Origin of the sequence: Carnimonas nigrificans ATCC BAA-78 (assembly GCF_000526695.1) — a bacterium.
Lineage (GTDB): Bacteria > Pseudomonadota > Gammaproteobacteria > Pseudomonadales > Halomonadaceae > Carnimonas > Carnimonas nigrificans.
This window is the reverse complement of the sequence record NZ_JAGO01000012.1, coordinates 57672-115342: the sequence shown is the minus strand read 5'-3', so window position 1 is coordinate 115342 and position 57671 is coordinate 57672. Positions and strand designations below refer to the sequence as shown.

The 57671-nt window shown below is 57.1% G+C and carries 53 protein-coding genes and 1 tRNA gene (2 of these 54 cut by a window edge); 23 read left to right on the top strand and 31 right to left on the bottom strand.

Annotated elements, in window-relative coordinates; translation table 11 throughout:
* Window positions 1–1615: the 5' portion of a protein kinase domain-containing protein gene (locus L881_RS0106575; protein WP_051464817.1), read on the bottom strand. The gene continues 140 nt to the left of window position 1, outside the view; the window shows 1615 of its 1755 coding nt (coding positions 1–1615); it begins with the start codon at window positions 1613–1615; its stop codon lies off the left edge, out of view.
* Between the two features lie 207 nt (window positions 1616–1822).
* Between L881_RS0106575 and L881_RS0106565 the strand changes: the two genes are divergently transcribed.
* A complete protein-coding gene (locus tag L881_RS0106565; protein ID WP_025732904.1) occupies window positions 1823–3739 on the top strand; it encodes a putative nucleotidyltransferase substrate binding domain-containing protein in 1917 nt (638 codons plus the stop codon).
* Window positions 3736–4449, top strand: a complete 714-nt coding sequence (locus tag L881_RS0106560; RefSeq protein ID WP_025732903.1) for a 3'-5' exonuclease — start codon at window positions 3736–3738, stop codon at window positions 4447–4449. The genes L881_RS0106565 and L881_RS0106560 overlap by 4 nt, the downstream gene beginning before the upstream one ends.
* Window positions 4450–4696: 247 nt before the next feature.
* On the opposite strand, the gene L881_RS0106555 is transcribed toward L881_RS0106560, so the two are convergent.
* Window positions 4697–6352, bottom strand: coding sequence for a BCCT family transporter (locus L881_RS0106555; protein ID WP_025732902.1), 1656 nt, complete (start codon window positions 6350–6352; stop codon window positions 4697–4699).
* A 328-nt stretch (window positions 6353–6680) separates the two neighbouring features.
* Between L881_RS0106555 and ppa the strand changes: the two genes are divergently transcribed.
* The 8 genes from ppa to purH all read left to right on the top strand — a co-directional run bounded on the left by ppa (window position 6681) and on the right by purH (window position 15706).
* Window positions 6681–7217: an inorganic diphosphatase gene (gene ppa / locus L881_RS0106550; RefSeq protein ID WP_025732901.1), complete on the top strand. Its 537-nt coding sequence runs from the start codon at window positions 6681–6683 to the stop codon at window positions 7215–7217.
* 265 nt (window positions 7218–7482) lie between these two features.
* Entirely contained in the window at window positions 7483–9369 is a 1887-nt protein-coding gene (gene dsbD / locus L881_RS12955; protein ID WP_051464816.1) for a protein-disulfide reductase DsbD, read from the top strand.
* A 223-nt stretch (window positions 9370–9592) separates the two neighbouring features.
* Complete coding sequence (gene accB / locus L881_RS0106540) at window positions 9593–10048, top strand: acetyl-CoA carboxylase biotin carboxyl carrier protein (protein ID WP_025732900.1); 456 nt, start codon at window positions 9593–9595, stop codon at window positions 10046–10048.
* Window positions 10049–10085: 37 nt separating this feature from the next.
* Window positions 10086–11429, top strand: a complete 1344-nt coding sequence (accC, locus tag L881_RS0106535) for an acetyl-CoA carboxylase biotin carboxylase subunit (RefSeq protein ID WP_025732899.1) — start codon at window positions 10086–10088, stop codon at window positions 11427–11429.
* Window positions 11430–11595: 166 nt separating this feature from the next.
* Window positions 11596–12507: a 50S ribosomal protein L11 methyltransferase gene (gene prmA, locus L881_RS0106530; RefSeq protein WP_025732898.1), complete on the top strand. Its 912-nt coding sequence runs from the start codon at window positions 11596–11598 to the stop codon at window positions 12505–12507.
* Window positions 12508–12713: 206 nt separating this feature from the next.
* On the top strand, window positions 12714–13715 hold the full coding sequence (gene dusB, locus L881_RS0106525; protein WP_025732897.1) for a tRNA dihydrouridine synthase DusB: 1002 nt from the start codon (window positions 12714–12716) through the stop codon (window positions 13713–13715).
* A complete protein-coding gene (fis, locus tag L881_RS0106520; protein ID WP_025732896.1) occupies window positions 13712–14014 on the top strand; it encodes a DNA-binding transcriptional regulator Fis in 303 nt (100 codons plus the stop codon). Before dusB ends, fis begins: the two co-directional genes overlap by 4 nt.
* Window positions 14015–14119: 105 nt before the next feature.
* Window positions 14120–15706 (top strand): bifunctional phosphoribosylaminoimidazolecarboxamide formyltransferase/IMP cyclohydrolase, encoded by a 1587-nt coding sequence (purH, locus tag L881_RS0106515; RefSeq protein ID WP_025732895.1) that lies wholly within the window; start codon window positions 14120–14122, stop codon window positions 15704–15706.
* 262 nt (window positions 15707–15968) lie between these two features.
* On the opposite strand, the gene folE is transcribed toward purH, so the two are convergent.
* The 3 genes from folE to L881_RS0106500 form a co-directional block, all read right to left on the bottom strand.
* The gene (gene folE, locus L881_RS0106510) at window positions 15969–16529 is read right to left on the bottom strand and encodes a GTP cyclohydrolase I FolE (protein WP_025732894.1); all 561 of its coding nucleotides are present in this window, start codon (window positions 16527–16529) and stop codon (window positions 15969–15971) included.
* Window positions 16530–16671: 142 nt separating this feature from the next.
* A complete protein-coding gene (locus L881_RS0106505) occupies window positions 16672–17655 on the bottom strand; it encodes a serine/threonine protein kinase (RefSeq protein ID WP_025732893.1) in 984 nt (327 codons plus the stop codon).
* Window positions 17656–17680: 25 nt separating this feature from the next.
* On the bottom strand, window positions 17681–17917 hold the full coding sequence (locus L881_RS0106500) for a hypothetical protein (RefSeq protein ID WP_025732892.1): 237 nt from the start codon (window positions 17915–17917) through the stop codon (window positions 17681–17683).
* 307 nt (window positions 17918–18224) lie between these two features.
* Between L881_RS0106500 and L881_RS0106495 the strand changes: the two genes are divergently transcribed.
* A complete protein-coding gene (locus tag L881_RS0106495; RefSeq protein WP_025732891.1) occupies window positions 18225–18404 on the top strand; it encodes a hypothetical protein in 180 nt (59 codons plus the stop codon).
* Here the strand turns inward: L881_RS0106495 and L881_RS12950 are convergent.
* On the bottom strand, window positions 18401–19138 hold the full coding sequence (locus L881_RS12950) for a ComF family protein (RefSeq protein ID WP_034578777.1): 738 nt from the start codon (window positions 19136–19138) through the stop codon (window positions 18401–18403). The genes L881_RS0106495 and L881_RS12950 overlap by 4 nt on opposite strands.
* Before the next feature lie 118 nt (window positions 19139–19256).
* On the opposite strand from L881_RS12950, the gene L881_RS0106485 reads away from it, so the two are divergent.
* From L881_RS0106485 to L881_RS0106460, 5 genes are all read left to right on the top strand, one after another.
* A tRNA-Leu gene (locus L881_RS0106485) sits at window positions 19257–19341 on the top strand.
* Window positions 19342–20099: 758 nt separating this feature from the next.
* Window positions 20100–20705: a hypothetical protein gene (locus L881_RS13755; RefSeq protein WP_156926513.1), complete on the top strand. Its 606-nt coding sequence runs from the start codon at window positions 20100–20102 to the stop codon at window positions 20703–20705.
* Window positions 20706–21473: 768 nt separating this feature from the next.
* A complete protein-coding gene (locus tag L881_RS14050; protein ID WP_281172172.1) occupies window positions 21474–21599 on the top strand; it encodes a hypothetical protein in 126 nt (41 codons plus the stop codon).
* A gap of 58 nt (window positions 21600–21657) precedes the next feature.
* Window positions 21658–22962, top strand: coding sequence for an MFS transporter (locus L881_RS0106465; protein WP_025732887.1), 1305 nt, complete (start codon window positions 21658–21660; stop codon window positions 22960–22962).
* Window positions 22963–22995: 33 nt separating this feature from the next.
* Window positions 22996–24174 carry a M20 aminoacylase family protein gene (locus L881_RS0106460; RefSeq protein WP_025732886.1) on the top strand — a complete coding sequence of 393 codons (1179 nt, stop codon included), beginning with the start codon at window positions 22996–22998 and terminating at the stop codon, window positions 24172–24174.
* A gap of 226 nt (window positions 24175–24400) precedes the next feature.
* Here the strand turns inward: L881_RS0106460 and L881_RS0106455 are convergent, their stop codons facing one another.
* The 4 genes from L881_RS0106455 to aroE form a co-directional block, all read right to left on the bottom strand.
* Window positions 24401–24928: a type 1 glutamine amidotransferase domain-containing protein gene (locus L881_RS0106455; protein ID WP_025732885.1), complete on the bottom strand. Its 528-nt coding sequence runs from the start codon at window positions 24926–24928 to the stop codon at window positions 24401–24403.
* A gap of 204 nt (window positions 24929–25132) precedes the next feature.
* The gene (locus L881_RS13750) at window positions 25133–25372 is read right to left on the bottom strand and encodes an EexN family lipoprotein (RefSeq protein ID WP_156926512.1); all 240 of its coding nucleotides are present in this window, start codon (window positions 25370–25372) and stop codon (window positions 25133–25135) included.
* A 433-nt stretch (window positions 25373–25805) separates the two neighbouring features.
* A complete protein-coding gene (locus tag L881_RS0106445; protein ID WP_084055423.1) occupies window positions 25806–26423 on the bottom strand; it encodes a cupin domain-containing protein in 618 nt (205 codons plus the stop codon).
* 79 nt (window positions 26424–26502) lie between these two features.
* Window positions 26503–27291 (bottom strand): shikimate dehydrogenase, encoded by a 789-nt coding sequence (gene aroE / locus L881_RS0106440; protein ID WP_211238899.1) that lies wholly within the window; start codon window positions 27289–27291, stop codon window positions 26503–26505.
* 573 nt (window positions 27292–27864) lie between these two features.
* Here aroE and L881_RS0106435 point away from each other — a divergent pair.
* Window positions 27865–28794, top strand: coding sequence for a bestrophin family protein (locus tag L881_RS0106435; protein ID WP_025732882.1), 930 nt, complete (start codon window positions 27865–27867; stop codon window positions 28792–28794).
* A gap of 87 nt (window positions 28795–28881) precedes the next feature.
* Here the strand turns inward: L881_RS0106435 and L881_RS0106430 are convergent, their stop codons facing one another.
* A complete protein-coding gene (locus L881_RS0106430) occupies window positions 28882–30501 on the bottom strand; it encodes a dihydroxyacetone kinase subunit DhaK (protein WP_025732881.1) in 1620 nt (539 codons plus the stop codon).
* 299 nt (window positions 30502–30800) lie between these two features.
* Window positions 30801–32141 carry an MFS transporter gene (locus tag L881_RS0106425; protein ID WP_025732880.1) on the bottom strand — a complete coding sequence of 447 codons (1341 nt, stop codon included), beginning with the start codon at window positions 32139–32141 and terminating at the stop codon, window positions 30801–30803.
* Window positions 32142–32679: 538 nt separating this feature from the next.
* On the opposite strand from L881_RS0106425, the gene L881_RS0106415 reads away from it, so the two are divergent.
* Window positions 32680–33036, top strand: a complete 357-nt coding sequence (locus L881_RS0106415) for a hypothetical protein (protein WP_025732878.1) — start codon at window positions 32680–32682, stop codon at window positions 33034–33036.
* Between the two features lie 31 nt (window positions 33037–33067).
* Complete coding sequence (locus L881_RS0106410; RefSeq protein WP_025732877.1) at window positions 33068–33286, top strand: hypothetical protein; 219 nt, start codon at window positions 33068–33070, stop codon at window positions 33284–33286.
* Window positions 33287–33320: 34 nt separating this feature from the next.
* Here L881_RS0106410 and cobA read toward each other — a convergent pair whose 3' ends face one another.
* Entirely contained in the window at window positions 33321–34508 is a 1188-nt protein-coding gene (gene cobA, locus L881_RS12945) for a uroporphyrinogen-III C-methyltransferase (RefSeq protein ID WP_025732876.1), read from the bottom strand.
* Between the two features lie 24 nt (window positions 34509–34532).
* Window positions 34533–35816 (bottom strand): serine--tRNA ligase, encoded by a 1284-nt coding sequence (serS, locus tag L881_RS0106400; protein ID WP_025732875.1) that lies wholly within the window; start codon window positions 35814–35816, stop codon window positions 34533–34535.
* A gap of 158 nt (window positions 35817–35974) precedes the next feature.
* On the opposite strand from serS, the gene cobO reads away from it, so the two are divergent.
* On the top strand, window positions 35975–36577 hold the full coding sequence (gene cobO / locus L881_RS0106395) for a cob(I)yrinic acid a,c-diamide adenosyltransferase (RefSeq protein ID WP_025732874.1): 603 nt from the start codon (window positions 35975–35977) through the stop codon (window positions 36575–36577).
* A gap of 113 nt (window positions 36578–36690) precedes the next feature.
* Here the strand turns inward: cobO and L881_RS12940 are convergent, their stop codons facing one another.
* Together L881_RS12940 and L881_RS0106385 are read right to left on the bottom strand one after the other, a co-directional pair.
* Entirely contained in the window at window positions 36691–38109 is a 1419-nt protein-coding gene (locus L881_RS12940; RefSeq protein WP_084055420.1) for a lipopolysaccharide biosynthesis protein, read from the bottom strand.
* A gap of 178 nt (window positions 38110–38287) precedes the next feature.
* Window positions 38288–38590 (bottom strand): MTH1187 family thiamine-binding protein, encoded by a 303-nt coding sequence (locus tag L881_RS0106385; RefSeq protein WP_025732873.1) that lies wholly within the window; start codon window positions 38588–38590, stop codon window positions 38288–38290.
* A gap of 426 nt (window positions 38591–39016) precedes the next feature.
* Between L881_RS0106385 and cfa the strand changes: the two genes are divergently transcribed.
* On the top strand, window positions 39017–40168 hold the full coding sequence (cfa, locus tag L881_RS0106380) for a cyclopropane fatty acyl phospholipid synthase (protein ID WP_025732872.1): 1152 nt from the start codon (window positions 39017–39019) through the stop codon (window positions 40166–40168).
* Window positions 40169–40260: 92 nt separating this feature from the next.
* Here cfa and L881_RS0106375 read toward each other — a convergent pair whose 3' ends face one another.
* The 3 genes from L881_RS0106375 to L881_RS0106365 form a co-directional block, all read right to left on the bottom strand.
* Window positions 40261–41370 (bottom strand): DUF2955 domain-containing protein, encoded by a 1110-nt coding sequence (locus L881_RS0106375; protein ID WP_084055419.1) that lies wholly within the window; start codon window positions 41368–41370, stop codon window positions 40261–40263.
* Complete coding sequence (locus L881_RS0106370) at window positions 41360–42421, bottom strand: HlyD family secretion protein (protein WP_025732870.1); 1062 nt, start codon at window positions 42419–42421, stop codon at window positions 41360–41362. The genes L881_RS0106375 and L881_RS0106370 overlap by 11 nt, the downstream gene beginning before the upstream one ends.
* Window positions 42422–42519: 98 nt before the next feature.
* Window positions 42520–42960, bottom strand: a complete 441-nt coding sequence (locus L881_RS0106365) for a MarR family transcriptional regulator (RefSeq protein WP_025732869.1) — start codon at window positions 42958–42960, stop codon at window positions 42520–42522.
* A 204-nt stretch (window positions 42961–43164) separates the two neighbouring features.
* Between L881_RS0106365 and L881_RS0106360 the strand changes: the two genes are divergently transcribed.
* Together L881_RS0106360 and L881_RS0106355 are read left to right on the top strand one after the other, a co-directional pair.
* The gene (locus L881_RS0106360; protein WP_025732867.1) at window positions 43165–44355 is read left to right on the top strand and encodes an amino acid aminotransferase; all 1191 of its coding nucleotides are present in this window, start codon (window positions 43165–43167) and stop codon (window positions 44353–44355) included.
* 318 nt (window positions 44356–44673) lie between these two features.
* On the top strand, window positions 44674–45684 hold the full coding sequence (locus tag L881_RS0106355) for a LysR family transcriptional regulator (RefSeq protein ID WP_025732866.1): 1011 nt from the start codon (window positions 44674–44676) through the stop codon (window positions 45682–45684).
* Window positions 45685–45788: 104 nt separating this feature from the next.
* On the opposite strand, the gene L881_RS0106350 is transcribed toward L881_RS0106355, so the two are convergent.
* The 12 genes from L881_RS0106350 to L881_RS0106295 all read right to left on the bottom strand — a co-directional run.
* Window positions 45789–46985, bottom strand: a complete 1197-nt coding sequence (locus L881_RS0106350) for an O-succinylhomoserine sulfhydrylase (protein WP_025732865.1) — start codon at window positions 46983–46985, stop codon at window positions 45789–45791.
* 142 nt (window positions 46986–47127) lie between these two features.
* On the bottom strand, window positions 47128–48639 hold the full coding sequence (gene purF, locus L881_RS0106345; protein ID WP_025732864.1) for an amidophosphoribosyltransferase: 1512 nt from the start codon (window positions 48637–48639) through the stop codon (window positions 47128–47130).
* 4 nt (window positions 48640–48643) lie between these two features.
* Window positions 48644–49198: a CvpA family protein gene (locus tag L881_RS12935; RefSeq protein ID WP_025732863.1), complete on the bottom strand. Its 555-nt coding sequence runs from the start codon at window positions 49196–49198 to the stop codon at window positions 48644–48646.
* Window positions 49195–50154, bottom strand: a complete 960-nt coding sequence (locus L881_RS13405; RefSeq protein WP_025732862.1) for an SPOR domain-containing protein — start codon at window positions 50152–50154, stop codon at window positions 49195–49197. Before L881_RS13405 ends, L881_RS12935 begins: the two co-directional genes overlap by 4 nt.
* Entirely contained in the window at window positions 50151–51449 is a 1299-nt protein-coding gene (gene folC, locus L881_RS0106330; protein ID WP_025732861.1) for a bifunctional tetrahydrofolate synthase/dihydrofolate synthase, read from the bottom strand. Before folC ends, L881_RS13405 begins: the two co-directional genes overlap by 4 nt.
* A gap of 35 nt (window positions 51450–51484) precedes the next feature.
* The gene (gene accD / locus L881_RS0106325) at window positions 51485–52405 is read right to left on the bottom strand and encodes an acetyl-CoA carboxylase, carboxyltransferase subunit beta (RefSeq protein WP_025732860.1); all 921 of its coding nucleotides are present in this window, start codon (window positions 52403–52405) and stop codon (window positions 51485–51487) included.
* Between the two features lie 232 nt (window positions 52406–52637).
* Window positions 52638–53261 (bottom strand): phosphoribosylanthranilate isomerase, encoded by a 624-nt coding sequence (locus tag L881_RS0106320; protein ID WP_025732859.1) that lies wholly within the window; start codon window positions 53259–53261, stop codon window positions 52638–52640.
* Window positions 53258–54193, bottom strand: coding sequence for a tRNA pseudouridine(38-40) synthase TruA (gene truA, locus L881_RS0106315; protein ID WP_025732858.1), 936 nt, complete (start codon window positions 54191–54193; stop codon window positions 53258–53260). The genes L881_RS0106320 and truA overlap by 4 nt, the downstream gene beginning before the upstream one ends.
* Window positions 54194–54471: 278 nt before the next feature.
* Window positions 54472–55002 (bottom strand): iron transporter, encoded by a 531-nt coding sequence (locus tag L881_RS0106310; protein ID WP_025732857.1) that lies wholly within the window; start codon window positions 55000–55002, stop codon window positions 54472–54474.
* Between the two features lie 214 nt (window positions 55003–55216).
* On the bottom strand, window positions 55217–56335 hold the full coding sequence (gene asd / locus L881_RS0106305; RefSeq protein ID WP_025732856.1) for an aspartate-semialdehyde dehydrogenase: 1119 nt from the start codon (window positions 56333–56335) through the stop codon (window positions 55217–55219).
* A 155-nt stretch (window positions 56336–56490) separates the two neighbouring features.
* The gene (gene leuB, locus L881_RS0106300) at window positions 56491–57570 is read right to left on the bottom strand and encodes a 3-isopropylmalate dehydrogenase (protein ID WP_025732855.1); all 1080 of its coding nucleotides are present in this window, start codon (window positions 57568–57570) and stop codon (window positions 56491–56493) included.
* Window positions 57571–57587: 17 nt separating this feature from the next.
* On the bottom strand, window positions 57588–57671 hold the final stretch of the coding sequence (locus L881_RS0106295; protein ID WP_025732854.1) for a class I SAM-dependent methyltransferase. The gene runs 693 nt beyond the window's last position; 84 of the gene's 777 nt are visible here — the last part of the coding sequence; its start codon lies off the right edge, out of view — the gene reads right to left on this strand; the stop codon is at window positions 57588–57590.

Genomic DNA, 57671 nt, shown 5'->3' with positions numbered 1-57671 from the left:
AAAGGCGCCGAAAACGCATGCTGCGCTTGGGCGACACCGCGCGCTGCAGCACGTTATCAAGAGAAGCCGGTGCACTCCCTACCCAGCGCGTGAGCGGTATGTATTCCAGCGCATCCAGATCCTGTTCGGAGTGCAGCTTGCGTGCCATCGGTTTGAACGGCAGATAGCCCCGGCGGGCATGGCCGGGAGCCGACCGCCCCTTTTTGACCCGATCGGCGGAAGCCGAATAGCTCAGCAACCAGTAGATTATCGAGGCGAGGGAATACTGATCGCTGCGCCGCCCCACTTCCAGCCCCAGCGTATACTCGGGCGCGGCAAATTCGCCAAGACCGACCCCTTGCGCCAATGAGCGCGCCATCTCTGAGGGTGTATCACGCGGACAGCAGGCCACAAAATCGACCAGCACCACCTGCCCATGGCGATCTACCACGAAGCTCTCAGGGCTCAGCGACTGATGCAGAAAGTCGCGGCGGTGCAGCGCGCTGACAGCCTTGGTCATCTGGCGGCCAATTTCCAGACGCTGCGCCAGCCCAATGTCTGCGTGCTGGCGAATCCACTCACCGAGCACGTCACCTTCTATATAGTGGGTCAGATAGTAGTGGCAGGAAGGCGCTCGGCGCGGCGTTTCAAGACGATTGACATGGGGGGAGCGCAGCGCAGCGAGCATCTCGCGCTGACGATCAAACAGATAGAGATAGTCGTTGCTGCCCGACATGTCAGGCGCAGGTGCCGCCATCAGCAAGCGATCACCACTGGCGGCATCCCGTACGCGATAAATACGCTGCTGATCGCTGCGGGAAACCACCTCTTCGATCCAGTAGCCGTCGAGATCATCACCAGGGGACAGCTCAGGGGGCAAGGGCAGATAGTCGTTGTCACTGGCCGGCGGCCACAGCTCCTCCAGACGATCCACACGCATGAGCTGGAAACAGATCGCTTCGGCTGCGACCCCGCGCGCAGCGGCCAGTTCAGCCGCTCTATCGGCCAGTGCGGCACAGGCCGCGTCCAGGTCGTCGCTGTTCTCACGTACGAGCTGTACATAATCGCTGGGAAGCAGAATTCCGCGCACTGCCTGAGTGGTAAACAGAAACAGATCACCCTGCACCAACGGCAGCATCAGGTAATCAAGATCGAGACTGGCATCCATGCCGAGCGCCCGCGAAGGGTAGCGATAACCGCCCAGATCGGTGACGTGCTCACGTGTAAGCTGCTCTATTTCAGCGCCGCGCAGCCGGTAAACCACCGTATCTCCCGCGTGAAACAGATGGCCCTGATCGCGATGAAGGATCAGCGCCGAGAGCGAGCTAACGTAGCTGCCGCTGGTCACAAAACGGCTTTGACTGAAACACCAGCCGTTAAGCGCTAGCAGCACACGGGTAGCAGCACGCTTGATTGTCCACTCGGCGGGCGTCGAGCTGTAATCGGCGAGAAATCCTTTAATCGCAAGATCAGCGGCCTGTTGGGCAATGGCATTACGCGAAGGAGAGTCCGCAATCAGCGCGCAGGCTCCAAACCGGTCACGCATATCGCTCTCGGCCAACTGCACCGCTGCCGCAGAGCGCTGCTGACGCTCGGACGATAGACATGCCTGACCAACGCTTACCCTTAACCCCATTGGCGCCACTCTCCTTGCCACTCCTGTTGTAGGCATTCGCTCTTCTGGCTGCAAGCTTGCCACAACCCTGCACGCTTCGCGATATCCGCATGCGCACTAGGGCGGCGGTCATTCATGCCATCAATCTTTACCTGTAATATTTTCATAAGGAAACGCCTGCACGCTTCCGGTAATGTCGGGCGCACAGCACGTCAAGGAAGGCCCACAATGAGCATCGAGCTTTATGAAATTGAACAGCACATGGCGCGCTTCGAGCCGTTTTCCCGACTTCCCGCGCCGCTTTTGCAAGCGGTCGCCAATGCGGTTGAAATCAGCTACTTCAAGGCTGGCGAGCAGATACTCACCCGCGATCAGCCCCTCGAACACGTCTGCTATATAAGAAGTGGCGCTGTCGAGCTTTACCAGCGCGATGGCACCACCCTGTTCAATCGTCTGGGGGAAGGCGATCTGTTCGGTTACACCGACCTTGCCCGCAAGCGTGCGGTACGTTATCCGGTCACCGCCATTGAAGACAGCCTGATCTACTATATCGACGCCGCCACCTTCGAGCAGGTCGCCGATGAATGTGAAGAGTTCGCTGAGTTTGTGGATGTCAGCGGGCGGCTCAAGCACGTTTTTGAGCAGCAGCGCCAAAGCAGCCCCCTGCTGTCAACCAAGGCACGACAGCTAGTGCAAATGAAGCCGCTGCTGGCAACGGCGAGCATGTCACTCTCGGAAGCGGCCAGCATGATGCAGGAGCAGCACGTCACCTGTGTGCTGGTAACGGAACCGTGCGATAGCACCTTGCCCCTTGCCTTTCTGGATGACGAAGACCATCCCGTGATGCTGGTAGGCATCGTGACCGACCGGGACATGTGTACCCGTGTAGTGGCAGAAGCCATCTCCCCACAGGCTTCCCTTCGGGAAATCATGACATCAAGGCGCATTATCACGACTCAGGCCAGTGATTCAGCTTACGAAGCGATGCTCAAAATGCTGGATGAGCGCATTCAGCACCTTCCGATACTGAATGGCAAACGGCCCATTGGCGTACTGCAATTGGCTGACCTGCTGCGTTTTGAAACTTCCAACAACCTCTTTCTGATCAATACCATCCTGCGTCAGCCTTCCACCGAGGGGCTTGTCAGGCTGTCGCAGGATGTACGCCGCGACTTTGTCAGTATGGTCGAGCAGCAAAGCGGCAGTGACATGATCAGCCGCGCGCTGTCGCTGACCGGGCGCGCCTTCGTGCATCGCCTCTGCGAGTTGGCAGAAGAGCAGTTTGGGCCGCCGCCGGTGCCCTATGCCATGATGGTGCTGGGCTCCATGGCGCGTGAGGAAGTGACCATTACCTCAGATCAGGATAATGCGTTAATCATTGCCGACAGCTATCAGGAGAGCCTTCACGGCGACTACTTCAAACAGCTGGCCGAGTTCGTCACTGACCACATGGCCGAGTGCGGCTACGCCTATTGCAGCGGTGAGATCATGGCTTCCAACGCTAAATGGCGCCAACCGCTATCGGTATGGCGCCATTACTTCAGTGACTGGATCGCCACCCCCACGCCTGAACACCTGCTGGAAAGCTCGATATTTTTCGATCTTGCCTGCGCACATGGAGAAGAGAGCTTTGTCCAGGAGCTGCGTGAATTGATCGCCCAGCAGGCGTCCAGCAACCCGCGCTTTCTGGCGGCGATGGCCCGTAATGCCAATAATCGCACGCCGCCCCTGGGCTTTTTCCGCACCTTCGTGATGGAGCAGGACGGTGCCGAGCGCCGCTCTATTAACCTGAAGCGGCGTGGTACGGCGCCACTGAGTGATGTCATTCGCGTACATGCACTGGCCTGTGGTTCTACCCAGCAAAGTACCCTGGGGCGCCTTGATGACATTGCTCACACTCAGCTCGTCACCGCCGAGATGATCAAGCGTTTACGCTATGCGTTTGAGTATTTATCAACGCTGCGCATCAATCATCAGGCGGCGGCTATCAGTCAAGGAGAAGCTCCCGACAACAGCGTAGAGCCCGACACCTTCAGCCGCAGCGAACGCCACCATCTGCGTGAAGCCTTTGAAACCCTCAGGGACGCCCAGAAATTCCTGGGCTTCCGCTATCCGCTCAAAGGAAACCGGGAGCGTCATTCATGAAGCGCGTTCGCCAGCATAAAACGCCTTCGTGGAGTGACTATCTCACCGCCCGCATCGCCCAGTGCCAGCATCCCCGCATTGCGTCGCTGCTAAGCCAACTGCCTGATCCTGCAACGCCGCTGGCTGAAACGCCCATGGTCGCCATGGATTTTGAGACCACCGGACTTGATGCCAACCACAACGACATCATCAGTATCGGGCTGGTGCCCTTCAGCCTCGACCGCATCCAGCCGGCTGCCGGCAATTACTGGCTGCTCGCCCCGCCCAGCGGCCTTAAGCGCAGCTCAGTCACCTTTCACCGCATCACTCATTCGGAACTGGAGGATGCGCCGGATCTGGCACTGGTGCTTGATGACATTCTCAATGCCCTGACCGGGCGACTGGTGGTGGTGCACTATCGACAGCTTGAGCGCTCGTTCCTGCACAATGCGGTACGTGACCGGCTCGGAGAGCAACTGCTGTTTCCCATGCTCGACACCATGTCGATTGAAGCGCACCTTCACCGGCAATCGTGGTGGGCGCGACTGCGCCGCTGGAGCGGTCGCCCCGCCACCTCGATTCGCCTGCACGAGAGCCGCCAGCGTTACCACCTTCCGCCTTATACGGGACATCACGCCTATGTGGATGCCTTGGCTACAGCGGAGCTGTTGCAGGCCCAGATTCGCTACCATTTCTCACCGGAGCTGCCCTGCGGCGAGCTATGGCGTTAAGCCAGCGCTCCCTCCCATTGCGAGAGATTGGCTCAATCGCCAGAAGTATCGCCAGGAAGCACCTACTTCCACTCAAGCTGAATAGCCTCCAGAGCTACCCCCTCCCCTGAAACGCAAAAGCGCCCGCTGTGTCATGAGCGAGCGCGAAGCGTTACTTCCATCAGGCGGCGATTGACCATTTCCCCTCAATAAAATGGGCGACCCGCAGGCCGCCCATGATGGCAATCAACTGACAATGCCGCTGCGGTTATGACGCAAGATGCATTTTGCCAGGCCGCGGCTCAGTGCGAAGCCCCTGCACAATGCTAAAGCAGGCCGCCAGCAGCACCAGCATAAACGGCAGCCCCGTGGTCAATACCGCCGTTTGCAAGGCACCCAGTCCACCGCCCAATAGCAGTGCAATGGCAACCACGCCTTCAATGACAGCCCAGAACACGCGCTGCGGTACCGGTGCATCGACCTTGCCGCCCGCGGTGATGGAGTCAATGACCAGCGAACCCGAGTCAGATGACGTAATAAAGAACATCATGACCAGGATAATGCCAATGAACGACGAGATGGACGCCAGCGGCAGCTGTGACAGCACTTCAAAGAGCTGAAGCTCGATGGCCGCATCCCTGGCACCTTCAAAGCCTTGATTGACGAGCTGATCAATAGCCACTTCACCGAATACGGTCATCCAGATGGCACCTACAACGGTAGGTACAATCAGTACCGCAATCAGGAACTCGCGTACTGTACGACCGCGGCTGACGCGCGCAATGAACATGCCGACAAAAGGCGACCAGGAGATCCACCACGCCCAGTAGAACACTGTCCAGTTATGCACGAAGGTCTCGTCCGTGCTGCGCACTGGATTGGAGAGTTCCGGCAAATAGGTAATATAACCCCACAGGTTAGAGAAGAAGTCGGTGCATAGCGCAAGGGTAGGACCTACCACAAACAGGAATACCAGCAGCAGCAGTGCCAGCCCCATATTCAGTTCGGACAGACGCTTGACGCCCTTCTCGACTCCCAGAACAACCGAGAGCAGCGCTATCAGGGTAATCCCGATAATCAGAACCACTATCGTGGTATTCGTATTGGGAATGCCAAACAGATGCTCAAGCCCGGCTGCCCCCTGTGAGGCGCCCAGTCCCAGCGATGTTGCCAAACCAAAGAGCGTGGCAAATACGGCCAGAATATCAATGATGTGGCCCGGCCAGCCCCAGACACGGTCACCCAGAATCGGGTAGAACACCGAACGCATGGTCAGCGGCAGTCCCTTGTTGAAGCAGAACAGCGCCAGCGCCAGTGCAACAACTGAATAGATGGCCCAAGGGTGCAGACCCCAGTGGAAGATGGTCGCGGCCATCGCCAGATGCCTGGAGCCTTCTGCATCTCCCGGCAGTCCGCCAAGCGGTGCATCGGAGCCACCCGCCATGGATGTACCCATATGCCCCAGCGGCTCTCCCACACCGTAGAAGATCAGGCCAATGCCCATACCGGCGGCAAACAGCATCGCAAGCCAGCTTAGATAGTTGAAGTCAGGCTTGGCATCAACCCCACCCAGACGCACCTTGCTCAGCGGGGTAAAAATCAGCACGATCGAAAAAATGACGAAAATATTCGCCACGGCAAGAAACATCCAGCTCAAGTCTTCCTTGAGGAAGCCATCGGCGGCATTGAACATGCCACTCGCGGTGGTCGGAAAGACCAGCGTGAAGATCACGAATGCAACAATGACCAATGAAGACACGATAAATACAGTGCTGTGCAGGTCAACATTGATGCCAAAACGGGATGTCTGAATATTATCCTGGCCCACCTTATAATCAGTATCAATCTGATTCACGGCACCGTCTGGCGCCGGCACACCATCCGGGGCGCTGTTGGCACTCTGCGACTGATCGTTACTGCTCACAAATTAGCTCCTCTCTTTTTATGTCAATGACTCCAAGATGATTATTATAACGTTAGGCATTAGATGACGAAGCGTCAAATCAAAGACAACGTTACCCTTTTCTATCCTATCGTGATGCCTTCAACGAAAGATTAAGGAAACCTTTTGAAGGTCGAGACAAGCATTATTCGCAGGCTGGTTAAATGCCATGGCACGTCACTACCTTCCCTGCTGCTATCCGGATATTGCATCAAGGACGTACTTTTCCTCCCGTGAAGTTGGTAATCCTTTAGCGCTATTCGTATACTCTCACCTACCAATTTGCGAACTAGGCATTCAAGGTCCGAACATGAGTTTTTCAAGCATTACGCCAGGAAAAGACGTACCGGAAGATATTTACGTCGTTATCGAGATTCCCACCAATCACGCGCCCATCAAGTATGAAGTGGATAAAGACGCCGATGCGCTGATGGTGGATCGCTTCCTCGCTACTCCGATGTTCTATCCTGCCAACTATGGCTATATCTCCCAGACGCTGGCCGATGATGGCGATCCGGCAGATGCGCTGGTGGTCACTCCCTATCCGGTACAGCCCGGCAGCGTTATCCGTGCGCGTCCGGTGGGTGTACTGCGCATGACCGACGAGGCTGGCGTTGATGCCAAGCTCATCTGTGTACCGCACACCAAACTGACCAAGGCGTACGACGACGTCCAAAATATCGGCGACCTGCCCGAGCTGCTGCGTCAGCAGATCGTTCACTTCTTCGAGAACTACAAGGATCTCGAAAAAGGCAAGTGGGTCAAGGTTGAAGGCTGGGGCGACAAGGATGTTGCTACCAAGCTGATTACCCAGGCGGTAGAAGCCTACAAGGCCGAGCAGCAGTAATTCCTGCAAAGGCCAGCAAATGCCCGCTTATGCGGGCATTTTTATTGGCAGAAAGGGCGTAGCTCGACGCCAGCTTTTGCCACCAAGCGCCTTGCACGCCTTGAACGGAAGGCTTTCGCTTCCATGGCGCTGTTCTGCCTACACCGATCAGCCCCCGGTAACGTCTGGGCGCGCTGGTCAATCTTCTCCTTCCCAGCAGTTGCGCATCACTGTTACGGCCCTCATTATGAGAACGCCGCGCGACTGTCGGATCAAGAGAACTTCCATGCGTTATCTATTTTCCCTGCTGCTGATGCTGGCCACCCTGCTGGCATTGCCGCTCTCCCATGCAGATTCACTGTTCCAGCAGGACCCTCTGCCAGGCTCTGCCAAGAGCAACCCTGCGAACGCTTCGCCTTCGTCGTTCGCCGGCGGCAGCGCACAGCACAGTGATTTTCTACCTGTTGACCAAGCGTTCAAGCTGCACAGTTGGCGGGATCAGGATAATGTCTGGATCGGTATCGAGATTCATCCCGGCTACTATCTATACCGTGATCGCATTCATCTGAAGGCGGCGGATAACGACCTGACGCTGGGCGACCCTGAGCTGCCCGCGGGCGAATTCAAATCCGACCGTTTCATGGGCGATGTCAGCGTGTTTCACCAGCAACTGGTGTTTCATGCGCCGATCAAACAGCGCAATGGCGAAGCTCCAAAGGTGACGCTCGATTATCAGGGCTGTGCCGAAAAAGGGCTTTGCTACGCTCCTGAACACCGCACGTTAACGGTCGATCCCGGCCCGCGCCCCGCGCTGTTCGATCAGCCCCGTGCCAGCAGCGCTACGCCCCCAGCGGCTTCGGGGAGCGAGGCACCTTCCTCATCAGCCACGGCGGATAGCGCCCCCGCGAGTACTTCCTCATCGGTCAGCGCCTGGCAATTGCTGCTGCTGTTTTTCGCTGGTGCAGGGCTGGTGCTAACGCCGTGCGTGCTGCCCATGCTGCCGATCATTTCAGCCCTGATTGTCGGCCAGAATGCTTCCCTTAAACGCGCCCTGCTGCTATCGGGCTGTTATGTGGCGGGCATGGTCATTACCTATGCCGCCCTTGGCATGGTGGTAGGTCTGATTGGTGGCGGGCTGAACCTTCAGGCGCATATGCAATCACCCTGGGTGGTGGTGCCCTTCGCCCTGCTTTTCGTGCTGCTGGCGCTCTTTACCAATGAATGGATCAGGCTGCCCAACACCGGTTGGGGTCAGCGCACCGCCGCGCTGGAGGAGCGCTATCGCCAGATGGGGCCAGTGGGGCTGGTGGTAGCAGGGGCAGTATCAACGCTGGTGGTCAGCCCGTGCCTATCGGCACCGCTCGCGGGCGTACTGACCTATCTATCGACCACCGGTAATGCGCTGAGCGGCGCGCTGTCACTGCTCGCCCTGGGTCTCGGCATGGGTATTCCGCTGATGCTGGTCAGCGTCTTCGGCAGCCGTATCGTGCCGCGCCGGGGGGCCTGGATGGAGCGTGTTCGCAACCTCTGTGCGCTGGCGCTGCTGGCCGTTGCGCTATGGCTGGTGGACGGATGGCTTCCCGCCGCGCTGGTGCTGGGCGGTAATGCTGTACTGATGCTGGCTGCCGCGCTCTATCTCGGCGCCTTTGAACACAAGGCACCCCATTTGCTGCGCGCCGTGGCGCTGATGCTGGCGGGCTGGGCGCTGTGCTGTCTGGTAGGGGCCGCGATGGGCAATGGCGATCCGCTCAAGCCCCTGGCAATGGCTGCGCCCTCCACAGCGCCCGCTTCGAATGAAGCCACACCTGCTCAGAAGCCTGATTTCACCACTCTTTCAAGCATTGACCAGCTCGACAGAGAAATTGCTCAGGCAGCCCAGCAAGGAAGGCCGGTGATGGTCGATCTGTACGCTGACTGGTGTGTGGCCTGCAAAGCGATGGAAGCCGACCTGTTCACGCGCCCAGATGTCGCGAATGCACTGGGTAAAGTGACGCTGATTCGCTTCGATGTCACCGACAACAGCGAGGATGCGCGCCGCCTGCTGAAGCGTTACGGGCTTTACGGGCCGCCCACCTTGCTGTTCTTCAGCGATGATAAAGAGCGGCGCGACCTGCGCCTGCAAGGGGAGCCAAGCGCAGAGCAGCTCATCGAGGCGATCAACAAAATCGACTAACAGCGTCGATCTACTGCCTATCGCTACTGGACAGTCACGATAATTTTGGGCAAAATCCGCTTCCAACCGTTACAAAGGCACAAACGTCGACAATCGTGACGCCATCTTGCCGGTTTGTAACACGGTTAACAGCGCAGGCTGTATCTATTCAAGGCGGTATCGTGCACTGCTGACGCACGCATTGATATCGCACATTTTTATTTCTTTTTTCCACAGGATTTTCATGGACATTCGTAAAGTCAAAAAGCTGATCGAGCTTCTCGAAGAATCAAACATCAGTGAAATTGAAATCCAGGAAGGCGAAGAATCCGTACGCATCAGCCGTGGCGGCACTGCGGCTCCCGCGCCGGCTCCCGCCACCTATTACGCTGGCGCAGCACCTGCTCCGGCTCCCGCACCGGCAGCCCCTGCTGCTCCCGCGCCGGTAGCTGACGAAGTACCTGCGGGCCATCAGGTAAAATCGCCCATGGTCGGCACCTTCTACCGCTCGCCGGCACCCGGTGCAAAATCCTTCGCTGAAGTAGGCCACAGCGTCAAGAAAGGCGATACCGTGTGCATCGTTGAAGCGATGAAGATGATGAACCAGATTGAAGCTGACAAGGATGGCGTCATCGAAGCGATCCTGGTTGAAGATGGCGAACCGGTCGAATTCGACCAGCCTCTGGTAGTGATCGGTTGATACCCCTCTTCTTTCACCAACGCCAGAGAGTCGCCTTATGTTGCAAAAGGTACTGATCGCCAACCGTGGCGAAATCGCACTGCGCATCCTGCGTGCGTGCAAGGAGCTCGGCATCAAGACCGTCGCCGCGCACTCCAAGGCTGATCGTGATCTTATTCATGTACGCCTTGCCGATGAAGCCGTCTGTATCGGCCCGGCACCGTCGCCTGCTTCCTATCTGAATATTCCGGCACTGATTTCCACCGCTGAAGTCACTGATGCCCAGGCCATTCACCCCGGCTACGGCTTCCTCTCGGAGAATGCCGATTTTGCCGAGCAGGTCGAACGTTCCGGTTTCACTTTTGTGGGGCCGACCGCCGAAGTCATTCGTTTGATGGGCGACAAGGTTTCGGCCATCGAAGCGATGAAAGCCGCCGGCGTCCCTACCGTCCCCGGCTCCGATGGCCCGCTTCCCGATGACGAACAGGCGCAGCTGGCTATCGCCGACCGCATTGGCTACCCCGTTATCATCAAGGCAGCCGCAGGTGGCGGCGGTCGCGGTATGCGCGTCGTGCGTGAACCGGGTGAGCTGGTGGGTGCGGTCGCGATTACCAAAAGCGAAGCCGGTGCCGCCTTCGGCTCCAGCGTGGTCTACATGGAAAAATTCCTTGAACGCCCACGCCATGTTGAAATCCAGGTGCTGGCCGACGGCCAAGGCAACGCGATCCATCTGTACGATCGTGACTGCTCGCTTCAGCGTCGTCACCAGAAGGTGCTGGAAGAAGCGCCCGCCCCTCACCTTGACCCGCAAGCGCGTGCCAAGGTACTGAAACGCTGCGTCGATGCGTGCATCCAGATCGGCTACCGCGGTGCCGGTACGTTCGAATTTCTGTATGAAGATGGCGAATATTTCTTCATCGAAATGAACACCCGCGTACAGGTGGAGCATCCGGTTACCGAGATGATCACCGGTATTGATATCGTGAAAGAGCAGCTACGCATCGCCTCAGGCATGCCGCTGTCGATCACTCAGGAGGATGTGCAGGAAAACGGCCACGCCTTCGAGTGTCGTATCAACGCAGAAGATTCGCGCACCTTCATGCCCTCGCCAGGCAAGGTGACCTTCTATCACGCACCCGGCGGCATTGGCGTGCGTATGGATTCACACCTTTACACGGGCTACTCGGTGCCGCCGAACTACGATTCACTGATCGGCAAGCTGATTACCCACGGTGAAGATCGTGACAGCGCGCTGGTTCGCATGCGCAATGCACTCGATGAGCTGCTGGTCGAAGGCATCAAGACCAACATCGAACTGCAACAGGATCTGGTGGTAGACGACGCCTTCAAGAAAGGCGGTGTTAACATCCACTATCTTGAGCACAAGCTCGGCCTGAGCTAAGCCTCACGCTGCTTGCGCACCATCGCCGGGGAGGTCTCGTTGATACGGGCCTCCCCGGTCTGTTTTCACCGCATGTGGCTTGTGTCTACATCCGTGATACGCCACCCTCTCGCACTCTTTATCGCTATCTGTTCATTCACTTCCCAACGCAATCAGGACTACTTTCATGGCATGGCTACAGCTCAAGGCGCGCGTTGCTCCTTCCTATGCAGAAACCCTCGAATCCTTGCTGCTCGATGAAGGCGCCCAGGCCATTACCTTCGAAGATGCAGAAGACCGCCCTCTCTATGAGCCAGATCTGGGCACAACTCCCCTGTGGGCCGAAACGGTACTGACGGGGCTCTACGATGATCTGGAAGGCATCGAGGCCATGCTGGAGCGTGTTCGCGCCGGCTGGGGTGCGGTAGAGCCGGATTCCCCCTGCCCCGAGATCGAATATGAAGTACTTCAGGACAAGGACTGGAGCCGTGAGTGGATGGATGGCTTCGAGCCTTTGAAAATGGGCCAGAAGCTCTGGATTGTCCCGAGCTGGACCGATGCCCCCGACCCCGATGCCGTGAATCTGATGCTCGACCCAGGACTCGCGTTCGGTACCGGCACCCACCCCACCACAGCGCTGTGTCTTGAGTGGCTGGATAGCCTGGCCGTGGAAGGCGAGATGCACGAGAGCGAGGTACTCGATTTCGGCTGTGGCTCGGGCATTCTGGCTATCGCCGCGCTGAAACTGGGGGCGCACTTCGCGCAGGGCGTCGATATCGACCCGCAGGCACTGCTGGCAACCCGCGACAACGCCGAGCGTAACGGCATCGACGAGCAGCGGCTGGAAGTTGCCCTGCCCGAACACGAGCCACAGCATCAGTACGCCATCGTGGTCGCCAATATACTGGCCGGGCCGCTGGTTGAACTAGCCCCTACGCTTGCTTCACGCATGGCACCGGGAGCACGTTTTGCACTCTCCGGCATTCTTGCCAACCAGGCTGACGGTCTGGCCGAAGCCTATCAGCAGCAGGGCCTGATTATTGACGATATTGCTACCCGTGAAGGATGGGTGCGTGTCAGTGGACATGCCCCAGGCTGATTAAGTCATTGATAAGCAAGGCCAGCGCTGCGTTGCCCGCGCTTCGACGCCGCAAACGACGTGTTGGCCTCTGTTCAAGACCTCTGCTCATATTGAATATTTTTTGATCACTTTGGTCGCGACGCGCCTTCAATTGCCCGCCACTTGGCGCTATCATAAGCCCCCCTTAAATCAACACTGCTGTCGAAGCGGCTCGCGGATACCTCATGCCCTTTCAAATTGGTTCTCACCAGTTCGAAAATCGTCTATTGCTGGCGCCCATGGCAGGCGTTACCGACCGCCCGTTTCGCAAGCTTTGCAAGGCGCTGGGAGCGGGTATCACCGTATCGGAAATGCTCACTTCCGACCGTCGTCTGTGGCACACTCCAAAGTCGCGGCTGCGTCTTGATCACCGTGGTGAAAGCGGGCCACGGGTCGTGCAGATTGCCGGCGGTGATGCCGACATGCTGGCAGATGCCGCTCGTGCCAATGCCGAGCACGGCGCCGATATCATCGACATCAACATGGGATGCCCGGCCAAAAAGGTGTGTAACAAGGCCGCAGGCTCGGCACTCTTGCGCGACGAAGCGCTGGTGGGCGAGATTCTCGACGCCGTGGTCAAGGCGGTCAGCGTACCGGTTACCCTGAAAATCCGTACCGGCTGGAGCAGCGATAGCCGCAACGGCGTGCGTATCGCGCAGCTCGCTGAATCCCTCGGAATCAAGGCGCTGGCCGTACATGGCCGTACCCGCGAACAGAAGTTTGTCGGTGAGGCGGAATATGACACCATTCGCGCCATCAAAGAGGCCGTCACGATTCCGGTGATCGCCAATGGCGACATCGACTCTCCCGCCAAGGCCGCCCAGGTACTCGCCTATACCGGTGCCGATGGCTTGATGATTGGCCGTGCTGCGCAAGGGAATCCGTGGATTTTCCGTGAGATACAGCACTACCTGAGCAGTGGCGAGCAGCTTGCGCCGCCCAGCCATGAGGAGCGCCTGACCACCATGCGCCATCACCTGAATGCCCTGCACGAGCACTATGGTGATTTCATGGGCGTGCGCGTCGCGCGCAAGCACGTAGGGTGGTATCTCAGCACTCTGGCGGAGGGACGCGAGGCTCGCGCCACCTTCAATACCCTCGATCACAAACAAGCTCAGCTCGACTTTCTCGATCACTTTTTTGACCAAACGTCGCTGCATACGCCCGACGGAAGTACGCTCCAATGAATGAACGAATCACTATTCCCCAGCCCCACGAGGCTATCGCGCAAACGCCTTCTCATCACCCGCAGGGCGAGTGCATGACACTGCGCGAAACGGTAGCACTGACCATGGATCGCTACTTTACCCACCTTGACGGTGAAAGCGTCAGCGATCTCTACCAGATGGTTATTACCGAGGTCGAGGCACCGCTGTTGGCAAGCGTGATGGAGCATGTCAACGGTAACCAGACCGCCGCCTCCCAGATGCTGGGGCTGAATCGTGGCACGTTAAGAAAGAAACTGAAGCAGTACGGATTGCTCTAACGCATCAGGAAGGCGAAGCCCACTCAGGTTTCGCCTTCATTGGTTTGACCTTGACCCGCTCACCAGCGGAACGCCTGCTCCCTTCACCCATCCAAAGAGTCTTGCATGAGTTCTTCCATTACCCCTATCCGCCGCGCGCTGCTCAGCGTTTCCGATAAAACCGGCATTGTTGACCTGGCCCGCGCGCTTACCGAACGTGGTGTAGAGCTGCTATCGACCGGCGGCACCTATAAACTGCTCGCCAGCGAAGGCATTCAGGTACGCGAAGTCTCCGACTACACTGGCTTTCCCGAGATCATGGATGGCCGTGTAAAGACCCTGCATCCGAAGATTCATGGCGGCATTCTGGCTCGTCGCGGTCAGGATGACGAGGTAATGAAGGCGCACGACATCGGCCCCATCGACATGGTGGTGGTTAACCTGTATCCCTTTGAACGCACGGTCGCCAACCCCGAATGCAGCCTTGAGGATGCCATCGAAAACATTGATATCGGTGGACCGACCATGGTGCGGGCCTGCGCCAAAAACCACGCCTTCACCACCATTGTGGTTGATAGCGGCGACTATTCTCGCGTTATTCAGGCCCTGGCCGATCAGGAAGGCGGCGTCGATCATGCGCTACGTTTCGATCTCGCCGTGAAGGCGTTTGAACACACCGCCGGCTATGACGCCGCCATTGCCGCCTATCTGGGGCGCAAGGTCGAAGGTGAAGAGGCAAAATTCCCGCGCACCTGGGGCGAGCGTTTCGTGAAGCGTGAAGAGATGCGCTACGGTGAAAACCCGCACCAGAGCGCTGCCTTTTATGCCGAAGCAGCACCTAAAGAAGCCTCCATTGCCACCGCTCAACAGCTACAGGGCAAGGCGCTCTCCTACAATAATGTCGCGGACACCGACGCCGCACTGGAGTGTGTAAAAGCCTACAGCAAGCCGGCCTGCGTAATCGTAAAACACGCCAACCCTTGCGGTGTTGCCGTGGTTCCCGACAGCGAAGGCGGCATTCTAACGGCCTATCAGCGCGCCTTTGCCACCGATCCTGAATCAGCCTTTGGCGGTATTATCGCCTTCAACCGCGAACTGGACGGTGATACTGCCGCAGCGATCGTCGCCAAACAGTTCGTCGAAGTGATCATTGCCCCCCGCGTCAGCCAGGCCGCACGCGATGCCGTCGCTGCCAAGAAAAACGTGCGCCTGCTGGAGTGCGGCGAGTGGCCCGCTGAACGCAGCGCTGGCTGGGATTACAAGCGCGTTAACGGCGGCCTGCTGGTCCAGAGTCGCGATATTGGCATGATCACTGCCGACGAGCTACAGGTAGTCACCAAACGCGCCCCCACCGAGCGCGAGCTGCACGACCTGATCTTTGCCTGGAAGGTAGCCAAGTTCGTGAAGTCCAACGCCATTGTCTACGCCAAGGAGCGTCAAACCATCGGCGTGGGCGCAGGACAGATGAGCCGTGTTAATTCAGCGCGCATCGCCGCTATCAAGGCAGAGCAGGCAGGGCTGGAAGTCGCGGGTTCCGTCATGGCGAGCGACGCCTTCTTCCCCTTCCGTGATGGTATTGATAACGCCGCAGCAGCGGGTATCAGCGCGGTGATTCAGCCCGGCGGCTCGATTCGCGATGAGGAAGTAATCCAGGCCGCGGATGAAGCGGGTATCGCGATGGTCTTCACCGGTATGCGCCACTTCCGCCACTAGCCCATATTTGCCATGGATGCGGGGGAGGTATTGATGGCTCCCCCGCATAGGCGGGGATAAACCGGAGGACGTTTCAACGTTCGGCGATCTGGTCAGGAGTTCCCCGCATAGGCGGGGATAAACCGTCGGTCGGGGTGGGATGACATTCAGACGAATATCAGCGAGTTCCCCGCTTTCAAGCAAATAAAAAAGCAGCCGCCACCCCAATGGGTCGCGGCTGCTTCTCGTTATAGCTCTCGTAAAATACTCGGCACTCTTCTTCTCAGCTGTTACCAACCATACCAAGAAATTCGCGGCGGCTATCGGGATCGCTGCGCAGGCTGCCCAGCATTACCGAGCTTTTCATGCTGGCGTGCTGCTTCTGAACACCGCGCATCATCATGCACATATGGCGCGCTTCAACAATAACGCCCACGCCGGCAGCACCCGTCACCTCTTCAACTGCCGTGGCGATCTGGCGCGTCAGCTCTTCCTGAATCTGTAGACGGCGTGCATACATATCGACAATGCGCGCAAACTTCGACAGCCCCAGCACCTTGCCCTGCGGAATGTAGCCAATATGACAGCGGCCAATAAAGGGCAGCATATGGTGCTCACAGAGGGAGTAAAGCTCGATATCCTTGACCACCACCAATTCATCGCTGGCGGATGAAAACACTGCGCCGTTAACGATCTCATCAAGGGACTGCTGGTAGCCACAGGTCAGATATTGCATCGCCTTGGCAGCACGTTCCGGAGTGTCGAGCAGCCCTTCACGCTGCGGATCCTCACCGATGTTGCTCAAAATCTCGCGGTAATGGCCCGCCAGAAAATTGTCACTCATGAATACTTCCAAACGAAAAAGCGGATAGGTGCGGCGACTACTGAGCGCAGTGGCCGAGCACAATGACGACCGCATTCTAGCTGATTTCGTCCTTTTCGGACACACTGGCCCACTTTTCCGCGCACAGCCCTCCCTAAAGACATTATGCCAACCACTGAGGCTGTTGCAGATTAAGCCGCTGCACCTCCAGCGCACGCACATGATCGCGCCAGAAATCGCTCGACTCCACCCATGGAAATGCCTGGGGGAAGGCGGGATCATGCCAGCGGTTGAGAATCCACGCGCTGTGACGCATCAGGCGGCAGATACGCAGCAGCGGAATCCATGCCAGTTCACGGCGGTCGAAGTCACGGTACTCTTCATAGCCTTCGATCAATTCGGCTAGCTGCGCCTGCGTATCCTGCTCGTGATGCTCACTCAAAAACATCCATAGATCCTGCACCGCAGGGGCGTAGCCGCAGTCGTCGAAGTCAACCAGCGCAAAATGCTCGCCATCGCCCAGGATATTGCCCGGATGGCAATCGCCATGTACCGCAATGGACGCCACCTTGGGCAGCGACAGCTTGCTGATCGTATTCACAATCGCATCGGAAACAGCGGCATAATCCTCGCGAGTGGTGCCGCTCAAACGTCCGCTTGCCAGCACAGTGTCGCGACTTTCGCGACACTGGGAGGCGGCATCAAAATGGGGACGATGGGGCAGCAAGAGCGATGCACTGGCGGCATGCAGGCGACCAATGGTTTGCCCCAACGCAAAAAGCTGCTCCATATTGTCCAACTCAGGAGCACGGCCTCGTAGCTGCGGAAACAGCGCCAGGCGCTGATCTTCCACATGAAACAGGCTTTCACCCTGCGCATTGCGCCATACGTCCCCTACCGGCACACCGGCGCTGGTAAGCTGCCCCAGCAAACGGTGCTCATCGCCAATGGCGGCGTCGCTCCAGCGTGCCGGACGATAGAACTTGGCAATCCATGGCGTCGCATCTTCATCACGGAAGGCGTAGACGCGATTTTCGTAGCTATTCAGCGCGAAAGGTTCTGAGCCGATACGAAAGCCGACTTCTTCGATGGCGCGCACTATACGTGATGGGTTCAGGTCGGAGAACGGAGGGGATAGAGAAGCCATGAACAAGCCCTAGCGTGCAAAAGCCTCAGTGTAGCCCAGCACCAAGGCGGTAATGAAGGATCATTGTGATGAGGATCGCCACGGCAAAGGCGATAAAGGCGGCAGCTTTCACTTCACGGGCGAAGGAGAGCCGCTGCGTCTGCGACTCAGCGCACGGCCACCAGCAACCATTCCGGTGATGCCAGCGCCCCCAGCTCAGCAGAGTAACCACTAGCGCTGCCAGCACCAGCAAAGCGCCTATGGCAGAAGGAAGCGTCAGCATTGTCTCCCGCACCTCCTTCTGCCATCGTTTTCCCTGGATATTCTTAATATCATACTCACCCGCTGCGGTTGGTTCACTTCACTGGGCGCTCAGATAACCCTACGAGGACTCTGGGCATCGACGTCGCTTTTTGTTACCGGTAGACTTCGTCATCGCTCGGCTGCTCGACATTTCCCCGCAGCCGTTCGGAACACTCTCCAAAAACGCACCGGCACAGACCGATTTCGCGGGAGAGCCGTTCTACACAATAACGTAGCAGCATTCGCACAGTGCCTACATCGGCACGTACTGTTTCAAGGAGTAGTCGATGATCGTCGCCGATTCTCAAGCGCCGGTTGAGTGGCTCATGCACGTGCTCCCTTATATTGGAGCGGCCCTGGCCATTTTTGTAGTGGTGATGCTGATAGTAGGGAAATTCTGGATATTCCCCCACCCCTCCACCCGCCATGCGCGCAATCGCCGCAAGCGGGGCAAGCACACCACCTAGCGACGCCTGGCGGAAGGCGTTCGTGCCAGCGCCAGGCCACCGACCCACTCAGCTCCCGCGTCAAAACAGGCACGCGCCAGAACTTCCAAAGTGGCACCGGTTGTCATGACATCATCAAACAGCAGCACGCGAGCGGGCACCGCCTCGTTCACCACAAAAAGCTCGCTGATATTGCGCCAGCGCTCCTCGCGCCGCAAGCCTCGCTGACTGCCCACGCTGTAGCGTCTTTCTGCCGTGATTAGCGGCTTCCCCAACGCCTTCGCCAGACGCACGGCCAGCCACTCTACGTGATCGAAACCGCGCTGTCGCTGGCGGATAATATCCGGTGGCACCGGCATGATCGCTTCGCACTGCCACAGCGCGTCCAGGCGTTGGCCCGCTGATGCTGTGCTCAACACGGTTAACACCAGCTCCAGAAGCAGCCGCCCCGCATGCAAATTGCCGCTGCTTTTATAACGTCGCACCAGCCACTCGACTTCATTTTGCAGTACCAGCGGCACCCAGCATTGGTGCAGCAGCCCAGGCATTACCTGACAGCGCGGGCACTCCTTCTCTTCCCCCTCAGATGCGGCCAACGGCACCGCACATGTCCAACAAGCATGATCGTTACGCGGCAGCGCCCTATAACAGCGTTCACACCACGGCAGCCCCACTATCGCCCGCCCTCGACAAAGCGGACAAAACCCCGGCAACCAGCGCAGCAGTACACGTTCATGCCATCCAAACAGCTTCATGACGCCCTCATTTTCATTGTTCATAGAGAGAGCGTTTCGGCAGAAAAGGAAATGAATTTAGGCTGTTAGCAAAATCCGCCTTGCACTCGCCCATACGGATAGGCATAATGCGCAACGCGCCGACCTGGTGGAATTGGTAGACACGCTAGATTTAGGTTCTAGTGCCTTATGGTGTGAGAGTTCGAGTCTCTCGGTCGGCACCACTCTTTAGTTCGCTGATGTTCGTCATTGTCCGTGAATCCCCCGCAGCACCGCATCTCAAGCCATTTTCTAGTCCGCTGTTGTTCGCCTTCATAGCGTGGTTATAATCACTCTCCTTGTACACCTATATGTACACCCAAAGTTCGGTTATTCACCGCAAGCCGAATGAAGCCTCCACCTGATCGCCGCAATACTTTCTTATTATCAGCGCTGCTATATAGGAATGCCGATATATCATCTGTAGGTATTCCGCTTTGGAATATTACAGGTTTACCGAAATATGCTTCTTTTATGAACAATATCGGGCATCGGGTACAAAAGCCCCATTGAGCAGCATACGTTGAACAGGCTCCCAAAATGCTCGTCGCAATAACAGAACTGAAGCAGCCTTCTCTCCGTGCTAGAGAATGGGTCTGGTGGATCATGGACAAGGGCCGTCGATATTGATCTCAAGAAGAGATACAGCACCCGCCCCTCTTGACAGTGCTAAAACACCTTTAAATTGCGCGGCAAATGCCTGTCACCCAGAGCGGTAGGCTCTTGGATAACGATGCGAGGGAACTGCCACCTCATTGATGTGGTCGTATGTTCGTTATGGCAGCACCAACCGCGGGCGAAGTTAAAAGCCCGTGGCGTGATGGTGTAGCATAGGGATGATGCGGTTTTAAGCGTAGCTACCAGGTCAATGGTTCTATCGCACGCCAGCAAGTTAATCCATTTTCATCAGGTAATGCCCTTAAGTGGTTTCTTGAGGGGAACAATGAATACTACGTATTCAGGTTTGGGAGTTAGTTTTATGGGAAATGTTTCAAAGGGAATCATGTTTGCCGCGCTTGTTTTAAGCACATCGGCGGCTCATGCCGAGAACCAGTGGCAACAAGCGCAGCAACAGCAGAAGCAGGCATTGCAACAGACATGGCAGCAACAGAAAGAGGGTCTGCAACAGCAATGGCAGCAGCGGAAACAGGAGCAGCAGCAAGAACAACAACAGACCAAGCAGGATTTACAGCAGAAGTTGCAAGACCGGCAGCAAGAACAGCAACAGAAGAAGCAGGATTTGCAGCAGAAATTGCAAGACCGGCAGCAAGAGCAGGAACAGAAATTGAAAGACCAGCAACAGAAGAAGCAGGACCTGCAACAGAAGTTGAAAGACCGGCAGCAAGAGCAGGAACAGAAATTGAAAGACCAGCAACAGAAGCTGAAAGACCAGCAGCAAGCGCAACAGCAGAAGAAGCAGGATCTGCAACAGAAGTGGAAAGATCAGCAGCAAGCGCAGCAACAGCAGAGACAGGAGCTGCAACAAAAGTTGCAACAACGGAAACAGGAGTTGCAGCAGGAGTGGCAACAGCAGTCACAAGCACAGTAACAGAAAACCTGTAAATAAATTTTGTGCCACTTTCCGCACTTCACTGGTGGTCGCCGATGCGGCCACCGAACCTGATAATAAAGCAGAGCATTACCCACTCAATATTCAATAGCGAACAGATTATTTCAACCTGATAAATAATATTAAAACAGCCGAGTAATATTGATATTAACCTATACTTTTTATTCACTCTCGGCATTCGTTTATACGGTGACTTCCTGATACATCCCAAGAAAGACCGTTATGGCAGCGGGTAATAACCATGACGCTGCACGTGCCTGTTCAACGTCTGCTGCGCATTGGCTCTAGCAGCGTTAAGAACAGAATCAGGAATAACCCGCGCCACATTACGCCATAAACGGCCATAACCCTCAGCACCGCCTGGTTCCTCGTATCGCCATTGAAAGCGATATGGCGGGAGGCGTTGATAGCAATCACATGAAATTCAGGATTGCCGCTCCCTACCCATTCCACTGCGCCCAGTTAACGTGTACTGTCATGATTTCGTGCAAGAAATTCATAAGCTGCCGGATGTAGCCCGCTGATGCGTGGTCTACGCCAATTACCCTGAACAAAGCATGATCTGCTTGAACGTCAGGGGCTGTATCGAGTGCTACATAATGGCGCTGGTATCGAGAGTAGCGAAGTGAATGCAGGCGACATAGGCAGAGCGACAGCAATGCCATTTGCCTTGCATAAACGGTTTGTTCGAAGAGCTGGCCGTATTGCGGCCCTGTTCGAAGAAGCATATGAGCGCTGGGGAACTTGATGCCATTTGTAGCGGATCGCGGCACCATCCGCTACCGCCAGGCGGTAAAAGCGGGACTACAAGGGATAGCTCCATGGGATCGCCCCGCTCCCTCTGCCGGTCAGGAACACAATAAAAGTGCATAACATCTTCCAGCAGCAGCGCTTTTCTACCCCATAACAATACAGCATTGAGAAATACGCCATGTCTTCAGTAGCATCCGCCTCTTCAGCTCCCGGGCCTGAGTCTCGACGCAAACAGGCCAAGCTGATTGCAGCCGCAAGTCTCGGAAACACCCTCGAAATATTCGATTTCACCGTTTTCAGCTTTTTCGCCACTATTATTGGTAGCCAATATTTTCCTTCCAGCACCCCGTATGGCTCGCTGCTGATGGCCGTCGGGGTATTTGGCGTGGGCTTTGTCATGCGCCCACTGGGAAGCATGATATTAGGCTCCTATGCAGACCGTGCCGGGCGCAAGGCAGCGATGTTGCTCACCATTGTATTAATGGGGTTAGGAACATCCATTATTGCGCTCTCCCCCACTTATGCGCAGATTGGTATTATCGCTCCTTGCCTCATTCTTGTTGGGCGTCTTTTGCAAGGCTTCTCAGCCGGTGGTGAAATCGGTGCCTCTACCGCGCTGTTAATGGAATCAGCCGGGCCGGGCAAACGTGGTTTTTATATAAGCTGGCAGGTCTCCACCCAAGGGCTTAGCTCCGTAATCGGCTCCACCTGTGGTGCTCTGCTTACCACCTTCCTTCCTCATGATGCGCTCTACGCCTGGGGATGGCGTCTGCCCTTTCTGATTGGTCTGCTGATTATCCCTGTCGGGCTGTACATTCGCAGTAATATTGATGAAACCTTCGGCACTCATCAGCAGCATGGCAAACAAGAGGTCGTCCATAATCCGGTCGCGGAATTTATACGCAATCACCTGCCGCAGTTCATTCTGGGCCTCGCCATTATCATGACGGCCACTCTGCTGACCTATATCATGCTCTTTTATATGCCGACCTATATGATGAATGTCTCCCATCTTTCATCGACACTTTCTTATGTCATGAGCATCATGGTCAGTCTCATGCTAACGCTTTCAGGGATTGCGTCCGGCCTGCTGATAGACAGGTTCAAGCGCCGCAAACCGTTTGTCATCGGCTCCCTTATCATTGCCATTCTGTTGGTGTATCCAAGTTTCGCCCTGATTGATTCAGGCTCGACGCTATGGCTGGCGTTTGTGTTGCGTCTGCTGATTATTGCTGCGCTTGGGTTCAACATGACTTCCGGCATTCTGCTGATCATTGAATCCCTGCCCCGCCCGGTGCGTGCAACAGGACTTGCCATGACCTATGCGCTAGGCGTCGCCATCTTCGGCGGCACGGCACAGTTTATTGTTACGTGGCTCTTGCAGATAACCGATAACCCGCTTTCGCCGGCCTGGTATTTGATTATCATGCTGCTTATCGGCCTGTTTGCCTGCCTTGCATTTCGTGAGCGTCACTACGATTAAACGTTTTTACACCCTCAGATAATAGGCTTGATCATGAATGTGACTTCTTCATTCACCTCCATCCAATCACGCATCAGCGAGTTTCTTCCTGAGATGGTGGCTCTGCGTCGTGATATCCATCGCCACCCTGAACTCGGGTATCAGGAGCAGCGCACCAGCGATATAGTGGCCAATCTTCTTGCCGAATGGGGCTATAGCGTTGATCGGGGCCTGGGTGGTACAGGTGTGGTGGGTACGTTAAAGCGTGGTGATGGCAATGCCACCATCGGTATTCGCGCCGATATGGATGCGCTCCCTATTACCGAAACGGCTGACCACGATTATGTCAGCACCAATCCCGGCGTTATGCATGCCTGTGGTCACGATGGGCACACCACCACGCTGCTGACAGCGGCTCGCTATCTGGCGCAGCATGGTGAATTCGATGGCACTCTGCACGTTATTTTCCAGCCTGCGGAAGAAAGTCTCGGCGGCGGCCTGAAGATGATCGAGGATGGCCTGTTCGAACGCTTTCCGTGCGATGCGGTGTTTGGCTTGCATAACATCCCCGGCATTCCGGTAGGCAAGATGAACTTTATCGCAGGGCCAGGAATGGCTTCTTCCGATACTGCCATTGTGCGCATTATTGGCCGTGGCGGCCATGGCGCGGTACCGCACTTGAGCGTGGACCCCATTGCCGCTACCGGCTCCCTGATTACCGCGCTGCAAACGGTTGTCTCCCGCAATGTGCCTCCGCTGGAAGCGGCTGTCGTTACCATTGGCAGCATTCATGGCGGCAGCACCAGCAACATCATCCCCGATAGCGTTGAAATGGAGCTGACCATTCGGGCATTTTCTGCTGAGGTACGCGAGCTGCTGCAAGAGCGCATCACCACGCTATGCCAGCAGCAGGCGCAAAGCTTTGGCGCGACCGCTGAAGTTGACTATCAGCGCGGCTATCCGGTGCTGGTCAATGATGAAGAACAGACCGCGTTTGCCCAACAGTTGGCCATTGAGCTTTTTGGTGAGAGCAATGTTGCAACCAGCGACCCCATTACTGCCAGTGAAGACTTCGCTTACATGCTGGAGAAAGTACCGGGCAGTTACCTATTCGTTGGAAACGGCGATAGCGCTTCACTACATAATCCAGGCTATGTATTCAATGACCAGAACATTGGCACTGGCGCGATCTACTGGGCGGCATTGGTAGAGCGTTATCTGAAGCGTTCGTGAGCATTCTGGCGCTGCGATAATCGCTCTGGGTCATCTGCCTGAGCAGCACTATTTCCAGAGTGAATTTCGCGTATTTAACGCGCATGCAGTCAATCGCAAAAGAGGCCCCATTCTAATGAATGGGGCCTCTTTGTTTACCGGGCTTATTCACTTATGCCCATAGCAGAGAAGATATGTAAATAGCGCCAGTTATCTTCTTATTCCAGAAACAATTCCAGAAACAACATCACGCCAGTTTAAAGAAGCTCACGATGCCCTTGTTAAATGCTGGCAAGTCGTTGGGATCGCGGGAGCTGACAAGATTGCCATCCTGAACGAATTCATCATCCACCCAGTGACCACCTGCGCGCTCAATATCGGTCTTGATAGAGAGATAGGAAGTGAGGGTACGGTCCTTCAATACATCCAGTTCAACCAGCGTCCAGGCACCGTGGCAGATGGTGGCGATGGGCTTTCCTGCATCCATGAAGGCTTTGATGAACGCCAGCGCTTCCTTGTCGATACGCAGCGTATCGGCATTGACGGTGCCCCCTGGCAGCACCAGACCATCGAAATCATCGGGGTTGGCGTCAGCAACAGCAAGGTCCGCTTTATATTTGGCAGAAGGTTCGATATCACCATTCAGGGATTGGATTTCCTCAACGGGAGACACCAGCACGGCCTCACCACCCGCATTACGGATAGCGTCACGAGGCTGAACAAATTCGACTTCTTCTACACCATTCGTGGCGACAAAGGCGATTCTACGAGACATCCTGTACCTCCATGCACATTGATTGCTGTCCCCTATACCGTGGTAGCGGGCAGCAGGAATTTCAATGGGAGCGCATACATATCTCGGGAAATGGGAAGAAAGGAAGGAAGGAAGGAGCATCGAAGCCCCCTTCTGCCAGTGAATACTGGGGCTGAGCAGTGCAATGATTTAGTAGCCGCTTGAATCAGCCATATTTTATGTATCTTAGCGACTAAATTCAGGTTTGTTAGGTATACCTGTTGCTCGATAATCAAGCTCTGATTTTATAGCGTTCTGGCAATCAGCAGTCTCTTCTTCGGCGGCATCATTTCTGCATTCATCATACCGCTGCTTGCGCTCATCTGGATGCTGATTGTAATAAGCCACGTCATGCCCTGATTTTCCACATCCGCTCAAGGAAACCAGCATAAGGGTTGCAGAAATTGCTGCCGTAAAATATTTCATATTTACCTCAATTGAACACTGATTTTATCGGTATACCTGACGCTCTATAGCGTTTGATCTAATGAGGCACGATCAGTCTGCGCCTGTCTGTATTACGAATTGCTAATAGCGTCCAAGCGAATATTTCGACCGTTAGCGTTGTCTGGATTCGTTCGTGTAAATCCTGAATCCCTTTCTTGATGTTAGTCGAGCCAATCTACTGCTGGGGCTATCGAAGTATCATAATCAACATAAGCTGGGGCTGAGCAGTGCCCCATGCCGAGATCATCTCAAAAGGTCTCGGAATGGATGCCTGCCCAGCCCCTATAGAACGCAATAACGCTGACGCTGCGCTCTCATTCGCTCATGATTATGCGAGCTATAAAATCACTCGCTTCCATCAAGGCTTATGAAATGCGCAAGCTGCTCGTTGGCGATATTCCCGTGATCACGATCAGCTTTGCCACAGGCGCGTCAATGGCCCGCCTTCACCAGTCACCGGATCACTGTTAGGGAAGCTCGTGGTACGAATACGCTCCTTCATCGCCTCATCCGGGGCACTGCGATTGATATCGGCGTGCTCTCCGGGAGGGTAGGCGCCCACCACCTGGAAATCATCCGACGCCTGAAGGCAGCGGTGCCCTGTGCCGGTTGGCAGCACTACGACATCACCCTTTTTCATGGTGACGGTACGCCCACCGGGGCCGCCGAGCATCACCTGAGCCTCGCCCGCAAATACGCCGAGCACTTCGTGGCCTTCGGTATGGTAGTGGTGGAAGGGGTAAATGCCCCAACGCCACTGGGGAGGCCAACCGTTCTCGTTAAATATCTGCTCCATGGTGGAAGCAAGGTCCATACCGTCGCGCGGGCGCGTGATTGCGCCCTGATACTGTAGCACCGGCAGATGGGCGTTGTTGGGCACCCAGTCATGGGCGGTCAGCATAAAATGGTCGGCTGAGACATCCCCGCTCTGAGCCGCCAGTACATTCAGTGAATTACCCGTCATGACCGTTGCTCCAAGGACGGCACCTGCACCGATGAGGAAGTGACGTCGTCCAGTTTGAATTGGCATGTTTTCTCCTCCAGATCATTATGTGCTGAATAATTCGACAAATGAGCGGTATTGCCGTACCTCGGGAGACTCCCGAAGATCAGGCGCTTTCGGTGCGCTCGATCTCGTCAAGCATGGCCGCTTGCATCGTATCGAAGGGCGCTTCATCCACCCCCGTATACAGCTCTACCTGCCCACAGGATTGATGGATCATCATGCGCGTACCGGCGACGGTAGTGCAACCGATACCATTTGCTTCCTTGATGAAACGGGTGCGTGACGGAATAAAGGCCACGTCCATGACCACCAGATGAGACGCAAGCTGTGAGGCTTCCAAAGGCGTTTGGTCAGGGGCACGAAATCCGATGGACGTCGCGTTGATGACCACATCAAAATCATCGGCGTTAAACGCATCGAAGTCGCCACCGTAGCTGGCATCGAAATCCTCGATCAGCGCCTTGGCTTTATCGGCGGTGCGGTTGAAAACGGTCACCGTCGCTTCTTCATTGACCAAGCCATAGACAATGGCGCGAGCCGCCCCACCGGCGCCCAGTACCGCTACGCGCTTGCCGCGCGGATCAACGGCTTCCTTCAAGGCACGAATGGCACCGATATAGTCGGTGTTGTAGCCAATCAGCCTGCCATCAACGTGATTGATGGTGTTCACGGCACCGATGGCCCGAGCAGGCTCGGTCAACTCATCAAGGTGTTCGATAACAGCCTGCTTGTAGGGCATGGAAACGTTGGAGCCTCGGATGCCCAGGGTGCGAATGGCAGCCACGGCCGCTTCGGGATCATCAACGCCAAAACAGACAAAGGTGTAATCAAGCCCCAGTGCCTGATAAGCGGCATTGTGAATGCGAGCACTAAGGGAGAAAGGACTACCCATGATAGACCCGCAAAGGGCGGGAATTGAGCTAGGCATGAATACCTCCGGCAAGACAGGGTTAAAAAAAATGTACGGGCTTTAATGCCTCTTTCGCAAGGGCCTCAGGGGAAGCCTATATCGACGGCCCCCACCAGGCCCCCTTCCGAGCACAAACAAATGTCGAAAAAAGCCCTTCTTAAATATAAATTAATCACATCGGTATCCTCCATATGACTTTCGTCATGGGGTATACCCATTCACCCTCTCACGATCCTGCCTTGCGTTGCCATGAATTTTCTGGAGGAAGAAATATCTTATGCCGGAAGATCGACGCTGTTATCTGCCAAATCTCATAAGAACGACCTGCTTCAAGCCATTTAAACCCTTTCCCGTGATAAGCCTTACACCGAATAACCGTTCCTCTCATCAGCACCAGACCCCACGTTTCTTCGCCCTTCTTTGTCAGCGTGGCACTTGAATGCGTACATGACTTCCCTATTGCCAGCAGCGAGGTGCCATTGGATTGTTCGGCGCGCCAGGGCCATAATCGAGGCACTTTTTACAACACCGTTTTCAAATGGGGAGCTACTGCAAATGGTCGTACGCGAAAATCCGGGATTCTGGCGCCTTTTCTTTGTCGTTCAAGGGTCGATCATACCCAAGACATTTCCCAAGGTGGCCGCGATTCTGGCGCTGGCGATACTTGCAGTAGTGCTGCACCGCTACTATCCCGAGCTGTTTTCCATTTCCAGTGTGACCGCGTTTACGTTACTGGGCATTTCGCTGTCACTGTTTCTGGGGTTCAGGAATCACGCCAGCTACGAAAGGTGGTGGGAAGGCCGAAAACTGTGGGGGTCGCTCATGTTTTCAAGCCGTAATCTGAATCGACAGATGAATACGTTTTTCTGCACCGAAGATGAGGTCAGCCACGCATGCAGGGAGAGGATCGCGCATCTCAACATCGCCTTCATCCATGCAGTGAATCACCGCCTTCGTCAGCAACACAACGAGTTCGAGAGCGCGCGTTATCTTTCGCCGGACGATAATGACTTGCTGGAAAAGCGCACCAACAAGGCGGTGGGCATTTTGCAGATCATGGGGCAGGAACTGGGAAGATGGCATCAGCAGGGGCTGATTGACAGCACATCGCTGCGAGATATCAACCGTTGCCTCAATCAGCTTTCTGAAGACTACTGCGCCTGCGAACGCATTCTCACTACGCCCATTCCCTTTGCGTACATGCTACTGCTGCACCGCACGGCCTATGCCTACTGCGTGCTCTTGCCCTGGGGAATTGTAGCTTCCATCGGCAGTGCCACACCTATTCTTGCCGCGCTGGTGGCCTATACGTTCTTTGGCTTCGATGCGCTCTCCGAAGAGCTGGCTTCACCCTTTAGCCGTGAAAACAATAGCCTCGCAATTGATACCATGACGCGGCAGTTGGAAATAGAGACCCTTCAGGCGATCGACAGCCCGCTGGAAGCTCCGGCGCCCATCCCGGGAGAGAAGTACATATTGAACTAGCCCTGATGGGGTGAATGGGCTGCTCTCCAATTGGTACTTAAGCGTAAGCGGTCACTCCTGTTGCATTGATCGCTTACGCTCTCTGCCCTAGCGCGCCAATGCGTCAAAAATCAGCGCAATGGCCCGGGCACCGGGGTCCATATGCCCCTTCTGAGCCTCCTCCGGCACATAGGCAGCCCTGCCCGCATTAGCCTTGAGGTGGGCAGTATTTTCAGCCCCTTGCTGGGCTGCGTGCGCTGCCTCCTTGAGGGACTGGCCCTGCTGTAATGCTTCTACCGCAGGAATCAGCGCGTCGAGCATGGTGCGATCCCCCTCGCGCGCTCCGCCGTAGAAGGTGACTTTCTCAATGCCTTTGGCTAGCGCGGCAGGCAGTGATTCCCTCTGGTTGAGGGATGCACTGGCGGCGGTAAACAGCATCGACAGCAGAATGCCGCTGGAGCCGCCCATGCTGTGCTCAAGCAGTGTCGCCAGTTGAGCCGTTAGCGTCGCCCTGTCACCGCTGCCCAGCGTCTCGCGGTCAAGCGCTTCCAAAAGGGCTTTGGCACCTGCGGCAAAGGTACTGCCTGCATCGGCATCGCCGCTATAGCCATCCAGCTCATTCAGTTGATCCATGTGCTCGATCAAGGTATCGGCCACCCGTTTCAGCCCAGCTTCAGTAGCAGAATCACGCGGGCAATCGCTCGCCACATCGGCATTGTGCTGCCTGTGCTCCTCCATGCGCTGGGGCTGATGGGGAGAGATACCGCCAGGCCAGGCGCTCACAGTAACCGGCGCCGAGAGTGCTTCGATCAGCTCGGGGGTGCTGGGCAGCACCGTGACCGAGAAACCGTGCATGCCCAGCGCGCTCATCATGACCGCGGGGCCAATCAACAGGTCGATAGTGGCGTGCCCCAGCTCGGCCACCAGCGCACCTGCCAGCAGCTCTCGCTCCTGCGGAGAGCATCCGCCCAGATCGTTGACCGCAACGATCCATTTCCCCTCTTCCTGCGGAAGATCAAGGGCATCGACTACCTGCCTGATGGCATCCTGAGCCGAGGTGACGCTGGTATTACGCGCTCCCGGCTCGTTATGAATGCCCAGTCCCAGCGCGGGCTGTTGCGCGTGCGCTGCCTGCCCGGGAAGCTGTGCCGGGGCCAGCGCAAGGCCCACCGTCCGTAGCTGTTGCGCACTATCGCGCGCGCACTGGGCAACGCTTGCCAGCGACGCTCCCTGACCGGCACAAAAACCGGCGATCTTGTGGATCAATACGGTACCGGCCAGGCCGCGCGGGTGCTGCATCCCTTCAAGCGACACATCATCACCGACCAGCACCACTTCCACGTTCAGTCCCTTGGCGCGACAGCGCTCGGCGGCCAGGCCGAAATTGAGTCGATCTCCCGTGTAGTTCTTGACCACCAGCAGGCACCCTGCTTCACCAGTCACTGCTTCGATGGCGCTTTCGACGGCCCCCACGCTTGGCGAGGCAAACAGGTCTCCCACAATCGCGCCGGTTAGCATGCCTGGCCCAATAAAACGGGCGTGCGCCGGTTCATGCCCCGCGCCTCCTCCTGAAAGGATCGCGACCTGACCGTTATCGCTGCTCCAATCGTTACGCAGCACGACACGGCCACCGCCTTCGGTGGGCAGCTCTATCAGCTCCGGCGAAAGCAGAATGCAATCCAGCACAGCGCCCACCATATCGGGCGTATTATCGAGGAAAGAGGTCATGCAGCACTCCATTAAAGATTCTGGTAATCAACATCAATCAAACGAATTCGTTAAATCCTGGCTGCCAGCTCTGGCAGGTGTAAAGCCCGACCATTGGCCCACTTCCGAGACTGGTCAATCCATTAGCGCTCGCTGCCCGCTTTATGGCGCGATAGCGACTGTCGCCTACATAAAACGCAGCCCACACACGAACGTTCTCGCACAAGGCACTGAGCAACGACGCACGTCACCAAGCAAAAGCGGCGCTCGCGCGCCGCTTTCCTGTTTACTCATTTACCGAGCCGAAGCGTTCTTGAAGGCTAATGGCGCGGTGTGTTGTGCTGCACATCCAGCAAACTCTCTTTACTGTCCTTGATAAAGAAGATGTACACCACCAGCGACACCGCCATGATAGCGGTCGCATAAATAATGAAGGCGTTCAGGTGCTGGGTGCTGACTGCCGCCTGATAAAGCAGCGGCGCAGTACCACCGAAGGCGGAGTTACCAACCGCATAGCCAAAGCCAACCCCAAGGGCACGCACATGGGCCGGGAACAGCTCGGCTTTCACCAACGCATTGATCGAGGTGTAACCGGTAAGAATCACAAAACCGATGCCCAGGGTCACGAAGGCTGACAGCCAGGTATTCTTTTCAGGCAGCGCCGTCAACAGGTACCAGGTATAGAGCACACCGCCAGTACCAAAGAAGACCAGCAGCGCTTTACGCCCCACCTTATCGGAAAGCGCACCGCCAATCGGTTGCAGCACCATCAACAGCACCAGCACAAATAGATTAATGACCGTGCCTTCGAGTTTGCTGTCGCCTGCAAAGTTGCCCTGAATAATACGCGGGCCGGTGACCGAGTAGGTGTAAAACGCGATGGTACCGCCAGCGGTCACCAAAAAGCAGATCAGCAGCGGCTTCCACTGATTGACGAGCAGCTCGCGCATGGAGCCTTGCGAACGTTTGTGCTGATCCTCTCCCGCTTCTGACGAGAGGGATTCATCCATGCTGCGCCGGAGCATGAAGGCTGCAATCGCGCCACATCCACCGATGGCGAAAGCGACACGCCAGCCCCAGCTTGATACCTGCTCGGCGTCGCAGCAGAGCAGCATCACCAGTAGCACCACCTGTGCCAATACCTGCCCGCCTACCAGCGTGACATAGTGGAAGGAGGAGAGAAAACCGCGCCAGCCCTTGATCGCCGACTCCGACATATAGGTAGCACTGGTACCGTATTCACCGCCGGTCGCAAAACCTTGCACCAGGCGCGCCGCCAGCAGCACCAGCGCCGCACCGGAACCAATGGTGGCGGCAGTGGGCGCAAGGGCGATCACAAAGGAGCAGGCCGCCATCACCATGACCGACAGCGTAAGCGCTTTGCGTCGCCCGTGACGGTCAGCAAAGCGGCCAAAGTACCAGGCCCCTATCGGGCGCATCAAAAAGGTGGCGGCGAAAATCGCCCAGACATAGATGGTGGAATTCTTTTCGCCCGGAGCAAAAAAGTGCTGCTCGAAATAGATCGCGAACACCGAATAGACGTAAACGTCGTACCATTCGATCAGGTTACCGACGGACCCCTTGAGGGTATTTGAAACGGAACGTCGCAGGGTGCGCGTCTCAGGGGGCCGTTCACTCGTGTTGGATATCGGGGTAGTCATCAATCAGGCTCTAGCGTATGTGCGTTGTTATATAGCGCCCCATTACGGGCGATCGACCACGTTACTACATTTTGCTATCTCAGGAGATTCGCCTAAAGGCGAGTAGTCAAACCGATAGAATTAATGCTTGGGTCTACCGATCCCTTCCCATTTCCAGCCAGAGAGCATCGGGATATAGCCAAATGACAGCATTCGCTCTCTTTCAGCAACGCACGAGAAAGGCACTGAAGCTGGACAGCATCAGAGAGTCATGGAAAGCAGAAAATATCAGACAGGAGAGTGACAGGAGTACAAAAAAGAGAGGCCCCTTGAAGACCAAGGAGCCTAATATACCCAGAAGGAATCTTGCAGTTAAATTGACCTGATCTGAGACAAAAAGTTTCAGAACTCACCACATTTTTTTACGTTCTTCCCTAAAGTTGCCGGGCTGAATACGCCAGCGCCTTGCGTTGCCCGCCACACAGAGAGGACACTCAGGCAACAGCGCGGTATCATGAGCTCATTCACTCGCGGCAATCATGTTGCCAAGGAGAAGATCATGTCTTTGCTTCACTCTCGGCTGATGGCTATCAGCACCGCTCTCGCCCTGACCATCGGCAGTGGCAGCGTACTCGCCCAAACCGCCAGCAACGATACCATTGCCAATCAGGCCAATCGCAGCGCTCAGCAGAGCAGCCGCAGCATGCAGTACAATCAGGCACGCCAGCAGCAGTTCATGAATCAGAGCAATGCCAGCCGGTTGCGTTCAACGGACAGCACGACACAGCGTAGTCAGCGCACGCAGCAGCTACAGCGCTCCAATCAGCGGGTTCAGCAAACGCGCCAACAAATGGCTCAGCCGACCCAGCCTTCCAGCGCTACTTCCACACGCTCAAGTGACAGCCGTGTACGCTGATAAGCCAGTACCCACGCAAGAGAATTAATTCATGTTCAAACGAGCAATGTTCGACATGCGCGCCAGAAGGCACTTGCGACTGTTACGCAACGGGCCGGGGGTCAAGCAGCATCGTTATCGCAAGATCGTGCGTCACGAAGAGCTGCAATGGTACATCACCATCACAGTACTGATGATGGTCCCGGTTGTCGTCGCCCTCAGCGCCTTTATGGCAGAGAGCAGTTTCAAGGCGATATTCGGTATCGGCTAATCACTGCCTGACCGCGGTATTGCGTTCAAGAGGATCAAAGACCTTTATCGGCCTTCTCAAGCGGGGAGGCGTGTTTGCCATGCTGCCACCCAAGGCTAGCGGCGCGCTGCTGGTCAAACCAGTGAAGTCTTGAATAAAGCTCTACTACGCCCCCCACGATAATCAGCGTGGGCGGCGCAATGGTTACATCAGCCAGTGAAGCCACAATGTCATTCAGAGTGCCGCAATGTACGCGCTGGCGTGCGGTGGTGCCCTGCTCCACCAGTGCAATGGGGGTGGCAGGCTCGGCACCATGGGCAACAAGCTGTTCAACGATGGTCGCCAGACTGCCCAACCCCATGTAAAACACCAGCGTTTGCCCTGCCGCGGTCAGCGTATTCCAGTCGAGATCGACACTGCCATTCTTCAAATGGCCGGTCACAAAGCGTACCGATTGCGCATAGTCTCGATGGGTCAAGGGAATGCCAGAATAAGCCGCTACGCCAAGGGCAGCAGTGATCCCGGGCACCACATCAAACTCGATACCCGCATCGGCCAGCTCCTCAAGCTCTTCGCCACCACGGCCAAACATGAACGGATCACCGCCCTTCAAACGCACGACCCGATAGCCTGCCTGCGCCCATTCGACCAGCGCCCGATTGATACCTTCCTGGGGGACACTGTGCCGGGAACGCGCCTTGCCCACGTAAAAGCGCTTCACCTCCGGCGGAGCCAGTGCGAGCACTTCTTCACTGACCAGACGGTCATGAATCAGCACCTCGGCCTCTCGCAGGCGCGAGAGCGCTTTGAGCGTCAGCAGCTCAGGATCTCCCGGCCCAGCCCCCACCAGACTGACATGACCACGAGTGAAGGAACCGCTTGCTGTGTTGGCCTGAGCAGTCGGCACAGAGACATTGAGCGGCAGTCTCAGCGTGCTGCGCTCGGCAAAACGCGGCGCATAAAAAGCGATATCGGCCGCTTCCGCCTGACGTACCAGCTCGCTGTCGTGCTGCTCGGCACCCGAGGCGATCAGCCAGCACTGGCCCTTCAGCGCCTGTGGCGTGCGCGCATCACGCGCCCAGCCCTGCGCGTCCATGAGCTGCTGGAGAGCACCGCACAGTGAATCGGCATGCAGGCACAGCGACACCGGCCCCAGCCGCTCAGCCAGCGCCAGTGCATCACGACCGCCACCAAACAGGTGAAGATCGAAAAAGCCTAGCGAGGTAATAACGTCCTGGGCCATTAGTGGCTCCCTGCATGAAGCCGCTTAGCGCGGCGTGTTGATCCGCTCGATCCCGCCCATATAGGAGCGCAGCGCTTCAGGTACTTCGATGGAACCATCGGCCTGCTGATAGTTTTCAAGCACCGCCACCAGACAGCGCCCTACTGCCAGCCCCGAGCCATTGAGGGTATGCACCAGACGCGGCTTTTTATCGTCCTTGCCACGCATACGCGCCTGCATGCGACGCGCCTGATAATCCTCGGTATTGGAGATCGAAGAGATTTCGCGGTAGGTGTTCTGGCTGGGTAGCCACACTTCCAGATCAAAGGTCTTGGCCGCCGTTGCGCCCAAATCCCCCGTACACAGCGCCATCTTGCGATAGGGAAGATTCAGCGCCTCCAGTACCGAGGCGGCGTGGCCTACCATTTCATCAAGCGCCGCGTAGGAATCTTCCGGTGCGACCACCTGCACCATTTCAACCTTGTCGAACTGGTGCTGACGAATCATGCCGCGCGTGTCCTTGCCGTAGGCCCCCGCCTCGGCGCGGAAGCATGGGGTATGCGCCGTCACCTTGAGCGGTAGCTGATCGCTCGGCAGAATTTCATCACGCACCAGATTGGTCAGCGGTACTTCTGCGGTCGGGATCAGTCGAAAATCGTTTTCAACATCAAGAGCGAAGAGGTCTTCGCCAAACTTGGGCAACTGGCCGGTGCCGCGCAGCGAATCAGTGTTGACGATATAAGGAACATAGTGCTCGATATATCCGTTTGTCAGCGTTTGCATATCGAGCATGAATTGCGCCAGGGCGCGATGCAAACGGGCGATCTCGCCGCGCATTACCACAAAGCGGGCACCGGTAATCTTGGCCGCCGTTTCAAAATCGAGGCCGTTGTTCAACTCGCCCAGATCAGTATGGTCACGCACGTCAAAATCGAACTGGCGCGGCGTCCCCCAGCGCGACACTTCGACATTGTCATTTTCATCCTTGCCCTCAGGCACACTTTCGTGGGGCACGTTGGGCAGCCCAAGAACGATATCATCAAGCGCAGCCTGTACTTCGGCATACTGCTCGCTGGCGACGGCCAGTTTTTCCTTGATCGTCTCTACCGTGGCCATTTGCTCGCTGGCATCTTCACCACGCGCCTTGGCCTGACCAATCGCCTTGGAACTCGACTTGCGCTCACCTTGCAGTGATTCTACTTCCGCCTGAAGATCACGGCGGCGTGATTCAAGGGAGGAGAACTGCTCTGCGTCAAAGAGGTAACCACGAGTCTTGAGACGTGCCGCAACGCCATGGGGGTCGCTGCGCAGCAGTTTAGGATCGAGCATTGGTCTGGTTCCAAAGAGTAAAAAGTGTATTTCAGCGCGGTGCACCGATCGGATATTGTAAGGAAAAGCGCGATTAAGCTCTACGCTTCATTCGCGTCTCTCCCGCTACTGATGCCTCCTGGCATCGTCAGCCACGCCCTATTCACCGAGTACCGACGATGAGCGACGATAGAAACAGCCGCCACAAGAAGGCGATGCAGAAACTGAAATCCCATGTGGATCAGCGCATTGCTGATGCACAAGAAGAACGCGGGCTATTGCTGGTCTTTACCGGCAATGGCAAAGGCAAGACCACGGCGGCCTGGGGCACGGTGGCACGCGCGCTGGGCTACGGTTATGGAGTCGCCGTGGTGCAGTTTATCAAGGGCGAATGGGAGTGCGGCGAGCGCCTCAAACTGACCGAGGACCACAACCTTCAGCTAGCGACCATGGCCACCGGCTTTACCTGGGAGACCCAGAACCGTGACAGCGACCGTGCTGCCTGCGAAGCCACCTGGGAGAAGGCCGAGGCGATGCTCGCTGACCCCAGCCGCTATCTGGTGGTACTGGATGAGCTGACCTATATGCTCAAGTTCGGCTACCTGGACATTGAGCGCGTCAAGCGTGCGCTGGCCCACCGCCCCGCCGAACAGAGCGTGATTATCACTGGTCGTAACGCTCATCGCGAGCTTTTGGAGATGGCCGATACGGTGACCGAAATGGCCGAGACACGCCACGCTTTCAACCAAGGGCTCAAGGCGCGGCGCGGTATCGACTACTGATAGCGCCGCCTTCCCCAGCGACTTATAGGTGAAAGCCGCTGGGGACGTACTCCCTGCAAACGACCGCCCTGCTATTACAGGATTGAAAAACAGGCGCCGATCGCCAGCAGCGCTTACTCATGTACCAGCGTATGCCGATGCCGGTAAGCGCCAATGACCGGGATCAGGAAGAACAGCGCATTGATGCACTGGCCGCCCAAAAACGCCCATGCCGCCCCCATCACGCCGAATGCCTTCATGAACAGCACCAGCATCACAATGTAGCAAATCGCTCCCAGCCCCTCGGCAACCAGTGCTTCACGCTGACGGTGCGCCATATAAAGCAGTGATTCCAGCGGGAAGGCGGCCATCGAAACCACCACGGCCCACAGCATAATCTGTAGCAGATCGAAGGCTTCTACGTAACGCTCCCCAAACACCAGCAGAATCAGTGACTTCCCGAAAAAGCCTACCAATACGATCATCACAAGCCCAAGCCCGAACGACAGCGCCGCGCTGCGGATTGCCAGTGTCCAGGGGCGCTGGCTACTCGGGTCAAGACGCATGATTTCAGGATAGAAGCTCTTTTCCAGCAGTTCGGAAGGCGTACCCGCTGCGTTGAAAAACGAGGTAGCTATCTTGAAAAGCCCAGCAGCGGCTGGCCCCAGCACCACCCCGACGATCACGTTACTGCCTGCATTGCGCAGCGAGTAGACGGAGTGCGCCAGATTGGTGGTCCACACGAAGTTCCATGAGGTTTCAATGGAGCGCGCTGCCGAGAACAGACGCGGACGCAGTGCCCCTCTGATATTCTGGCGGTTCAGCTCATAGATAGCCCCGCCCCACAGCAGCAGGTTGCCCACCAGACTGGTGAGATACCAGGTAACGAGGAAACCGGCAAAGCCCAGTTCGAAATACCACGCAATCACACTGCCCGTGGCCTGCAAGGCAGGTTTCACCATCTGCTGTAACGCAATCAGATCGAAGCGGTCGATGGCGCGCAAAATGCCGGTACTGGTGGCCGACGTCATGAAGGGAATCAGCGTACAGAAGCCCAGCGCCAACCAGGTGTCAGAAGCCGCCAGCCCCATTGCGTGCCCCAGCCACGGCAGCAGCAGCATACCGGCCACCATGGCCACGCCGCCGCTCATCAGGTCCAGCCCGAATGAGAAGTTGGTGACGTTACAAAAGCGCTCCTTCTGCCCTTTCGCCAGTGCCGGCGCACCAAAGCGCACCACCATTTGCCAGGTCTGGAACTTGGCGACATCACTGACAACCTTGGCATACGCTTGCACCACCACCAGGGTACCAAACGCCGCCGTGGACATACCGTGGCCCGCGCAGGTAAGCGCCAGAAGCCCGAACAGAGCGCCCACGATATTGCTCGACAACAGCCATGAGGCGTTGCGAATAATGGATTTAAAAACGTTATCCTTCACGAAAAACCTGTGGGATAGAGATAGAAGGTAAAACAGGACGCTAGAGCCAGCAGGAGTGACCAGCGCCTGAAAGAAGCAGTGGTACTGCCAGCGCTTGATAACGGCTCGCAGCATCGCACAGCACCGTGAAAGCCGCCAATAATAGCGAAGCTGTCAAAGCGCCGGTGCGGATTCTACCTTAAGGACGCATTTTTCCAATGCCCTGATTGCACACTCATGCACAGCGCTGAGCGATACAGACACACCATATCGCCGTCGAAGCCATCGGGCTGCCTCCCCGACTCGCCATGGCCTAGTGGCCGAGCTTTTTGGTAACGCTATCTATCTTGTCCTGCATGCTCTGCTCCCGATCAACGCGCGTCCCTACCTTCAAGGTCGTATTGATCCGCGCAGCGCCCATCTCATGCACTACCTCGTGACAGCGCTTGACCACCGCGAACACCTCATCCCAATCGCCCTCGATATTGGTGCCATAGGCGTGCATGTGATGATGAAGCCCGGCCTCCTCGATCACTCTCTGGCAGGCTGCCACATAGGGAGATACCGACAGCCCTACGCCCATAGGAATAACGCACAGATCAATGATGACCTTCATGGCTGTCTCCTTTTATTCACTAATGAATACATCGTGCTTACCCTTACTCGGCTCTGCTTCAGCCATTGAGTGTCCGCTTCGCTTTTCGCATTTTCCCGCTATCAGCGCAACAGCAGACTGAAAAGAGACGGGCAAGTTGGCCTCACGGGCTGCCACTACATCTGATAGCGTGAACAATAGGGAGTTCCTAACGCCGCCCGTCTCTATTAACATTTACTTATGGCGTTCACGCCTGAGCGTACTGGCAACAGACCATACGCCTGTTAGGATACCGCTCGAATGGGCAAATTCTGTTATCCTTAAGACCATTAGACAGCGAACGATCTCCCGCCATTCAGGTGGTGCCCACCCCAGGCGCTACCTGAATCTTCGCGCCAGAAGCAGTCGCTAAGTCACGCTGAACATTCCACAAAACAGGAAAGGGACATGGCAAGCAACTCAGCCAACGGGTCGGCGGTACTGCCCGACTCGCAAAGCAAGCGCATCGCAGAATCACTCCTCGAAGGCTCCGGCATCGCCTTCAATGGCAGCAACCCTTGGGACATTCAGGTTCACGACCCCGCTTTTTTTGGCAAGGTCATTCGCGGTGGGTCGATGGCCCTCGGTGAAACCTACATGGAAGGGCTGTGGGATTGCGAGCAGATCGACGAGATGATTGTGCGCCTGCTCAACCATGGTCTGGGAGATCGTGCCGAAAGCCCGCTGCGACGTGCGCTGTATCAGTTGCAGTCAAACTTCATCAACCTGCAAAGCAAAACGCGCGCCTTTATCGTCGGTAAGCAGCACTATGATCTGGGCAACGATCTGTTCGAGCGCATGCTTGATTCCACCATGTGCTACTCGTGCGCTTACTGGAAAGATACCGACGATCTGCATCAGGCACAGCTCAACAAGCTCGATCTGGCGGCGCGCAAGCTGGGGCTGGAGCCGGGCATGAAGGTGCTGGACATCGGCTGCGGCTGGGGCAGCTTCGCTTACCATGCCGCCACTCACTATGGCTGTGAAGTGACTGGCATCACCATTTCCAGGGAGCAGGCCGAATACGCTCGCGGACGCTGCAAGGATCTGCCGGTCGAGATTATTCTTGAAGATTACCGTGACCTGACCGGTGAATATGACCGCATCGTCTCGATCGGAATGTTCGAACACGTAGGCCACAAAAATTACCGCACCTACTTCGAAGCGGCCAAAAAGCTGCTCAAGCCCGATGGCCTCTTTGTGCTGCACACCATCGGCAGTAACGGCACCAGCATTGGCGCGGACCCCTGGATCAACAAATATATCTTCCCGAACGGGGTGCTGCCCTCCGTTGTGCAGATCGCTCGTCCTACCGAAGACCTGTTTGTCATGGAAGACTGGCAAAACTTCGGCGCAGACTACGACCGTACCCTTATGGCGTGGTATGAACGCTTTGAACGCGCCTGGCCGGACGTGAAGCACAACTACAACGAGCGCACCTACCGGATGTTCCGCTACTATTTGCTGATCTGCGCTGGTGCCTTCCGTGCCCGCGATATTCAACTATGGCAGGTAGTCTTCTCCAATCGCCGCCCCGGTCGTTACGACGCACCGCGTTAACCCAGGCCAGCAAGACCGGATGCAGGAAGGGAGCCATCACTGGTTCCCTTCCTGCATTTTATGCGGTTATAACGCTCGTGCCAGCCCCCGCACTACTCTACGATCATGCGTGTGCCGGGAAACAGATTCAGGAAGTGGTGAATCAGCCACGCCACCACAACGGTTACGCTCAGGGCAAAGGCCACCGAGGTAATGCGATACAGATCGCTGTAGATCAGATCCTGATCCGGTTGCAGATACTGGCCGAACAGAATGGCGATGGTGGTCATGCAACCGAACCCGACGCCAGAGCCGACCTTCTCGGTGGCATGTATGCGTGCCGCCAGCATCAGCCCTATCCACAACAGCGGAATCACCAGCACCAGCTTGTTGAAGGCATCGTAAACCACCAGCTGGGCCACCAGCCCATAGCTACAGCCAAGAATGATGCCGGTCATTCGCCAACGCGCCGCTACCTTCACCCCGTCAAAGTGCATGGGAAACAGAATCAGAACGGTGGCCACCTGCGCCGACAGCGAATCCTGCAAATCAAATACCTGGAACACCACAAACGACAGCGTGGCACAGCTCGTGCCGAGCAGCGACTCGTGGCGGATGCGTGAAAGCGGCTTGGTTACCGCAGGCGGCGGCTGACGCGGTTCAACATCGGGGAATAGCCACGTCGCGAACAAGCTCAAGATCACCGACAGCGAACAGGCCGCCATGTTACTGGCGAGCAGATCGTGCAGGTCGGTCGATGGATAGCTGGCGAAGTGAAAGGTGACGCTTAGGCACACGATGCTCATCGCGCCGAACAGGAACAGAATTCCCCTGCTCATCAAGCGAAAACGCACATAGAAAAGCACGAACACCACGGCAGTCATGACCACCGGCATATGACTGAAGAATCCGGCAATCAGCGCCACTTCAACACTGTTGACCAGGGAGGAGACGACAATCTGACGCGCAACGTGGGCCGTCAGAACCGGCACCAGTGCCGTCAGCAGCAGCGGATAGACGCAGAAGAACACGCCGTAATTCAAGTCAAACAGCTTGCAGATAATGAAGCCCAGCGTTGCGGCCGTCGCAGCACGCAGACATTGGCGCAGATCGTTGGACGACAGCGGATGGTCGCGCAGCGGGAAGATATCGCCGCGCGTGATGCGTGCGATGCGCCCTCCTCCGCGTGCAGTTGCCTGCGATGACGACGGCTCAGTAGACATAGTGTACCCAGCTCACGAACCTGATTTGCACAGCACCGAACAGATGTGCCACGGGGTTGGCCCCCGGGTAGAGCTGCACGGTAGCGCGCGCGCCTGTGGAGAGCGGCGTAGCGGGCCACTCATCCAGCACCAGATGCACCCGCATGCGCTGAGCATCACGCACCCAGCGGTCGCTCTTGACCGGTGCGACCAGCGTACCGTCTGCCATGTACTGACCATCCTTGACGCCCGCGTCACGCGCACTCAGATGAGCCTTGAATACCTGTCCGGGCAGGCCATCAAACACCACCGCTGCCTGAGTCCCTTCCGCGCTGGTGCGCAGGCTCTTCTCACGGAAATCAGCGGTCAGATCAGGAATATCGCCCACCAGCGCCAGCGTGGCTGAACCGGTTGCCGCATAATCGCCGGGACTCAACTGAAGATTAGTGATAACGCCCGCGGTATCCGCTCGCACCTGGGTGTACGTGAGATTCAACTGCGCCGTGCTCACCGCATTCTCGGCCTGGCGCAAACGCAGGTTGTTACGGCCCGCTTCGCCACGATTGGCCCTTAACTGCTCCAGCGCTGCTTGTTTGGCTTCAACCGTAGCGTTATCGCTTTGATAACGGGCATCGGCCTGATCGCGCACTTGCCGCGAGATGCTGTTCTGCCCCGCCAGCGAGCGGTAACGCTGCAAATCGTGCAGGCTATTGGCCGCCGTGGACCTGGCCGCATTCAATTCGGCGCGCGCCGAGGCGATCTGGGCATCGAGCATGCGATTTTCGCGCTGCGCCTGCTCCAGATTCAGCTGTGCCTGCGCCAACGCCAACTGGTAAGGGCGATCATCAATCCGGTATAAAAGCGCCCCTTTCTCTACATGCTGATTGTTGTGCACCGCCACCCCTGTGACACGTCCACTCACCTGCGGCGCAACCGGCGTAACCAGGCGCAGCAAGCGTCCTTCTGGCGTAAGCGGCATATGGGTATCGGCAATGATGAAATAGACAAAAGCCAGCACGAACACGACGAGTGCAGCCTGCACCCAGCGGTTAAAGCGTTGTTCAGGAGTCATCCACGGTTTCCGGTGTTATAGGATCTTCACAATTTAATTAAAACGGTGGTTCATGCGCCGCCTTGCTTATCGTTATGCCCGTTACGCACAGCGCCTCTCTATCGCACCAGATTGCGCGATAGCTTCTGGAGCACGCGAGTGAAATGCCCCAGCTCTTCCTCGCTAATCCCCTCCAGCGTCTCCTTCACCACCTGCTGGCGCACCGCTTCGGCTTCTCTCTGTAGCGCACGGCCTGCCGGAGTAAAGTGCACCGTGCGGGCGCGTTTGTCTGAATCGCTGCGCTGGCGCACCACCAACCCTTGCGCTTCCAGCCGGTCAAGCGAGCGGGACAGCGACGGCATCTCGATACAGAGCGCCGACGCCAACAGCGATTGAATCACGCCCTCCCCCAGTCGCTCGATCTGCATGAGCACTTCCCAGCGGGACTGGGTAAGCCCCAGCGGTTGCATACGCTCATCAAGGTTGCTGCGCCAGCGGCGTGAAGCGCTGGCAAGCTGAAGCCCTAACGGTGCGTCGGGTGAGAAGTTGGAATCGAGCATGGGTCACCAATATTTACTTCGCTAAGTAAAAATGATGTTAACAAAAAATGAAGGGCGCTTCGATACCAAGGAATAAGACGGTTTCGGGGCGTGTCGTGTGGCACAAAAGGGCGCTGGGTGGCATAGTAATGAACTTGTTTCTTGCATCCGCATTTTTCTTGAGCGGCATGCGTTGACCACCATTACGAGGTTTCGACACACATCATGTTTGAGGGTATCGCACGAGTTCCGGGAGACGCCATTTTAGGTCTTATTGACGCGTTCAATAATGACACCAATCCCAACAAGGTTGATTTGGGCGTTGGGGTCTATCGCGACACTCAAGGTCATACTCCAATTCTCGCCAGCGTCAAGGCAGCGGAACAGCGCTTGCTGGAGAACGAAGCCACCAAATCGTATATCGGTTCGCACGGCGACCCTCTCTATACCGATGCCGTCCTCAAACTGGTGCTGGGCAGCGCTTCGCCAGTACTCGCGCAGCAGCGTGCCAGCGCCACCCAGTCTCCCGGCGGTACAGGCGCCCTGCGTCTCGCAGCCGACTTCATTCGCTTCAATCTGGGCGAACGCGGCATCTGGGTTTCCAACCCTACCTGGCCTAATCACCTGGGCATTTTTGAAGCCGCCGGTTTGACGCTTCACCACTACCCCTACGTGAGCAGCGACAACCGCCTCGACTTCGAAGGCATGCTGGCTGCCCTTGAAAAGGCCCCCCAGGGCGATGTCGTGCTGCTGCACGCCTGCTGCCATAACCCCAGCGGTTTCGATCTGGACAAACAGCAGTGGCAACAGGTGCTTGAGCTGGTCAAGCGCCGCCAGCTACTGCCGCTGATCGACTTCGCTTACCAGGGCTTCGGTGATGGGCTGAATGAAGACGCCTACGGTGTCCGTTTGCTGGCTGAATCCCTCGACGAAGTGATTATCACCAGCTCCTGCTCGAAGAATTTTGGCATTTACCGCGAGCGTACCGGCTGCTTTATTTTGGTCGCCCGCGATCATGAGCAGATGGAAAATGTACGCTCTCAGGCCGCGATTACCGCACGGGAAAACTACTCCAACCCGCCCGCGCACGGTGGCGCTGTCGTGGCTGAAATTCTCAACGACGCTTCTCTGGCCGAACAGTGGGAAGGTGAAGTCGAAGCAATGCGCAGCCGCATCGCCGATCTGCGTACCGCCTTTGTTGATGCGCTGGAGCCTTATGGCCTTAAGGAGCGTTTCGCCTTTATTCGCGAGCAGCGTGGCATGTTCTCCTATACCGGCCTGAGCGCCGAGCAGGTCGAGCGCCTGCGCAAGGAGTTCGGCATCTATATGGTCGGCTCAGGGCGTGCCAATGTTGCCGGTCTCTCCAGCGATTGCCTTGATTACGTTGCCAAGGCGTTCGCTGAGGTATGCCGCTAGGCAAGCGCTCGCGCTAGCGTAATAAGCGCCGCTCCCGGAAGCACTCGGCGGTGCACACTCTGCCAGAGTGGGTCATCTCTCTGGTGAATGGCTGAGTTCGGTACCCCACCGAGCTCGGCCTTTTTGCGCCTTCCTGCTTCATTTTTTGGCGGCGCTACCCAGGATAAGGGTCTGGTCTGCTGATGGCGACATGTTCAACGTCTGCTGCGTTAACAACAGACTCCTGGCCCTTATCCTGAATGACCGCTATTTTTTCTCTTGTACCGATAGCGCGCTGTTGTGCCCTGACGGCTCGCTCGACAGATCAAGGAACTCTCCATGGACAAGGCAGCGCGACTGCTACTGTTTGCTGATGTCGTCGATGCAGGTAGTTTTACGGCAGCGGCGGATCACCGCAACGTCAATCGCTCGGTGATTTCCAAGCAGATTGGAAAGCTCGAAGAGGAGCTGAGCGTGCGGCTCTTCAACCGCTCGACGCGCAGCGTTTCATTGACCGGTATCGGCCAGTCCATCTATCCCCATGCACTGAAGATGCGTGAAGAGCTGGAAGCGGTGGAAGAGATCGCGCAGGTCAGTCAGAAGGAGCCGCGCGGCACCCTGAAACTGTCGGTGCCCAGCAACTTCGGTCATCACGTATTACCGCAGGTACTGCTTGAGTATCTGAAACTTTACCCCAAGGTGCGCGTGGATTTGCGTCTCGAAGACAACATCGTGGATCTGATTGGTGGCGGTTACGATTTCGCCATTCGCATCTCCCAGCCACGAGATTCCTCGCTGATTGCCCGCCCCCTGGCGCGTAACCGCACCCTGCTGGTGGCAGCGCCAGAGTTTATCGAGCACTACGGCACCCCCACCACGCTGGCCGAACTGCTGGCGACTCCCGCCGTTATCTATAGCCGAGAAGGGCTTGTTCAGGATCACATCGAATATCTCAATGACCACGGGGTAATAGAGAAGGCGCCGCTCACCTCCCGCTATCGGGCCAACGACCCTGAACTGCTGCTCGGCGCAGTGCTCGATGGATTGTGCTTCGCGCTCATGCCTGCCTTTAGTGTCGGTGACGATATCGCCGCGGGGCGACTGGTGCCATTGCTGCCACAATTGAAGCTGATTACGCGCGCGGATATTCATATGGTCTATCCGCACCGTCAGTTTCTGACCCAGAAAACCCGTGGCTTCATCACCTGCCTGCAAAATGTGGTAGGCAACGACCTGCCGGCGTGGGAGCGCAAGATAGAGGGCTTCGATAACATGTACGGCTTTATCGCTGGGCGCGCGCCCTCGATCTTTGATATGCCGATCAGCCCCGGTGATCACTCGCCGCTGTAGGTGTCACTCATCACCCAGCGCACATGAAAGCCTTACGCTACGGCGGCCGCTCCATTCGGAGCAGCCGCCGTATTCACTAGCTCAGACAACACAGTCAGGAACATTTACAACGTAGCGAGGCCGCGCGCCAGATCCTGCTTGAGATCATCCACGTCTTCCAGACCTACGGCAACGCGAATCAGGCCCGGTGCAATATTGGCAGCGGCTTTCTCTTCTTCCGACAGCTTGGCGTGGGTTGTGGTCGCCACATGGGTGATGGTGGTTTTGGTATCGCCCAGATTGCCGGTAATCGAGACAATCCGAGTAGCATCAATCACCTTCCAGGCCCCCTCCTGGCCGCCCTTCACCACAAAACCGAGCACCGCTCCGAAGCCTGACTGCTGGCGCTTGGCAAGCTCGTGCTGCGGATGGCTTTCAAGCCCGCCAAAATAGACCTTTTCAACCTGCGGCTGCTGCTCCAGCCAGCGCGCCAGTTCCAGCGCGTTATCGCAGTGAGCACGCATGCGCAGCTTGAGCGTCTCCAGCCCCTTGAGGAAAATCCAGGCGTTGAAGGGGCTGATGCTGGTACCGCAAGTACGCACCACGCCCAGCATCTCCTCCATGTCAGCATCGTCATTACCGACAATGGCACCGCCGATGGCACGCCCCTGACCATCAATGAACTTGGTCGCCGAATGCACCACCAGATCGGCTCCCAGCTTGAGCGGCTGTTGCAGTGCTGGCGTGCAGAAGCAGTTGTCGATCACCAGCTTGATGCCGTGACGATGGGCGACCTCCGCCAACTCAGCGATATCCACCAGCTCCGCCAACGGATTGGAGGGGGTTTCAGCGAAGAACAGCTTGGTATTCGGTGAGATGGCACGTTCCCACCCACCGACATCGGAAAGTGCTACATAGCGCACCTTGATGCCGAGTTTGGAAAAATACTTGTTGAACAGGCTGATGGTGGAGCCAAACAGCGAGCGCGAAGCCACGATTTCATCGCCCTGCTGCAAAAGGGCCAGCCCCATGGTCAGAATTGCGCCCATTCCCGAGCCTACTGCTACTGCCCTTTTTCCGCCCTCGAGCGCCGCCAGACGCCGTTCAAAGGTTTGGATGGTAGGGTTGGAGAAGCGCGAGTAGACATTGCCCGCTTCCTTGCCGATAAACTTGGCGGCCGCTTCAGCCGCGCTGTTATATACAAAGCTGGAAGTAGTGAAGATCGGCTCGCCATGCTCTTGCTCATTGGTGCGACGCTGGCCGCCACGCACGCCAAGTGTGGCGAAGGAAAATTCCTCGTCCTCTGGAAACTGGATACCCATGCCTGATCTCCTTGCGGCAAGAGACCGCCTGAAAAGCGGTCTCGATGGTAAAAATAGTGCGCGATGCGACGCTGGCATCTATCCAGCGTAGTGATTGCACCACCGCGCAACAGTAGGAAATGATAATAGCGAGAAGATAACGCTACTCTTCATCGCTTTCATTTTGCAACTCAAGCACCGCACCATCGTTGCGCTGATGCTTGGCTGAATCACTGCGCGACAGCTCAAGGTCGGCCAGATATTCAGCATCGATGTCACCCGTCACGTAGCGACCGTCAAACACCGAACAATCGAACTCTTTCAGCTCGGGATTGACTTCACGGCACGCATCCTTGAGATCGTCGAGCTGCTGATAGATCAAACGGTCTGCGCCGATAAGATCGCCTATCTCCTGCTCGGTGCGCCCGTGACCGATCAGCTCCATGGCGACCGGCATATCAATACCGTAGACGTTGGGATAGCGCACGGCGGGCGCTGCCGATGCGAAATAGACCTTCCTGGCCCCCGCTTCACGCGCCATCTGAATAATCTCGTTGCAGGTAGTGCCACGCACGATGGAGTCATCCACCAGCAGCACATTCCTGCCTTCGAATTCAGTGTCAGCGGTGTTGAGCTTCTGCCGCACGGATTTCTTGCGCATGGTCTGGCCGGGCATGATAAAGGTGCGCCCGATATAGCGGTTCTTGATAAAGCCTTCACGATAGGTCACCCCCAGCGCTTGCGCCATCTCCAGCGCGGCGGTACGGCTGGTATCGGGAATCGGAATCACCACATCAATATCGTGATCGGGCCACTCGCTCTTCAGGCGCTCGGCGAGCTTGGTGCCCATATGCATACGGGTGCGATAGACGCTGGCACCATCAATGATGGAGTCGGGGCGCGCCAGATACACGTATTCGAAAATACAGGGGGTGAAGGCTTGCCCTTCAATGCACTGGCGAGTGTGCAACTGACGATGTTCGTCGATGAATATCGCTTCACCCGGCCCTATATCGCGAATCAGCTCGAAGCCCGCCACATCCAGCGCCACCGACTCGGAAGCAATCATGTATTCAGGGCCATCGGAAGTGTCACGCTTGCCAAACACCACCGGACGAATACCGTTGGGATCGCGGAATGCGACCATGCCCAGATTGTTGATGATCGCCAGCGCAGCATACCCCCCGCGACAGCGCTGATAGACGCGGCTGATCGCGGAAAACACGTTATCAGCCGACAGCCCATGGCCTTCCTTGCCCAGCTCATGCGCCAGTATGTTGACCAGCACTTCCGAATCGGAGGTCGTGTTGATATGGCGCAGATCGGTGCGGAACAGCTCTTCCTTCAACTCGGCACAGTTAGTGAGGTTGCCGTTGTGCACCAGCGCGATACCGTGCGGCGAATTGACATAAAACGGCTGGGATTCAGCCTCGGAAGCCGATCCGGCAGTCGGGTAGCGCACATGCCCAATGCCCACGTTGCCACTCAACCGCTTCATGTGACGGGTGCGTATAACGTCGCGCACCAGCCCATTACCCTTGCGCAGTAGAAAGTGCCCCTCGTCCAGGGTCACCATGCCGGCGGCATCCTGTCCACGGTGTTGAAGCACTGTCAGGGCATCGTACAACACCTGATTGACTCGAGAGTTCGCCACCACGCCTACAATACCGCACATCGCGTTAATTCCTCACTGTTTGGGAGAAGTTGTCGAGTGACTCGACCTCATCCGGAAGTCCGGAGTGATCAGCGGACTGACCTTGTTTCAATTGCTGGTAGCGCGTTGCTATCTCGGCCTGCAAAAGCGAGACCGTCGGCCTGAGCGCAGCCTGCTGCCAGGCGGGTGTTTCAGCCACAGGAGTCAGCGGAATCAATACTCCTATCAGAGCAATAATGACCGCCCCCTTCACTGCACCAAACACACCGCCCAGCACACGGTTAAAGCTGCCCATGCCAGCCCACGACACCACTGCATTGAGAAAACGCATACACAAGCCGCCCGCGACAATGACACCAAAGGCCACGATCACAAACCCCACGACGGTGCGCAGCAGCGCGTTCTCGATGTAGTCCGTCAATAAAGCACCGGTTTCAACGCAAAAGGCCCGGGCTACCAGTAGTGCGACGATCCACACTACCAACCCGAGCCCTTCACGAATCAGTCCGCGTACGATTCCCATCAGTACGCACATGGCGAGAATGGCGACAAAGCCCCAATCAAGCCATGTAAAGGTCATCCAGCGTTACCACCACTATGTACAACGAAGCCGTTGATGTTGGCTTTCTGTTGTAGCTGAGTACGCGCACTCTCGCCAGCACCGGAGCTATTGTACGGGCCAACCAGCACTACCTTGTTGGCGCCGCGCGAGATCTGATAGGCGTTGAAACCAAGACCTTTCAGACGCTTGACCAGGTTGTCAGCGTTGGCAGCATTGCCAAAGCTGCCGGCCTGTACCGACCAGCGACCGCTGGCAGAAGCACCAGAGGCGCTGCTGCGGCTGCCATTGGAGTCATAGCGATTGGCGGCGGCCAGAATCGGGTCAGAAGAGGCCATGGAGCTACCGCTATTTCTCTGCGCAGAGCTTCCCTGCGAAGAACTCTTCGGCTGGGCATTGCTGGCAGTTGATGAACGACTGGCCGTCGAGTTGCTGGCGGTCGCGTTGCGTGAACTTGAACTGCTGTTGGAACGCTGCGACTCTGCTGGCTGCTGAGAATGCGCAGGTTCACGGTGTGCCGGACGCTGGGGAGGAGTAGCAGGCTGCTGCTGCGACTGCGCACTGCTCTCGTGAACCGGCTGAGAAGGCTCCATCTGGTGCGATTGCGCCGCTGCGGCACTACCTTCCCCACTATCAGGAGAGGCGTTGCCATTGCTGCCCTGCTGCGCCTGAGTCACGGAAGCCTGAGCGTCGGGGTTGATATCCTGTGGGCCTTCACTTCCAGGGAGAAGCTGGCTGTACTGGGAAACGTCGGAACCCGCACCATCACCCTGAGGCTGCTGACCTTCGTTACCGTCGCCATTGCTGGCCTGCTGATCGTCCGGCACATCAATCTGTTCTTCATTGATGGTCATGCTGGGCGCCTGACCAGAGCCTTCCTTTTTACCGGAGCCACCGACAAACATTGGCACGACAATAATCGCCAGGGCGACGAGAATCGCACCACCAATGATCCTTTCCTTCATTCCGTTTCTCATCCACCTACTCCTTGACTGCGCTTGTTCAGCCACTCCAGTGCCGCCGCAACGGTCACGAAGGAACCACACACCAGCACTTCCCAGTCGGCCAGCGCCTCGTTTTTATCAATCCATGTCAAAGCGTCCGTTACGCTGGACGCTTCGAAAAACACCTGGCCTCCCTCCGCAGCCACCCGCTCGGCAAGGGTGGCCGCGCTGCGCCCGCGTTCTCCTTCAATAGTGGCACAGACCCAGCCATCAATCACTGGTGCAAGCTCCGCCACTACCGAATTGGCATCCTTGTCGCCCAACATGGCCAGCAGGGCAAGACGCCCCTGCGGCACAGGCTCGCTGGCAAGCCTGCGAGCCACCCAGCCAGCGGCATGCGGGTTGTGCGCAACATCAAGACGCCAGCGCCCGATGCGCTGCATTCTGCCCGGCAGCGATAGCGACTCAAAGGCCCGGCATATCTGCGCCTGACTCGGCTCAATGCCTGCAAGCATCAGTGCCTGCAAGGCGCTGGCTGCATTATCAAGCGGTAGCTGCGGCTGCGCCAGCTGCTCAAGATGACACTGCTGCCCCTCGGCATTGATACCGTGCCAATCAAGCCCGGCTACACCGGCAGCATAGTCGAAGGTCGTCCCGAGTGTCGCCACTACCCGCATTCCTATCTGCTCGGCATAGGCGCTGACACTATCGGGAAGGGTGCGACTGCCCAGCACCGCCGCGCCACCGGAGCGCATGATACCGGCCTTTTCACGCCCGATCACGGAGATATCGGTGCCCAGATAGTCGGCGTGATCGAGGGCGATAGTGGTAACAACAGCCACATCGGCGTCAAAGATGTTGACCGCATCCAGACGCCCGCCCAGCCCCACTTCCAGTATCGCTATATCCGGTGCCTGCTGGCGAATGATCAGCGCTGCCGCCAGCGTGCCTGTTTCGAAGTAGCTCAGGCTAATGGCCGGCTCCGCAAGGCGGGCCTGCTCAATACGCTCGAAGGCCGCTACCAGCGCGGCATCGGAGACTTCAAGGCCGTTGATGCGCACACGCTCGTTGTAGCGCAGCAAATGCGGCGAGGTATAACAGACCGAAGTGAGACCACACGCCCGCGCACAGGCGTCGAGCATGGCAACCGTGGAGCCTTTGCCGTTGGTCCCTGCCACGCTAATGACACGCGGCGCCAGCGGTTGGTCGAGCAAGCCTAGCCTGCGCGCCACTTCACCCACCCGCTCAAGGCCGAGATCAATGGCCGAGGAGTGCTGGTGCATCAAGCGCTCAAGCCACTGCTCAAGCGTTGCACTGCTATCTGTCATGCTGCGGCCCTATCGCCATGCCACCGTCAATATGATCACTCATCCGGAGCGTCAGGCCAGTCCTGAACCGCAGGTTCTGCCGGCTGAATCGCGGGGGCTACCGATTTGTGCTGCATCTTGCGCAGCACCCGTCCGAGCGTTTCGCGCAGCTCGTTACGGTGAACGATCATATCGACAGTACCGTGCTCCAGCAGGAATTCGCTGCGCTGGAAGCCTTCCGGCAACTTCTCGCGCACGGTCTGTTCGATAACGCGCGGCCCGGCAAAGCCGATCAGGGCGTTGGGTTCCGCAATATTCAGATCGCCCAGCATCGCCAGTGATGCCGAGACGCCACCAAACACAGGATCGGTGAGCACTGAAATATAGGGCACGCCCGCATTTTTCATACGCTCCAGCGCGGCAGAGGTTTTCGCCATCTGCATCAGCGAAAACAGCGCTTCCTGCATGCGCGCACCGCCACTGGCCGCGAAGCATATCAGCGGAATTCGTTTCTCCAGCGCCAGCTCGGCAGCACGAGCGAATTTCTCGCCCACGACCGAGCCCATCGAGCCGCCCATGAAGCTGAACTCGAACGCCACTGCGACCACATCCAGGCCGTTGAGCGTGCCGTGCATGGCGATCAGTGCATCGTTTTCACCGGTGCTCTTCTGAGCCGCCGCGAGACGATCCTTGTAACGCTTGGAATCCTTGAACTTGAGCCGATCCACTGGCTTCAGGTCTTCCAGCAGTTCGGCGCGTCCTTCTTCATCGAAGAACCAGTCCAGACGTGCCCGTGCACCCATGCGCAGATGGTGATCACATTTGGGGCAGACATTCTGATGGTGTTTGAGTTCGGGAAGGTAAAGCACCGCTTCACACTTGGGACACTTGGTCCACAGCCCGTTGGGAATACTCTGGCGCCGGTCAGCCTGACGCGTGCGGCCCATCGACGGTACAATTTTGTCCAGCCAGCTCATGAACTCTGGATATCCTTGATACATTGTGGCTTCGCACAAGCGAAGCACTGACAAAAAACGGGCGCTAACATCACCACTCTATTTCCGCTGGATGCGTACTCTGCACTGCCTTGAAGGTAGCGCACGGCGCAACTCAGCGACGCCCAGCGCAGCACGCTGAAATTGGCGATAGAGCACAGCGCGTGCCACGCATTGTAACGGTGACACGGGGTAAAGTGGTAGTGCCCAGCCACTATGATAATTGGTCGGCAGCCGCAACCGCCGCCGCAAAGTCATTCATGCGTTCAGCATCCTTGATGCCTGGCGCACACTCTATGCCGCCTGACACATCAACGGCAAAGGGGCCAACCTGCTGGATGGCGCTTGCCACATTCGTGCCATCAAGCCCTCCAGCCAAAATAATGCGCGGCGCTAACCACTCGGGAATACGCTGCCAGTCGAAGCGCTCACCGGTGCCGCCCGGCAGCGCCGGGTGCCAGGCATCCAGCAGCAGCCCCTGTGCATACTGAAAGCGCTCACTCTCACGCGCCAGATCAATATCGCTTGCCATGCGCAGCGCCTTGATCCACGGCAGCGGCGAGCACTGGCACGCTTCAGGGGATTCATTGCCATGCAACTGCAACAGGTCGAGATGGGGCGCGGCCTGCTCAATAAAGGACAGCGGAGCATCAACAAACAGCCCGACGCGCGTCACAAAAGGCGGCACACTCTGTGCAAGCTCAGCCAGCCGCTCGATGCTGACCGCCCGCTTGCTGCCCGGCCACAGCACAAAGCCCAGCGCATCGGCACCTGCCGCCACTGCTGCCTTGATATCCTGTTCACGGGTTAGTCCACAGAACTTGATTCGGGTTCTCACGCCTGATCCTCCTGACGGCCCTGCGCCAAATGCTCGGCAATACGCGCGCGGCGCTGCTCAAGGTAATGACCGATCGGCACCTCGCGCTCACCGCTCCATTCCCCGAGAAAGGCCAGCGCTACTGGCCCCAGTGGGGTAGCGGGAAGCTCCTCGCTGGCAGCGTAGCGTGCATCCACAAAATGCAGCCCGCTGGCAGGTGCCGTAGCTCCCGCCTCGGCACGCACACCCGCCTTCAATAGCTCCCCGCACCATTCAACGGGGTAGCGCTGATCGCCAATCGCGAGCAGTGTACCTGCGATATTACGAATCATATGGTGAAGGAAGGCGTTGGCCTGAACGTCGATCACGACCAGCGGCCCATAGCGATTGACCTCAATGAAATGGAGGTGACGCCAGGGGGTACTGGATTGACAGCGCGCCGCACGGAAAGCCGAAAAATCGTGTTCGCCCACCAGCACCTGTGCAGCCTGATGCATGCGCTCGGCATCCAGCAGCGTGCGGTGCCAGGTTAATAGCTGGCGGTCGAGAGCGGGCGCTCGCGCACTATTGTAGATAACGTAGCGGTAGCGTCGCGCAATGGCGCTGGCACGCGAATGGAAATCGTCACTCACCGACACTGCCCAGTGCACTCTGATATCACGCGGCAGGTTGGCATTCACGCCCATCACCCAAGCTTTCTGGCTGCGCGCAGACGGCGCATCAAAGTGAGCAATCTGGCGGCAGGCATGGACACCACTATCGGTGCGTCCACTTGCCGACAGTTCAACCGGCGCACGCGCCACCTTTGCCAGCGCTTCTTCCAACGACTGCTGAATGGAAGGAGCATGCTTGAGCCGCTGCCAGCCACAGTAGGCAGTCCCTTCATATTCAATGCCCAGGGCAATGCGCCCGGTCAGCGGCGTGCGTTCATCAAGCTTGGCAAAAAGCGACATCTGGGTTCCGCAACAGAGTAACGACAATAACGCCGGAGATAGGCGTCGAAGAAGGCGGGAATTATCGCTGACCTGTAGAGGCTTCGCAAACCACCTCGCTATCCCATTGGTCGATAGCTCGGTACAGCGTGTGGCAGGTCAGGCAGGTGCGATCCATATGCGGAAGGTGAAACGCATCAAAGGAAGTGGCCGCTGCGGCGGGTTTGCACGGCAGCAGAAAGCGCTCAGCAGCAGGGGCCGGCGATGGTGACGAGATACCATCGCCGGGCTCTGTCCCGTTAGTTCGCCTTCTGCGGATAATTGAAGGTAAAGCTTTGAGTGAAGGGGGTAAACCACTGTTCGATGCCGGTTTCCTTGCCGACGTGGCGCTGGTAGCCGTTGTCATCCGGCGCGCTGTATTTGAAGATCACGGTATAGCGCCCTTTGCCGTCCAGTTTGACGGAATTGGCATAGTGCGGCCCATCAGCCGCCGACATCGGCAGCAAGCGACCGAATTCAAGGTACTTATCATCCCCTTCCTTGCGAATCACGTAGTCAACGCTCATGTAAGGAACCCAACTGCCTTCGCTGTATCCCCAAGGGTTATCCTTCAGCGCATGTACGTCGGTCTCAAGATGAACAACGTCCTTGTCCATCGCCATGGAGACCGGCATCGGCGAGGTAGAGATATTTTCAAGATAGGCGGAAGCGATTTCCAGATGATGATGCGTGACAGGACCGCCGATCGGAAACTCTTCTGCCTGAGCTGCGCTGCTTGCCAGCCCCATACCTATTGCTGCCGCGACGACGGCTGTTGTTAACCTTGCCATGTTTTTCTCGCTGATGAGGTGAATCTGAGTGCTCGATTTATTAAATGATATTAATTATCATTATCAATGAAGCACCAATGGCACACCAATGTCAACGCAAAAAAATCGAGCGACCGCCCTGGGCGTACCGGCACGCTCCCTTCCTGGAAGAAAAACTCCCCGCAGAGCGGGATTCTGCGAGGAGTTGTCATCAGCACTTAACGATGAATATCACTCATCCATGGCGCTGTTTAAGAATATCCAGCATGCGGCGCAACGGCTCGGCAGCGCCCCACAAGAGCTGATCGCCTACCGAGAAGGCCGACAGATATTCGTCGCCCATGGCAAGCTTGCGCAGGCGCCCGACCGGCACCTTCAGCGTGCCCGTGACCGCCGTGGGGGTCAGTTGCTCAAGGGTCTGCTGCTTGTGGTTGGGCACCACCTGCGCCCATTGGTTATGCTCGGCGATACGGTTTTCGATCTCGTCAAGCGGTACGTCGTGCTTGAGCTTGATGGTAAACGCCTGAGCATGGCAGCGCATCGCACCGATTCGCACGCAGGTGCCGTCGATGGGCACAGTGCCGGGGGCCAGCCCCAGAATCTTGTTGGTTTCGGCTCCGCCCTTCCACTCTTCCTTGCTCTGGCCGTTGTCCAGCTCAACGTCGATCCAGGGCAGCAGCGACCCCGCCAGCGGCGCACCGAAACGGTCAGTAGGCAGCGTGCCGTCCCGCATCGCGGCGGTCACCTTGCGATCAATGTCCAAAATGGCACTGGCCGGCTGATCCAGTTCAGCGTTGGCCGCCTGCCCCAGCGCGCGCATCTGCACCAGCAGCTCACGCATGTTCTGGGCACCAGCACCCGAAGCCGCCTGATAGGTCATGGAAGTGGCCCACTCCACCAGCCCCGCGTCAAACAGCCCGCCCAGTCCCATCAGCGCCAGGCTAACGGTGCAGTTACCGCCTGCGAAGGTGGTAATACCGGCATCAAGCCGCTGGTCAATCAAGTTGCGGTTCACCGGATCAAGCACGATCACCGCATCATCGGCCATGCGCAGGGTACTGGCGGCATCAATCCAGTAGCCGTTGAAGCCCGCTTCACGCAGCGCCGGATAGATCGCCTTGGTGTAATCGCCACCCTGGCAGGTAATAATGACATCGACGGATTTCAGCGCCTGAATATCGTGGGCATCCTTTAACGCAGGTACTTCCACACCGATATCAGGGCCTGCCTGCCCTGCCTGTGAGGTGGAGAAAAATACCGGTTCGATACCGTGAAAATCCTGTTCTTCGAGCATCCGTTGCATCAGCACGGAGCCCACCATTCCTCGCCAACCGACGAATCCTACCCTGAGCATAATGTTCTCGACCCTACTGTACGGGAAGTGGCTGCTTCCCTGCTGGTTATCCTGTGATACGGCAACCAGTATGACGCCTGATAAGCGAACGCGCATCCCATCACGAGATGCGCGCAGTTAAATTCATGCCGCAGCGCCTGGGGCGCTGCTTTGCATTAGGAAGCCAGAGCGCTGACCACCGCATCGCCCATTTCGCTGGTGGAGACGACCGCTTCGCCCTCACCCGCGATGTCAGCGGTACGCAGGCCATCGTCGAGCACCTTGCCAACGGCGGCTTCGATACGCTCTGCCAGCGCGGGCTGATCCAGCGTATAGCGCAGCATCATCGCAACCGACAAAATGGTGGCCAGCGGATTGGCTATTTCTTTTCCAGCAATATCAGGCGCACTGCCGTGAATCGGTTCGAACATGCCCTGGCCCTTGTCGTTCAAGGAAGCAGAGGGGAGCATACCGATCGAACCGGTCAGCATCGAGGCTTCATCGGAGAGAATATCGCCGAACATGTTGCCGGTCACGATAACGTCGAACTGCTTCGGTGCGCGTACCAGCTGCATGGCGGCGTTATCGACATACATGTGGGAAAGCTCGACATCGGGATAGTCGCTTGCCAGCTCTTCCATGACTTCCCGCCACAGAATGGTAGCTTCCAGTACATTGGCCTTGTCGACCGAACACACCTTCTTGTTACGCTTTTGCGCCATCTCGAAGGCAACCCGACCGATGCGGCGCACTTCGTTTTCATCATAGATATAGGTGTTGTAGCCGTAGCGCGTACCGTCTTCGCGGGTTTCGATACCGCGCGGCTGTCCGAAATAGATGCCGCCGGTCAGTTCACGCACGATCATGATATCCAGCCCCGACACCACTTCAGGCTTGAGCGCTGATGCCGATGCCAACTGCGGGTACAGAATCGCGGGGCGCAGATTACCGAACAGATTCAGCGCTTTGCGGATACCCAGCAGCCCTTTTTCAGGACGCTTGGAGATATCTTCCAGCTTATCCCACTTGGGCCCACCTACGGCACCGAGCAGCACCGCATCGGCGGCCTTGGCAGCCGTGACGGTCGCTTCGGGAAGCGGTTCACCGGTGGCGTCGATAGCGTCGCCGCCCACCTTGCCGTATTCAAGCTCTACGTCGAAACCGTGCGGCTTCAACGCCTCGATCACCTTGATCGCTTCGCGGGTAATTTCAGGCCCGATACCATCACCGGGCAACACCAGAATTTTCTTCGTCATTTCCATTCCTTGAACTGTCACTTCGTCGCCCACAGCACCAGCATGTCGGTGGTAAACGAGCCATCCGTATCAATATCGAAAGCGTCGCGCACTTCCTGCCC

Excerpts from the sequence above, each read along its gene's own strand:
- L881_RS0106565 (WP_025732904.1), top strand. The coding sequence starts at position 1,823 with ATGAGCATCGAGCTTTATGAAATTGAACAGCACATGGCGCGCTTCGAG.
- L881_RS0106560 (WP_025732903.1), top strand. The coding sequence starts at position 3,736 with ATGAAGCGCGTTCGCCAGCATAAAACGCCTTCGTGGAGTGACTATCTC.
- ppa (WP_025732901.1), top strand. The coding sequence starts at position 6,681 with ATGAGTTTTTCAAGCATTACGCCAGGAAAAGACGTACCGGAAGATATT.
- dsbD (WP_051464816.1), top strand. The coding sequence starts at position 7,483 with ATGCGTTATCTATTTTCCCTGCTGCTGATGCTGGCCACCCTGCTGGCA.
- accB (WP_025732900.1), top strand. The coding sequence starts at position 9,593 with ATGGACATTCGTAAAGTCAAAAAGCTGATCGAGCTTCTCGAAGAATCA.
- accC (WP_025732899.1), top strand. The coding sequence starts at position 10,086 with ATGTTGCAAAAGGTACTGATCGCCAACCGTGGCGAAATCGCACTGCGC.
- prmA (WP_025732898.1), top strand. The coding sequence starts at position 11,596 with ATGGCATGGCTACAGCTCAAGGCGCGCGTTGCTCCTTCCTATGCAGAA.
- dusB (WP_025732897.1), top strand. The coding sequence starts at position 12,714 with ATGCCCTTTCAAATTGGTTCTCACCAGTTCGAAAATCGTCTATTGCTG.
- fis (WP_025732896.1), top strand. The coding sequence starts at position 13,712 with ATGAATGAACGAATCACTATTCCCCAGCCCCACGAGGCTATCGCGCAA.
- purH (WP_025732895.1), top strand. The coding sequence starts at position 14,120 with ATGAGTTCTTCCATTACCCCTATCCGCCGCGCGCTGCTCAGCGTTTCC.
- folE (WP_025732894.1), bottom strand. The coding sequence starts at position 16,529 with ATGAGTGACAATTTTCTGGCGGGCCATTACCGCGAGATTTTGAGCAAC.
- L881_RS0106505 (WP_025732893.1), bottom strand. The coding sequence starts at position 17,655 with ATGGCTTCTCTATCCCCTCCGTTCTCCGACCTGAACCCATCACGTATA.
- L881_RS0106500 (WP_025732892.1), bottom strand. The coding sequence starts at position 17,917 with ATGCTGACGCTTCCTTCTGCCATAGGCGCTTTGCTGGTGCTGGCAGCG.
- L881_RS0106495 (WP_025732891.1), top strand. The coding sequence starts at position 18,225 with ATGATCGTCGCCGATTCTCAAGCGCCGGTTGAGTGGCTCATGCACGTG.
- L881_RS12950 (WP_034578777.1), bottom strand. The coding sequence starts at position 19,138 with ATGAAGCTGTTTGGATGGCATGAACGTGTACTGCTGCGCTGGTTGCCG.
- L881_RS13755 (WP_156926513.1), top strand. The coding sequence starts at position 20,100 with ATGAATACTACGTATTCAGGTTTGGGAGTTAGTTTTATGGGAAATGTT.
- L881_RS14050 (WP_281172172.1), top strand. The coding sequence starts at position 21,474 with ATGCCATTTGTAGCGGATCGCGGCACCATCCGCTACCGCCAGGCGGTA.
- L881_RS0106465 (WP_025732887.1), top strand. The coding sequence starts at position 21,658 with ATGTCTTCAGTAGCATCCGCCTCTTCAGCTCCCGGGCCTGAGTCTCGA.
- L881_RS0106460 (WP_025732886.1), top strand. The coding sequence starts at position 22,996 with ATGAATGTGACTTCTTCATTCACCTCCATCCAATCACGCATCAGCGAG.
- L881_RS0106455 (WP_025732885.1), bottom strand. The coding sequence starts at position 24,928 with ATGTCTCGTAGAATCGCCTTTGTCGCCACGAATGGTGTAGAAGAAGTC.
- L881_RS13750 (WP_156926512.1), bottom strand. The coding sequence starts at position 25,372 with ATGAAATATTTTACGGCAGCAATTTCTGCAACCCTTATGCTGGTTTCC.
- L881_RS0106445 (WP_084055423.1), bottom strand. The coding sequence starts at position 26,423 with ATGCCAATTCAAACTGGACGACGTCACTTCCTCATCGGTGCAGGTGCC.
- aroE (WP_211238899.1), bottom strand. The coding sequence starts at position 27,291 with ATGGGTAGTCCTTTCTCCCTTAGTGCTCGCATTCACAATGCCGCTTAT.
- L881_RS0106435 (WP_025732882.1), top strand. The coding sequence starts at position 27,865 with ATGGTCGTACGCGAAAATCCGGGATTCTGGCGCCTTTTCTTTGTCGTT.
- L881_RS0106430 (WP_025732881.1), bottom strand. The coding sequence starts at position 30,501 with ATGACCTCTTTCCTCGATAATACGCCCGATATGGTGGGCGCTGTGCTG.
- L881_RS0106425 (WP_025732880.1), bottom strand. The coding sequence starts at position 32,141 with ATGACTACCCCGATATCCAACACGAGTGAACGGCCCCCTGAGACGCGC.
- L881_RS0106415 (WP_025732878.1), top strand. The coding sequence starts at position 32,680 with ATGTCTTTGCTTCACTCTCGGCTGATGGCTATCAGCACCGCTCTCGCC.
- L881_RS0106410 (WP_025732877.1), top strand. The coding sequence starts at position 33,068 with ATGTTCAAACGAGCAATGTTCGACATGCGCGCCAGAAGGCACTTGCGA.
- cobA (WP_025732876.1), bottom strand. The coding sequence starts at position 34,508 with ATGGCCCAGGACGTTATTACCTCGCTAGGCTTTTTCGATCTTCACCTG.
- serS (WP_025732875.1), bottom strand. The coding sequence starts at position 35,816 with ATGCTCGATCCTAAACTGCTGCGCAGCGACCCCCATGGCGTTGCGGCA.
- cobO (WP_025732874.1), top strand. The coding sequence starts at position 35,975 with ATGAGCGACGATAGAAACAGCCGCCACAAGAAGGCGATGCAGAAACTG.
- L881_RS12940 (WP_084055420.1), bottom strand. The coding sequence starts at position 38,109 with ATGCTGCGAGCCGTTATCAAGCGCTGGCAGTACCACTGCTTCTTTCAG.
- L881_RS0106385 (WP_025732873.1), bottom strand. The coding sequence starts at position 38,590 with ATGAAGGTCATCATTGATCTGTGCGTTATTCCTATGGGCGTAGGGCTG.
- cfa (WP_025732872.1), top strand. The coding sequence starts at position 39,017 with ATGGCAAGCAACTCAGCCAACGGGTCGGCGGTACTGCCCGACTCGCAA.
- L881_RS0106375 (WP_084055419.1), bottom strand. The coding sequence starts at position 41,370 with ATGTCTACTGAGCCGTCGTCATCGCAGGCAACTGCACGCGGAGGAGGG.
- L881_RS0106370 (WP_025732870.1), bottom strand. The coding sequence starts at position 42,421 with ATGACTCCTGAACAACGCTTTAACCGCTGGGTGCAGGCTGCACTCGTC.
- L881_RS0106365 (WP_025732869.1), bottom strand. The coding sequence starts at position 42,960 with ATGCTCGATTCCAACTTCTCACCCGACGCACCGTTAGGGCTTCAGCTT.
- L881_RS0106360 (WP_025732867.1), top strand. The coding sequence starts at position 43,165 with ATGTTTGAGGGTATCGCACGAGTTCCGGGAGACGCCATTTTAGGTCTT.
- L881_RS0106355 (WP_025732866.1), top strand. The coding sequence starts at position 44,674 with ATGGACAAGGCAGCGCGACTGCTACTGTTTGCTGATGTCGTCGATGCA.
- L881_RS0106350 (WP_025732865.1), bottom strand. The coding sequence starts at position 46,985 with ATGGGTATCCAGTTTCCAGAGGACGAGGAATTTTCCTTCGCCACACTT.
- purF (WP_025732864.1), bottom strand. The coding sequence starts at position 48,639 with ATGTGCGGTATTGTAGGCGTGGTGGCGAACTCTCGAGTCAATCAGGTG.
- L881_RS12935 (WP_025732863.1), bottom strand. The coding sequence starts at position 49,198 with ATGACCTTTACATGGCTTGATTGGGGCTTTGTCGCCATTCTCGCCATG.
- L881_RS13405 (WP_025732862.1), bottom strand. The coding sequence starts at position 50,154 with ATGAGAAACGGAATGAAGGAAAGGATCATTGGTGGTGCGATTCTCGTC.
- folC (WP_025732861.1), bottom strand. The coding sequence starts at position 51,449 with ATGACAGATAGCAGTGCAACGCTTGAGCAGTGGCTTGAGCGCTTGATG.
- accD (WP_025732860.1), bottom strand. The coding sequence starts at position 52,405 with ATGAGCTGGCTGGACAAAATTGTACCGTCGATGGGCCGCACGCGTCAG.
- truA (WP_025732858.1), bottom strand. The coding sequence starts at position 54,193 with ATGTCGCTTTTTGCCAAGCTTGATGAACGCACGCCGCTGACCGGGCGC.
- L881_RS0106310 (WP_025732857.1), bottom strand. The coding sequence starts at position 55,002 with ATGGCAAGGTTAACAACAGCCGTCGTCGCGGCAGCAATAGGTATGGGG.
- asd (WP_025732856.1), bottom strand. The coding sequence starts at position 56,335 with ATGCTCAGGGTAGGATTCGTCGGTTGGCGAGGAATGGTGGGCTCCGTG.
- leuB (WP_025732855.1), bottom strand. The coding sequence starts at position 57,570 with ATGACGAAGAAAATTCTGGTGTTGCCCGGTGATGGTATCGGGCCTGAA.